Genomic DNA, 55,787 nt, shown 5'->3' with positions numbered 1-55,787 from the left:
TCAGGAAGAAGGTGCCGTGCGATATCCCTCGAACTATATTGAAACGTTATCAAGACATGCAAGCAATTTCTGTCCGGCTCTCAAACGCCGGCTCGACGGATCACGTTCGCTTGAGCATATCCCTTTCGGCGATTTCGCCTTGAGCCGACGAAAATAGCCGCAAAATGCAGTATTCAGTCGCGGCTTGGCCAATATTCTGAGACTTTGACACGCATGCCGGTCGAGAGCGGCGCGCCTCCTTTTCTTCCAAATCGTGCTGCAGGGGACGCTTGCAAAGAGGCTAAGTGGTGACTATGAATTGAAACGATATTTTCCCAAAGAGGCCCGATCGCCGTGGAGAATTGAGGATCATGTCATCGGCCAGAATCGCGGTCATCGAAGGAGACGGCATCGGCAAGGAAGTCGTACCCGAGGGACGTAAGGTCCTTGAAGCAGCGGCGCGTGTTTTCGGACTGGATTTGCGTTTCGAGGCGTTCGACTGGGGTTGCGATCATCACGCCCGCTTCGGGCGGATGATGCCGGAAGCCGGCCTCGACAAGATCGCCGGGCTTGATGCGATCTTCCTCGGCGCCATCGGTTGGCCAACCGTGTCCGACGTGGAATCGCTGTGGACGTTGCTGATGCCGATCCGACGCAACTTCCAGCAGTATGTCAATCTGCGGCCCGTGCGGCTGTTCGGCGGCGTGCCGTCGCCGCTGGCAACGCCCGGCGTGATCGACTTCTACATCGTGCGGGAAAACAATGAGGGCGAATACTCCGAGATCGGCGGCCGGATGTTTCCCGGCATGGATCAGGAGATGGTCATCCAAAACACGGTGCTGACCCGCTTCGGCTGCGATCGCGTGATGCGCTTTGCCTTCGAGCTCGCCATGAAGCGCAAACGCAGGCTGACCTCCGCAACCAAATCCAACGGCATCATTCACACAATGCCATTTTGGGACGAGAGATTCCGCGCCGTCGCCAAGGATTACCCCGCGGTCGCGACCGAGCAGTTTCACATCGACATTCTGGCCGCGCATTTCGTCGGACGCCCGTCGCGCTTCGACGTGGTGGTGGCAAGCAATCTGTTCGGCGATATCCTGTCGGATCTCGGCCCGGCGGTGACCGGAACGATCGGCATTGCACCTTCCGGCAACCTCAATCCGGAGCGCAGGTTTCCATCCATGTTCGAGCCCGTGCACGGTTCAGCGCCTGACATCGCCGGCAGGAACATCGCCAATCCGATTGGCCAGATCTGGTCGGGCGCGATGATGCTGGACCACCTAGGGGCGACCGAAGCCGCTGCTGCCATCGTCTCGGCGATCGAGCGGGTGCTTCTGTCAGGCGAGAACCTGACGCGCGACATGGGTGGCACGGCCTCGACCAGCGCGCTCGGCCAGGCCATAGCCGATGCCGTTTCAGCCCACCCCGCGGAGACGCGTCGCCATGGCTGAACTGCCCTTCGTCGATACGCATTTCCATCTGCACGACATGAAACACCGGCAGCTTCGCTATGGCTGGCTTGAACCCGACGCGGTTCATGGCTTTCTGGCTGACACCGATCCACTGAAATCGCAGCATTATCTCGTCAAGGACTACATCGCCGAAATCCGCTTTTCCAACGTGCCCAAGGCGGTGCACGTTCAAGCGGCGGTCAATACGCCCGATCCGGTGGTCGAAACTGCCTGGCTGCAGGCTTTTGCCGACCAGACTGGCTATCCGCACGGCATCATCGCGGAATGCCATCTCGCCCGACCCGACGCGGCGAGCGTGCTCGACCAGCATCTGAAGTATCCGAATGTGCGCGGCATTCGCAATTTTGGCGACGGGCGCTACCTTGTCGATGCCGCCTGGCGGCGCGGTTTCGCCGAGCTCGGCTCCCGCAATCTGGTTTCCTGCATCGACACGCGGGTCGAACTGGCCGACGACATTCTGGATCTCGCCCGGGCCTTTCCGGACACGCAGATCTGTATCGACCATTGCGCGATTCCGATGGGCCGCGATCAGGCGAGCTTCCGGCGTTGGCGCGGCGCAATGGACGTGATGGCGAAGTCATCCAATGTCACCATGAAGATCTCAGGGCTGGGCATGGGCGATCCGCAGTGGACGGTCGAAACCATCCGCCCTTACGTGCTGGGCAGCATCGAGGCGTTCGGCGCGGACAGGGTGGTCTTTGGCACGAACTGGCCGGTCGACCGCATGTTCAGCTCATATCCGGATGTCATAAACGCCTATGCCGAGATCATTTCCGGCTTTCCGAAAATCGAGCAAGCAGCGATGTTTTCCGGTAATGCAGAGCGGCTGTTCAGGATTTGATGGCACGATGAGCGAAACAGCCCATACAATAGAAGCGGTGCACCACATCGGCATGACGGTGGCCAGCCTTGAAACCGCGCTCCGCTTCTGGGAGGCATTTCTGGGCAAGCCCGCGCGCTGGACCACCGTGCTCGACAGGCCTTATCTCAGCCGCGTCGTCGGTTATCCGAACGTCGCCATCAGCGCGGCGTTCATCGACCTGCCTGGCGGTGGTGTGATCGAATTGCTCGATTATCAGGTTGCCGGCCGAACGGCGAACGCGGACGCGACCGCCAACCCCGGCAACGTGCATCTTTGCCTGAAAGTCGCCGATGCGCGTTCGACCTGGCAGCGCGCTGTCGATTGCGGCGCGAAGCCGATCTCGCCGGATGGTCCGGTGGCGATCGACGGCGGCCCCAACATCGGCGCTCAGGCGGCTTATCTGCGCATTCATGACGGCATTACGCTGGAACTTTTCCAGACACCGAGGAAGGATCGATCCGCATGATCAAGCGCATCAGTTTCCTGCGCCGCAAGGAAGGCATGAGCCAGGAAGATTTCTTCGCTCACTGGACAGGGCCGCATGCCGATATCGTGCGCCAGATGCCGGGCCTGCGCGGGCTTCGCTTCGGCCGCGTGCAAAGCTGGACGCCGGCGGAGGATGCCTGGGACGGCGTCGGCGAGATTTGGTTCGACAGCGTCGAGGACGCGCTGAAAGCCTTCGCCACCGAACCATTCAAGAGCCTCCTCGTCGAAGATCGGAAGAAATTCACCCGCGAAATCCAGGCATGTTTCGTCACCGAGCAGACGGCGGTGCAACCACCGGCAATTGGCTGAAGGACGGCTCCATGGCTTTCAACATCGGTTCCGGGCTTGAAGGCAAAAGCGTCGTTGTCACCGGCGGCAGCGGCGGCATAGGCCGCGAGGTCTGCCTGGCCTTCGCTGCCGCCGGATCACGCGTCGCGGTCGTCGATCTCGATCAGGGCAAGGTCGATGCGGTCGCCGCCGAAATGGAAGCCGGTCCGCATCTTCCGATCGCATGTGACCTGAAGCCGATCGCACATCACAAGACGCTGATAGAAAAGGTCGTGACCGTGTTCGGCGGCATCGACGTCCTGGTCTGCACGGCTGCGGTCCTGATCCGCCGGCCCAGCGTTTTCGACGTGAGCGAGGCGGACTGGGACCTCCAGCATGACGTCAACCTGAAAGCATCCTTCTTCCTGAATCAGGCGGTGGCGCGGGTCATGAAGGACCAGGGAAGGGGCGGCCGCATTATCAATTTCACCTCGCAAGGCTGGCAGAGCGGCGGTTTCGGCGGCTCCGTGGCGTATGCCGCCACCAAAGGCGGCGTCGTGTCGATGACGCGCGGACTGGCGCGGTCGCTCGCCAAGGACAAGATAACCGTAAATGCGGTATCCCCGGGCGCGGCCGACACGGCCATGATGCGCTCCGGAATGGATCAGGCGGCGCTCGACGCGCAAGTCGCCCAGATACCGCTCGGCTACATGGCCGCGCCGTCGGATCTGGCAGGCACGGTGCTGTTCCTGGCCTCAGACCATGCCGGCTACATTACCGGCGCTACCATCAACGTCAGCGGCGGCTGGCTGATGTACTGACGGCGACCGCAAGAAGGCCAGGTCCAGATCAGAGGAGGATGAACCGTGTCAGGATCGCTTTCGGGAAAAGTCGCGGTCGTCACGGGCGCGGGGCGCGGCATCGGCGATGCCATCTCGGGCCGACTGATTGCCGACGGCGCAAAAGTCTTTGCGCTGGACAAAATGCTTCCAGACGAGCCGCGTGAACGGGTCACTTACATCGAGACGGATGTGACCGATCCGGCCAGTGTGGGCGCTGCGTTCAAGGCCGTCGACGACAAAGCGGGTCAAGTCGACATCCTCGTCAGCAACGCCGGTATCCAGCGTGTCGGCCTGGTCGGCAAGATATCGTTCGCCGACTTCTCTTCGGTGATCGCCACCCACTTGCACGGCCTCTTCCTGTGCGCCTCGGAAGTCGTACCGCGCATGGTCGAGCGCGGCGCCGGCGGGGCGATCGTCAGCATCGCATCCACCGCCGCTTTCGTCGGCCTGCCGGGGCGGGGGCCTTACTGCGCCGCCAAGGCAGGCATTCTCGGACTGACGCGCGCGCTGTCGCTTGAAGTCGCGACCGCGGGCATAAGGGTCAATGCGGTGGCCCCCGGCTTCACGCGCACCAAGTTCATAGAGCAGGGTTTGAAGGATGGCTCCTTGCAGGAAGACTGGATGGTGGCCCGTGTACCGATGAAGCGGTTGGCGCGGACCGAGGAGATCGCCGAGGCCGTCCGATTTCTTGCCGGCGACGAGTCGTCCTACATGACGGGCCAAACGGTCGTGGTTGACGGTGGCTGGATCGTACAAGGTATTCCCGAGGCGCCGACCTGGCTGCAAACGTCAGCCTCATGATGCCGGCAAAGCTAAATCTTGCGGAATATTGCATCGGCCGCGCGGCTGCGGCGAGTCCGGGCAAGACCGCGCTTCTTGTCGTGAGCGACGCCGACAGGCCGCAGGATGCCGAGCGTTGGACCTATGCGGCGCTCGATCTTGCCGTGCGCCGGGTGGCGGCAGGTCTTCTGGCGGAAGGTCTTTCGCCCCGCGATCGTATCGTGCTGCGGTTGCCGAATACGAGCGACTATGCCCTGCTGTTTCTTGGCGCGATGGCGGCCGGCCTGGTGCCGGTTCCCATCTCGGCGCAACTCACCGGCAGCGAAACGGCGTCCCTTGTCGGAGATTCCGGCGCTGCGGCGATGGTCGAGACATCGTCGCTGGCCTCCGCAACCGCTCCTTCCGCATGCAAGGTTCTGGATGACGCGGCCTTGATACGACTGAAAAATACAGCGGAGCCGGCTGGCTTTGCCGATACCGACGCCGAAGCACCGGCCTACATGATCTATACGTCGGGAACGTCCAGTCGGCCCAAAGGCGTCGTCCACGCGCACCGCACGGTTCTCGGGCGAAAACCAATGCACATCGACTGGCAAGGCCTTTCGGCATCCGATGTCGTGCTGCATGCCGGCGCCTTCAACTGGAGCTATACGCTCGGTGTCGGGCTCCTCGACCCGTGGGCATGCGGCGCCACCGCAGTGCTCTACAACGGGCCAAACGACATCGCGGTCTGGCCAAAGCTTGTCGATGCCGTGGGTGCAACGCTGTTTGCGGCTGTGCCTTCGCTGTATCGCCAGATGCTGAAATATTGCAGCTTGCAGCCAGGATGTCTGCCGAAGCTTCGCCACGCGCTTGCCGCCGGCGAAGCGCTGAGCCCGGCGATCCTCCACGGCTGGCACGCCGCCACAGGCAAGCAACTGTATGAGGCTTTCGGGATGAGCGAATGCTCGACCTTCGTGTCAAATCATCCGGGCATGCCTGTCAGGCCGGGGAGTCCCGGCAAGCCGCAAGCCGGACGGCCGATCGCGGTGTTGCCGCTGGACGGCGGCGTGGAGCCCGTTGCTGCCGGCGAGACAGGTTTGCTTGCCATTCACCGTAGCGATCCCGGTCTGATGCTCGGCTATTGGCAGCGGCCCGAAGAGCAGCAGGCTGTGTTTCGCGGTGATTGGTTTGTCGGCGGCGATCTCGCCGCGTTCGATGGCGACGGCTATCTCTGGCATCGCGGGCGTGCCGACGACATCATGAATGCAGGGGGCTATCGCGTGTCGCCGCTGGAGGTCGAGGCCGCGCTGACCGGATGCGCGGGGGTTGCCGAGATTGCGGCGGCTGAGCACCATGTGCGGAGCGACGTTACCGTGATTGCCGTCTTTGTCGTGCGTGACGGGGACAGCAGAACCACAGCCGATGACATCATGGCGATCGCCGAGCGGCGCCTTGCCGCCTATAAACGGCCGAAGCAGGTGTTCTTCGTCCCGAGCTTGCCTCGCAATGCCAATGGGAAGCTCTTGAGGCGCCAGCTTTCATTGGTGGTGGCTGGCGGTTGATCTTCCTGGCATAAGCCAAACATCAGCTTTCGGCTTTGGAGCTGGTGGCTGCAAAGCGGTCGAGCACCGCCTTCGTATCCGCGTCGAATGGACGTCCTGCATGGCGCACGCGGCCGGGCGTCTTCGAAAATCCTGCGACGACGTTTTGCATTGCGACGCCGTCAACCTGCGTGATCATGTTGCGGGCGCGATAATGCTCGTCGGCAAAGATATCCTTCATGTCGAGCACCTTGGCGATGGCTGCGTCGACACGGCGGAACTCGCGGATCACTTCTTGCGAGGGTCGCGACGCCACCCAGTCGGCGACGTAGACCTCGAGCGCTTCGCGATTGCGGCTGCGGCCCTGGAATGTCGAGAAGCGGTCGTCGCTGCCCAGACCAACCAGCGCCAGCACCCGTTTGGCGATCGAATCCGCCGAGCTGGAAATTGCGACCCAGACGCCATCGGCGCATCGGTAAGTGCCGCGCGGCACCGTGTAGGGAATACCCGAGCCAAGCCGCGGCTGCAGATAGCCCATATGCGCATAAGCCGAGGGCAGCGGACCCATGATCTGGAACATCGAGGTCAGAAGGTTGACGTCGATCGTTTGTCCCTCGCCCGTGCGCTCGGCGTGGCGCAGCGCGGCCAGCGTGGCGAAGGCGCCGACCAGGGCCGTCACCTCGTCGGTCAGCGCCACCGGCGGCAGCAGCGGCTGGCCGCCTGCCTCACCCAGCAGATTGGAAAATCCGCTCATCGCCTCGGCGATCGTTGCAAAGCCCGGGTGCAAGGCATAAGGCCCGTCCTGGCCGAAGCCGGTCACGCGCAGCACCACCATCTTCGGATTGCGCCGCTGCAAGTCGTCCGGGCCGAAACCGAGCGCTTCGAGCTTGCCCGGGCGCATGTTCTCTATCAGCACGTCGGCGCCTTCGAGCAGCGACCAGAGATTGCGCTGTCCGCTCTCGGTTTTGAGATCGAGCGAGACGACCTGCTTGTTGCGGTTCACCAGCTTCCAGAAATACGAATCGGTCTCGTCCGGGCCGGTCCAGCCCATGCGACGGGTCGGATCGCCGTTGGGGCCTTCGACCTTGATCACTTCGGCGCCGTAGTCGGCCAGGTATCGCCCGGCACCCGGTCCGGCGACCACGGTGGCGAGTTCCACGACGCGTATGCCATCAAGAGGCCCGGGCGTCTCGCGCGCCGGTTCGGGATCAGCCTTGTCCGTCATGCGATCGCTCTCCGCCGCCGACACTTCCATGCAAATGCGTTTTGACCCATGCGTTGCGCATCAGGTTTCGGCCGCCGCCGAAGCCGTCCGAGCGCGACCAGCCGGCCGGCCGGCGCGCATCGGCAAAAGCACGGCGCGGGTGAATGTGCAGACCTTTGCCCGGTCCTGGTTGAAGCCATCGGTGCGAACGGTGAGAATGCCTTCGCCGGGGCGGGAGGCGGATGGCCGCGTCTCAAGTATCTCGGTCTGGCCGTAGAGCGTGTCGCCATGGAACAGCGGCTTGAGATGGCGAAGTTCGCTGACGCCGAGATTGGCGATGGCGCGGCCGGAAATGTCGGGCACGCTCATCCCCAGCAGCAGCGAATAGATGTAGGTGCCGACAACGATGTTGCGGCCCTCGGCCATCTCCGTCTCCGCGAAGCGCCGGTCGATATGCAGTGGGCTGGCGGCCATCGTCAAAAGGCAGAACAAATGGTTGTCCGCCTCCGTGATGGTCTTGCCCGGCCAATGTTCGAAAACATCGCCGGTCCGGTAGTCGTCGAGATACCCACCGAACCTTTCGTCGCGCGCGGAGTGAATTTTCGCCATTTCAGCCCTCGAGCACCAAAGTCGGCGCGCCGGTCCGGACGTCGTCGCCGACCTTGATCAGGATTTCCGCAACGGTGCCGGCGAACGGGGACGGGATTTCTACCTGAGTCTTGTCGGTCTCCACCACGAACAGGGTCTGGCCCTCGTTGACCTTGGCACCGACCTGGACCTGAATTTCGTTGATAACCACCTCGTCGACCGCGTCGCCGACTTTGGGCATTTTGAGCGTGGAACGCATTATCTGATCTCCATCAAAACATTGCCAAAAGGAGGATTTTCGCCGATCGAAACTTTGCCCCGGAGACGGAAGACGGCGTGCAAACCGCGACCGCCGGCCGTAATTCCCAGCAAAATCGGAATGGCTTTCCTCCCTATCACAACGCCTTGCCCGTGCTGCTATCGAAAAGGTGGACCCGCTCGCCGTCGACGACGAGTTCGAGGCTGGTTTCGCGTGCCGGCACGCGGCTGGCTCCGACGCGCAGCACGAGAAGCCGGGCGTCGATACGAACCAACTCCGCCGGATCGACAACCGCGCCGCGGGCGTAGTCGTCGGCTGTCCGGATGATGACCGAGGTGCTTGCGGGCGATACCGCGATGAACGATTCCGGCTCCAGTTGTTCGACCAACTCGACCTTGGCCGGAATGCCGGCACCGCTGCCGGCAGGCTGCCAGGACAAATGCTCGGGCCTGATGCCAAGTATGACGGTGTCGCCGGCCGCAAGCCCAGGTTCTTTCACCTTTGGTCGCACGCCGACCTGCCGATCGCCGATAGATACAACGAGAGCATCGGCTCGCGTCTCGATGACCTTTGCTTCGAGGAAGTTCATGGCAGGGCTGCCGATGAAGCCGGCGACGAATATGTTGGCCGGTGCGTGGTACAGCGTGTGCGGCGTGTCGTATTGTTGCAGTGTTCCGCGCGAGAATACGGCGACGCGGCTGCCGAGCGTCATCGCCTCGACCTGGTCGTGGGTAACGTGGATCGTCGTGACGCCAAGCCTTGTGTGCAGACGCGACAGCTCGGCCCGCAATTGCACGCGCAGCTTGGCGTCGAGGTTGGAGAGCGGCTCGTCAAGCAGGAACGCTTCCGGATTGCGGACGATGGCGCGGCCCATGGCGACGCGCTGACGCTGGCCGCCTGAGAGCTCGCGCGGCTTGCGGTCGAGCAACTCCGACAGGTCGAGGATGCGGGCGGCTTCGGCAACCCGTTTGTCGATCTCCGACTTCGGCGTCTTGCGCAGTTCCAGCGCGAAAGCGATGTTCTCGCGCACGGTCATCTGGGGGTAAAGCGCATAGTTCTGGAAAACCATCGCGATGTCGCGGTCGCGTGGCGACACGTCGTTCATGGTCTTGCCATTGATGCTGATCTCTCCCGACGTGACCGATTCAAGCCCGGCGATCATTCTCAGCAATGTGGATTTTCCGCAGCCGGAAGGTCCGACGAAGACAACAAATTCGCCGTCGCGTATTTCCAGGTTGACATCCTTCAGGGCCTGCACCGGGCCGTAGAGCTTGCCAACCTTGCGAAGACCGATCGACCCCATCCAGAAACTCTTCGTCGCCTCAAAATTGGTGCCGCGATCCCGGTTGGGACCGCGCGCCGATGATGCCGAACCGGTACCTGAAACAAAGGCCGCAAAAATACCCTTGGACCCGTGAACGGAAGTCGAGACTAGGCAATCGCGAAAACCATGTCAATCGTTTGACTAATGGCAATCAATCGGTTGACCGAGCAAAAATGCGTCGTTATGGTGGCGGCAAATTCCCGGCTCGGCCGGGCCCTTGGGAGGGGATGGAATGCCTAGTCATTCTACTGTTGTCGACGTCAGCGTAGCCACCATTCAGGCTCAGCTGCCGGCGCCGGTGATTTTCGGCGACTGGGTCATGAAGATGCGTGAATTCGCCACGGTGCGAATACGCACGTCGTCGGGGCACGAGGGGTGGGCGTTCACGCTGACGCGCGACGGCGCCGTCGCCGAGCAGATCCGCAAGAGCATCGCTCCGGTCTATGCCGGCACCGACATCGCCGACCGCGAAGCGACCTTCCGGACCGCGAAGGGACGCACCTACGGTTCGCATAGCGCCGGCGTTGGTCTGCGGGCGCTTTCGATCGTCGACCTCGCCGCCTGGGACGCGGCCGCGAAGATCGCCGACAAGTCGATCGCCGAGTTCCTCGGCGGCAAGGTGAAGCCGATGCCTGCAACCTGCATCATCGGCTATCCGCCCGCGATCATGCCGCCGGACAAGACCGGCGCGCAGGCGGCTGATTTCTACGCCAAAGGATGGCGGCGCTTCAAAGCCCCGATGGCGGCTACCTGGGAGCTGTCGGCCGCACGGCTGCGCGCGATACGCAACGCGGCGCCCGATGCCTGGCTCGGCACCGATCTTGTCTGGATGTTCAAGACCGTCGACGAGGCAGCCGCCTACGCCGACAGCATCGCCGACATCGACATGGGCTGCATCGAAGACATTTTCCCGCCCGGCAATGCCGGCATGCTCGCGGCGCTCCGCAAGCGCGTCCCCATGCCGATCTGGCAGGGCGATGAACAGGGTGGCTCCTACTACCCGGAAGCCCTGATCATGGCTGGGTCCGTCGATCGCGTCCGCGTCGACCTGACCTGCATGGGGGGTATCACCGGCGGCCGCGCCGTCATCGACGAGTGCCTCGCGGCGGGCGTCGATTTCGGCCCGCACATGTTCCCGCATACCCACAGTCAGGTGTTCAGCGCCTGGGGCTTCGACGACAAGCCGATCGAATGGGGCGTGCCGTGGACAGGGGTGCACCCTTATGACGATGCCCTCGCGCAGCCGCAGATCATGGCAGGCGGACTGATGAAGCCGCTGCCGCAGGGGCCGGGATTCGGCAAGATGATCGACAAGGCGTGGTGCCTGAGCCAGCCGCACCAGGATCCAGACAACATCCTGCAGTAGGAACGCACCGGTACAGGCGAGAGCTGTCATGGCGGACGATGAGATCACAGTACCCGCGAACTATACGGCAGGTCTTTTCGACATTTCCGGCCGCGTCGCCGTCGTCACCGGCGCCGGCAGCGGGCTAGGCGCGGCGATCGCGATCGGTTATGCGCAACTCGGCGTCACTGTCGTGCTCGCCGATATCAACGCCGCGGGAATGGCGGCGACGCTGGCGACGATCACCGAGCAGGGCGGCAAAGCCGTCGCTGCCGAACTCGACGTCACCAAGCGGGATCGCTGCTTCGACCTCGCCAGGAAAGTCAAAGCGGACCATGGCAGCGTCGATATTCTGGTGAACAGCGCCGGCTCCGCCTTCCGCAGTCCGGCCGAGGAGTTTCCGGAGGACAAGTTCAACTTCATCCTCGATCTCAACCTCAAGGGCACCTACTTCTGCTGCCAGGCTTTCGGCAATGTGATGCTGGCGCAGGGCAGGGGCAGCATCATCAACCTCGCCTCGATCGGCTCGTTCAACGCTTATCCCTGGGCCAGCGCCTATCTGGCCTCCAAGGGCGGCGTGCTGCAGATGACCAAGGCACTGGCGCTGGAGTGGCGAGACCGCGGCGTGCGCGTCAACGGCATCGGTCCGACACTGATGGAATCGCCGCTCACCAAGGCCGCGGCTTCCCGCTCGTCGATCACGGCGGACTTCATCAAGGCGCGCATGCTGCGGCCCCGGCTCGGGCTGCCGCGCGAGTTGATCGGAACGGCCGTGTTTCTGGCGAGCGATGCGTCCGAACTCGTCACCGGGCACATCGTCATGTGCGACGACGGATATCTAACGGCATGAACACCGAACGCATAGGCCGACCACCGGCCGGAGGCTGACTTGGCAAGGATCACCAAAGCTCATCATACCGGATTCACCGTGCGCTCGCTCGAACGCTCGATCGCCTTCTATCGCGACATATTGGGCTTCGAACTGGCCTTCCAATGGAACCCGCAGGCCGAATACATCGGTGAGCTTGTCGGCTATCCGAGCGTGGATCTGCACGGCGCCATTCTTCGGCTGCCGGGCACGGATGTATGCCTCGAGCTGCTCGAATACCGCAATATCGAACAGGTCCGGGTCGACATGCGCAACGGCAACATCGGCAATGGCCACATTGCGTTCAACGTCGACGACCTGATGAGCCTTTACGAGGAGCTGGTGGCCAAAGGCGTGAAATCGGTCTCCGCCCCGGTCACGCCGACGATCGGTCCGAACAAGGGCGGCAAGGCGGTTTATCTCATCGATCCAGACGGTTTCCGCGTCGAACTGATCCAATCGGCGCAAGCCTTCGGGAGCTACAAGCCGGAGTGATCCCGATCAAATAAAAACGTTTCCAAATTTCGTTGCCTGCGCTAGCTTCGCAAGCCTGCACCAACCATCCGACCTGCGTATTGGGAGAATTTCGCCTTGGCTAAGATATGGGTTCGGCAAGCGGTCCTCAGGGCCCTCGATGATGCGATGACGGAAGATCCGACCGTCATCATGATGGGGGAAGACATTGCGGCCGCGGGCGGCCCGTTCAAGGTGACGGAGGGTCTGCTCGCCGTGCACGGTCCGCAGCGTGTCATCGACACGCCGATCTCGGAAATGGCCTTCATGGGCGCCGCAGTCGGTGCCGCTGTCTGCGGGCTCAAGCCGATCGTCGAGATGATGTTCATCGAATTCATCGGCGTGGCTCTCGACCAATTGACGACGCAGGCGGCGACGATGCGCTATCTTTCGCGCGGCAAACTGACGACGCCGCTGGTGGTGCGCGCTTCGGCCGGCGCCGGGCAGGGTTTTGGCTGCCAGCATTCGCAGATGCTCGACCACTGGTTCCGCGGTACCCCGGGCCTCAAGGTGTGCGTCACCAGCAACGCCCGCACGACCTACGGCTTGCTGCGCTCGGCGATCGAGGATCCGGATCCGGTGGTCGTGCTCGAACCACGCATTCTCTACGCTGAACGCGAGGAATACGAATTCGACAGCAGCTACCGCATCCCGCTCGGCAGGGCCGAGATCGTCAAGGCGGGCAAGGATGCGACGCTGCTCGCCTGCGGGGCGATGGTGCGGGTGGCCAAGGAAGCCGCCGAAAACAGCAGCGCCGACATCGAGGTGATCGATATGCTGACGCTGTGGCCGTGGGACCGCGATACGATCATGGAATCGGTTTCAAGAACCGGTCGTCTGGTGACGCTCGAAGAGGCCACCGCCGGCAACGGCTGGGGCGCCGAAGTGGTGTCTTCCGTCGCTGTCGAGGCCTTCGGTTCGCTGAAGGCGCCGCCGCACCGCATCACCTTGCCCGATGCGCCGGTGCCCTACAGCGGCAAGCTGGAAGCGCGCTTTCTGCCCAGCGCGGCCTACGTCGCCGAGCAGGTGTCCACCCTGGTGTCGACCAACAAAACGCCAATGCCCTGGTGGAGGAACGCAGCATGACGCTCTCCAATTCCAACTCGCCGCTGGCGCGCCGGGAAGCCCTCGACGACAGGCTGGAGCAGCTTCGCCGGATGATCGAGATCCGCTTCGTCGAGGAACGTATTCAGAAGCTGTTCGCGGAAGGCCACGTGCGCGGCAGCACGCATCTGGCGAGCGGCCAGGAAGGCGTGTCGGTCGGCATCGCACGCTCGATCGACCCCGACGACATCGTCACCTGCACTTATCGCGGCCACGGCCATGCGTTGGCATTGGGCCTAACGCCGGCGGGCGTCATCGGCGAGATCTGCGGCCGCGTCATCGGCTGTGCCGGCGGCGTTGGCGGATCGATGCACCTTGTCGAGCCGGCGATCGGACTGCTGCCCACGGCGGCCATCATCGGCGCCGGCCTGCCGATCGCCTGCGGCGCCGCGCTGGCGGCGCGCGCGCGCGGCACGGACCGCGTCGCGGTCGCCATCTTCGGCGACGGCTCGGCCAATATCGGGGCCTTCCATGAATCGCTGAATTTCGCCGCGATCCAGAAGCTGCCCGTGGTCTTCGTCTGCGAAAACAATCTGTACGGCGAATATACGCGCATCCAGCTGTCGACGCCGGTCGAGGACATCGCGATACGCGCCGCCAGCTACAACATGCCAGGGGTCATCGTCGACGGGCAGGACGCCGACAAGGTGGCGGAAGCGATGGCGACAGCCGTTGCGCGTGCACGCCGCGGGGAAGGACCTTCGCTGGTCGAGATGAAGACATACCGCTATTCCGGCCATTCCCGCTCGGACCCGGCGACCTACCGGCCGGCCGGCGAACTCGACGCATGGCTGAAGCGCGATCCGATCGACATCTTCGCCGAACGCCTGACCGCCGAGACGCTGCTGGCGGCGGGCGGCCTCGATTCGCTCAAGACCGAAGTGCGCGAGGCTGTCGAAACGGCAACGGCGGAGGTGCTGGATTCGCCGGCGCCGGAACTCGGCGAGATCATGGCGCATGTCGGCGCCTACTCCGCGGGCGGCGATCAGCGCCATCTGTTTTGGACGAACTGATCTGGCCGTTTTGGTGACGCAGGTCGCTGCAAGCCTGCGTCTGGCCGGAATTTCTGACCGCACGCCGCCGGAGACGATATCCGGCGGCGATTTTATCGACTGCTGGCGCCCTTTGTCGGCGCAGGCCGGAGCAAAATGGGCACGCGTTCCGACATAGGCTTCGACGGCCCGGTTTTCGACGATCTCGCGATCGGCGACCGCTTCGACAGCGCGCCGACGATGCGGCTGACGGAAGGCCTGGCCGCCGTCCACCACGCAATCGTCGGCGGACGCCTGCGGTTGGCCTTCGATGCCAGGCTGTCCGAGGCCGTGACGGGGCAGGCATCGCCGTTTGCCGCGCCGGCTTTCGTGTGGGATATCGCCATAGGGCAATCGACGCTTGTCACCCAACGCGCCGTCGCGAACCTGTTCTATCGCGGTTTGGTGTTCCGCCGCGCACCGGCGATCGGCGACAGCCTGACGACGTCCACGACCGTCATCGGCTTGCGTCCGGCATCGGCAAAACCTGGCCGCCCACCGCGCGGACTTGTTGCCATGCGCATCGCGACGGTCGATCAGGAGCAGCGTCCGATCCTCGATTTCTGCCGTTGCGCCATGCTGCCCGCGCGCTCGGCCGATGCTGTGGCGGCGCAAGGCCAGACGGAGCTGCCGAAATCCGATTTCACCCAGACGCAACTGCTGGAAGCGGTATCAGGCTGGAATCTTGACGCTTTTCGCGATGCCACGCACGGTCCGCATTTCGATGACCTCGAAGCGGGTTCCGTGCACGATCTTGCCGGAGGCGACGTCGTCAGCAGCGCTCCGGAACTGGCCAGGCTGACCATGAATCTGGCGGTCATCCATCACGACCGTATCGCGGCAGGCGGACAGCGCCTGGTCTATGGCGGCCACACGATCGGCATCGCCGCCGCACAAATCACGCGCGTCTTCCCCGGCCTGGTGACCATCCTTGCCTGGGATGACTGCGACCATCTCGGCCCGGTGCATGAGGGCGATACGCTGCATTCGCAGGTCATCGTCGAACGCTGCCAGCCGCTGCCTGGCGGCGGCGGACTGGCGCATCTTCGCTGCAAGGTCCGGTCGACCGACGGTGCCAGTGAGACGTCGGACGTGCTCGACTGGCGGTTGGTAGGGCTGTTTGCATGACGCGAGCCATCCTGAGCGGCATGTCCGTGGTCGAAGGCTCGGCCTTCGTCGCGGCGCCGCTTGGGGGAATGACGCTGGCGCAGCTTGGCGCCGATGTCATCCGCTATGACCAAATCGGCGGCGGACTGGACTATCGCCGATGGCCGGTGACGGATAGCGGACAAAGCCTGTTCTGGGCCGGCATGAACAAAGGCAAACGCTCGATCCAGATCGACCTGCGTTCCGAGGAAGGGCAGGAGATCGTCGCCGCGCTGATAACCAGGCCCGGCACTGATCAAGGCCTCTATCTTACCAATTTCGCGGCGCGCGGAACATTGTCCTACGAGGCATTGAAGGCACGGCGGGCCGATCTCATCATGGTCGCCTTGAGCGGCAATCCGGACGGGTCGAGCGAGGTGGACTATACGGTCAATGTCGCCACGGGGTTCCCCGACATCACAGGTTTGCCTGGGTCTTGCGGCCCCACCAATAGCGTGCTGCCGGCCTGGGATATCGCGATGGGCGAACTCGCCGCCATTGGTCTGCTTGCCGCCGACAGACACCGCAGCCGCACAGGCGAGGGTTCGCTGGTAAAGCTCGCTTTGTCCGACGTCGCTTTTGCCACCGTCGGACATCTGGGGCGTATCGCGCAGGCCGAACGCGGCGGCAGCGCGGCGAAGGACGGCAATTTCCTGTTTGGCGCGTTCGGGCGCGACTTTGCCACGAACGACGGTCGGAGAGTTATGGTCGTTGCGTTGACGGAACGGCAGTGGAAGGCGCTGGTCCAGGCCACAGGTATCGATGCCAAGGCGCTGGCCGCGGCGACCGGCGCCGATCTTGACAGCGAGGGAGGACGCTACGCTGCCCGCCATGCCATCGCGGACGCGATAGCGCCGTGGTTCGCGGCGCGTCGTTTCGACGAGGCGACGAAGGACCTGTCAGCCGCGGGGGTCTCCTGGGGGCCATATCAGAGTTTCCAGCAACTCGTCGCCGAAGACCCACGCTGCTCGCCGGCCAATCCGCTGTTCTCACCAGTCGATACGCCAGGCATCGGGACGGTGCTGACGCCCGCGTCGCCGCTCTACTTTTCGGTGGCGGATCGGCTGCCGGCCATGCGTGCGCCGGTGCTCGGGGAACATACCGACGAGATCCTAGCAGGTCTGGGCATCAGTGATGGCGAGATCGGCCGCCTGCACGACCGCGGCGTCGTCGCAGGAGCCGAGCGCCGCCTTTAGGACTTTATCTTTGGCGGCGGCCCAACGGATTCGCGCATCACCAGTTGCGGCGCAATGTCGATCACGACGTCCTGCGGCTCGCGGCCATGGATCATGGCGTCAAGTTCGACCACGGCGCGGGCGCCCATCTCGCTCAGCGGCGTGACGATGGCGGTCAGTGGCGGCGCGGTGAAGATGGCGTCTTCGCCGTCCAGGGAGACAACCGAAAGGTCACGCGGCACCTGGATGCCGCGTACGCGCGCCGCTGCCAGCGCGCCGATGCCGACCAGCATGTTGAAGGCGAAGATGCCGGTCGGCGGCGCCGGCTCGCTCATGATGTGGTGCAGGGCGTCGTAGCCGCCGCGCCGCGACACCGGCGCATTGGCGACGATCGCAGGCCCGAGGCCGGCAGCCTTGCAGGTTTCGATGAAGCCAATATGGCGGCGTCGCGAGGTATCGAGTTCCGGCATCGAACCGATGAAGCCGAGCCTCGTGTGTCCAGCCTCTATGAGCGTGCGCGCCGCCAGCCGGCCCGACGCATGGTCGTCCACGGTGACGCTTCTGCCGATCGTGGAACGCCGGTTGACGAAGACGTGCGGCACCGGATTGTTCGCGATCGCCTCGATCATTTCGCGGCTCTCGGCCGTCACCGCGATGATCAGGCCATCGATGCGCCGCTCGCTGACCAGTCTCAGATAGGCCGCCGTCGACCGCTGCTCGTCCGCAACCTCGGCGATCAGCATGACATAGCCGGCTTTTTCAGCCTGCCGCATCGCACCGCGCACGGTCTCTGCGTAGACCGGGTTGGTCAGGTCGGGCAGCAGGATGCCAAGAGCGCCCGTGCGCTGGGTGCGCAGATTGCGCGCCAGCGCATGCGGCCGGTAGTTGACGCGCCCTGCCTCGTCCAGGATAGCCTGACGGGTCTGCGCGCGCACGCTGATGCCGCCATTGTTCAGCACTTTGGACACCGTCGAAACGTCAACGCCGACTGCGCGCGCTATATCTTTCAGCGTGGCACGTGCAGAGGGAAGCGCAACTGGTGTCGATGTTTTCACGAGACCTTCCCGTACCTCTCTAGCAGAGCTGCGTCCGGCTCGTAACGATAGCAGCGGGAGGTCAGGCCGCCATCGACCGCGAGAGACTGGCCGGTGACGAAGGAGGCTTCCGACGAGATAAGCCATGACACCGCCGCCGCTATCTCCTCCGGTTCGCCTATGCGTTCCAGCGGATGCTGGATGGACATTTCCCGTTCGGCGCGGATGCTGTCCGGGCTATCGCGGATAACCCGCTGCACGAGCGATGTGCGCACCGCGCCGGGCGCCACTGCATTGGCTCGAATGCCGACCGGTCCATATTCGACCGCGATGTAGCGGGTCAGCGCGTCAATGCCGGCCTTGGCGACGTCATAAGCCGCCCACATGTTGAAGGCGGAGCGGCCATGCACCGACGAGACGTTGACGATCGACCCGGCGACGCGGTCTCTCACCCATGTCTGGATCGCTTCCGAAGAGCCCCAGAAATGCGACATCAAATTGACCGCAAAGACGCGCTCGACATCGGCGTCTTTCGGTTCATGCAGATTGCCCATCAGTGCGATACCGACATTGTTGACCCAGCCTCGCAGGGGCGCGAGCTTTTCGGCGGCCTCTCGCGCTTTCTTCAGCACGGCACGGTCGGAGGCGTCGCCGCAAAGGCAGCCATGTCCCTTGCCCAGCTTCTTGCCCAGGTCGGATGCCGTTTCGGGGTTGATTTCAAGGCCGACGACGTTCCATCCATCGGCCGCCAGACGAACGGCTATGGCATGGCCGATGCCGTCGCCGGCTCCCGTTACGACAACGCTTCCGAGACTCATCGAGACCTCCCATTGGATCCGGGCGGGCGGCTCGGGTTGTCGACGCGCCATGGGTTTGTTGGTCGGCTTCAAGGGTCGTGCAGGACACACAACTAGAAGCTGCCCCCAACGCCTGTCAAGCGCATGGTTCCGGACCGTGCTCGGTTGCACTACAGCTCTCAATTATCACGCCGAATATGTTTGAGCAATCGATTGACTGTTGGGTTGTTCGGATGCACTGTTGCGTCAAGCCGGATGAATGAAACCGGCGGTGAAGAGAAAACCGGGGAGAGAGAATCATGGATGGAAAACTGGATAACAGGCATCTCGCCAAGGCCAAATCCGGCCATGCCGACGCTGCCGGCCTCACGCGTCGGGATCTGATGCAGCGCGCCGCGATGCTCGGCATCGCCGGCGCCTTCGCCAATTTCGGCTTCCCGGCGCTTGCCGCCGATTTCGACTGGAAGAAGCATGCCGGCACCAAGCTCAGCATCCTGATGACGGGCGACGAGAACGACCACCGGGCGTTGGGCGACATGTTGGACAAATTCAAGGAAGACACCGGCATGGAACTGGAGATCACGTCTCCGGCGCTGGGCGCGCTGATCGAAAAGACGCTGCAGAACCTGAAGGCCGACCATTCTTCGTTCGAGCTCATCGAATATCTCGGCTTCCTGACCACCCAGCAGGTCGGCGCCGGCTATTACGAGCAGCTCAATTCCTACATCGACGATCCGTCGAAGACCCCTCCGGACTGGGACGTCGCCGACTTCCTGCCGCCGGCCATGTCCAATGTCGGTATTTTCGACATGGCATCCGGGACCGTCGGCAAGGGCAAGGACATCTATGGCATTCCGGGCCTGCATTCCGGCTCGGTCATCTACTTCTACCGCAAGGATCTGTTCGAGGCGGCGGGCCTGAAGCCGGCCACGAACTGGGACGAGTTCAAAGACGCGGCGATGAAGCTCAACAAGGACGATGTCGCCGGCTGTTCCTTCATCGGCGCCAATGATTTCTCGCTCGCCGCCGTCGACTGGTACACGCGCTTCATCACCACGGGCGGCAAGCTGATGAGCGGCAGCCCGAAGGAAAAGAACTTCAAACCGAACGTGAATTCGCCCGAAGGCATCGGCGCGCTGCAAATGCTGATCGATCTTCTGCCCTACGCGCCGAAGAACGTAACGAAATACGGCTTTGCCGAGAACGTCGACGGCTTTTCCACCGGCAAGATCGCGCAGATGATCTTTTGGTCGACCATCGCCGGCCCGATCCTCAACGGCGACAATTCGATGGTGTCGGACAAGACGGGCACCGGTCCAGTGCCAGCCAAACCGGGCGAGACGGCGCGGGCAATTCAGGGCGGCTGGGGCATGGGCATTCCGAAGAACATCGATCCGGCCAAGAAGGATGCTGCCTGGCTCGCGTTGACCTGGATGACCAGCAAGGCGTTCAACAAGTTCGAGGTCGAGAAGTACCAGATCGACGCCAGCCGCACCTCGGCGTTCACCGATCCCGACCTTGTTGCCAAGCTACCCTATCTGCCGGACGCGCTGAAAGCGGCGTCGACGGCGGAGATCATTCCAACCTCGCTGATCCCGGAATTCTTCCAGTTGAACGACATCATGAATGTCGAGTTCAACGCCGCGCTGATCGGCACGCAGGATGCCAAGACCGCCTGCGAAAAGGTACAGACGCAGTGGGAGGCCATGCTGCGCAAGGCCGGCCATCTCGCCTGATCGGCTCACGATCGTCGGTTTGGAAGTGAGTGATGAGCATTGCTGCGCCGGCGTCGGCGAAATTCGTGTTCGGCACGCGCGACAGGCCGGGGAGGTCGGTATGGCTGCTCCTCGGTCCGTGCATCGCCTATCTCGTCATCTTCAGCATCTATCCGCTGTTCCACAGCCTGCGCCTGTCGCTGACCGACCTCACCGCGGCGACAGGCACCGGCAATTTCGTCGGTCTCGACAATTATCGCGCATTGCTGGTCGATCCGCAGTTCTGGAACGCGGCCTGGAACAGCGCCGTCATGGTGTCCTTGTCGGTGGCGATCCAGGTGGTTCTCGGCGTTGCGCTCGCCATGTTCTTCAACCTCCGGCTGCGCGGGTCGTGGATTGTGCGCGGCATCCTGCTCTTGCCGATGCTGATGACGCCAATCGTCGTCGGCGTCATGTGGCGGGCACTGCTCAATCCCGACTGGGGACTTGTCGATTGGGCCATCAAAGCGGTCGGACTGACGCCGCCCGATTGGCTGGGTACGGTCAGCATGTCGATGGTTACCGTCATCATGGTCGACTGCTGGCAATGGACGCCGTTCGTGTTCATGATCGTCTTCGCCCGACTGCAAGCCCTGCCGCAGGAGGTGTTCGAAGCGGCGCAGGTCGATGGCGCTGGCCCGGTCGTTACCTTCCGCCGCATCACCTTGCCGATGTTGAGGCCGGCGATCGTCTTTGCCGCCGTCTTCCGCGCGGTGGACGCCTTCCGCTCCTTCGATCTGATCTACGGGCTGAGCTATGGCGGTCCAGCGCGCAGCACCACGACGCTGAGTTTCTTTTCGTTCCAGAACGGGTTCCAGTTCCAGAACTACGGCTATGCGGCTGCGGTCGCCTATATGATGCTGATCATCCTCGCCGTCGGCACTACGGTCCTGCTGCAATACGTTCAGCTGCGGCCAGGGAATTCACGATGAAGTTCCGGCCCGGCAGGATCATCGCCTATCTGTTTCTGATCGTGCTTGCGGTCGTCGGCGCAGCGCCCTTCCTTTATCTCGTCGTGCTGTCGACCAAGAAGCGCATCGAGATCCTGGCGCAGGTGCCGCCGAAGCTGACGTTCACCTGGGTGCAGGCGGCCAAAAACTACAACGAGGTGCTGTTCAGCCAGGGCATGCTGAGCTTTACGTTGAACTCGCTGATCGTGGTCAGCATCGCCACGGCGATCGCGCTTGTCATCGGCACGCCCGCTGCCTACGCGTTTTCGCGGCTGCGCTTCAAGAACAGCGAGCGCCTTGCCAGCACCATTCTATCTATGCGTTTCATGCCGCCAATCGCGGTTGCGATCCCACTTTTCCTGATGGTCAAGGCCGCGGGCCTGCAGGACAGCTATCCCGGGCTGATCCTGCCCTACGTCGCCTTCTCGCTGCCGCTTGTGGTTTGGATCATGATCGGCTTCTTCGACGAGATCCCAGGCGAGATCGACGAGGCGGCCCTGATCGACGGCTGCACGCGCGTCAGCGCGCTCTGGTACGTCATGCTGCCGATCGTCAGGCCCGGCCTCGTCACGGCGGCGCTGTTCGGCGCGCTGTTCATCTGGAACGAGTTCCTCGTCGCGCTGTATGTCATCGATTCGCGCGCGTTCCAGACCATCTCGCTCGGCGCCGCGACGCTGGTCAGCGCACAGCGTCCGATCGACTGGAACATCGCCGCAACGGTGGGTGTCGTCACGGTCATTCCGATCCTCATCTTCTCGCTCTTCGTCCAGCGCTACATTGTGCGCGGAATAACCGCCGGAGCTGTCAAATGAACTACGATCTCAAGCCGGAACTCGTGACTTCGGATCTCGGCTGGCCGGAGGGGCCGACCGTGATGCCGGACGGCAGCGTTGTCTTCGTTGAGAGCTACCGCAGCCAGCTGACCCTCGTCGGCAAGGACGGCAAGGCCAGGCAATTCGCCTACGTCACCGGCGCGCCGAATTCATGCGTGCTGGGTTCCGACGGCGCGCTCTACGTTTGCCAGAACGGCGGCACGGTCGGCCCGTGGCGCGCAGCGGAGATGACCTTGCCGTCGATCCAGCGGGTGCGGCCAGGCGGCAAGCCGGAAATCCTGGTGAGCGAAGTCGACGGCATCAAGATGAATGGGCCGAACGATCTGGTCTTCGGGCCGGATGGCACGCTGGTCTGGACCGATCCGGGGACCTATAATCCGGCCAATCCCGATCCGAGCTACATCTATGCACTGTCGCCGGACGGCAGGGCCAGCGTGAAGGTCGCGTTTCCCGCGCCAACGTTTCCGAACGGGGTCGTCGTCGAGGCCGACGGCTCGATCGTGTGGGATGAATCCTACACCGGCCATGTTTGCCGGCTGAAAACCGACGGAACGATTGAGGATCTCGGCAGGATGCCAGGCAAGAATCCCATTCTCGACGGCATGGCGATCGCCAAGGACGGCTCCCTGCTCGTTACCGACCTCGTTGGCGAAGGGTTTCACGTTTTGGCGCGCGATGGCACGCCGAAGGGCTTCGTGCGCACCGGCGGCTGTCCGACCAATCTTGCCTTCGATGGCGAAACGCTTTGGGTAACGGACGCCAGCGTGCTGGCTAGCAGCGCAGAGCCCAATTATGCGGGGCGATTGTGGCGGCTTACATTTCCTGGCGGCGGCGCTCCTACCTACAAGGGCTCGATCGGGATGGAGGTCAAGGCATGAGTGCGCGAGAAGCCTTTCCGGGCCTCTCCTACAAGGGAAAGGTTGCGTTTGTCACCGGCGGCGGCTCCGGGATCGGCCGCGAGACGGCGCTGACGCTCGCCGATTTGGGCGCCGATGTCGCGGTCCTCGATTGGACCGCCGGCGCGGCCGATGCCACGGCCGAGGCTGTGCGGAAGATTGGGCGCAAGGCCGTCGCCTTCAATGGAGATACAGGCGACGAGAAAACGGTTGTGGATGCCTTCGCGGCGACACGCCAACAGCTCGGCGAGATCGATGTTGCGGTTGCCTGTGCCGGGATACTGGGCGCCGGCGGTCCGGTGTTCGAAACCTCGGTCGAGGATTTCGAGCAGGTAATGGCCGTCAATGTGCGTGGCTCGTTCCTGGTCACGCGCGAGGCCGCCAGCGGCATGCGACAGCGCAAGCGAGGCGCGATCGTGCTGCTGTCCAGCCTGGACGGCCTGCAGGCAGAGCACGGCATGTTTTCGTATTGCACATCCAAGGGCGCGCTGCTCAATTTGGCCCGCGCCGCCGCGCTCGATCTGGCGCGCGACGGTGTAACGGTAAATTGCGTGTGCCCGAGCGTGACGCACACGCCGCTGCTTGCGGGCCGCCTGGCAACACTGCCGAACGGCGACGAGATACTTGCCTCCTATGCAGCGCGCCATCCGCTCGGCCGGGTGCTGACGCCGCGCGATATCGCCTCCGCGATCGCTTTTGTCGCGTCGCCGATCGCCAATGGCATCACCGGGGCTGCGATCCCGGTCGACGCGGGTATCGGCGCGACCTGGGACAACTACCGCGATCCGCCGTGGATCGCTGCTGGCTGAAACGGGCGTCGGGCAACGCGGACATTGATGCCTTTGGCCCACGAAAAGGCCAGCAAAATCAATACCCGTGACATATCCTCCGGGCCTACCATTATCTTTGATTCAATTGATGGAAGACCTCGGCCCAAAACGTTTTGGGCTCATTGTGGGCCGGCGTAAAAACATTGCTGGACCTGATGCCGACGCGCGCTTTCGCCGACACGGCTGATGTGGCGGCGGCGGTTCTGTATCTGGCGTCACCGGCTGCCAAGATCGTCACCGGCCATGTCCTGGCGGTTGACGGTGGCTATCTTGCCCGTTGAGTTCCCGATCACAGACTGTCGATGCTGATCGTTAGCGCGGGCGATTCGAGCTGTGGCACGTTGGCCCCCGCGGGGCCGGGCCCAGCAACATGCGAACAGCTCTGCCAATCTGAGGGTGCGCCGGGTCAAGAGCGCATCGGCAATTCAATTGGTCTTCAGCGGACCCGCCCGGTTTTCGGCGATCCACCGCGCGGCCAGCACCAGCGCCCCCATGCTGAAATCCTTGCCGTGCTTGGCAACCATCTCTTCCGACAATTTGGCAAGGCGTTCGAAAAAGGCGTCCTTGCTCTTTTCCTCTGCAGTGAGCTCGGTTTGCATTGCATCCTCCTGTTGTCGGGCTTCGCCCTGGCTATTTGAAAAGCATTGCCGGGAAGGTGACGATCGCAGCAGTTCCATTCACCATGCCCACAGCCAGGTGCTGTCCATCGCCGGACCAGGCCAGCGCTGTGATCGCGCTGCCCGAAAATTTCACGGCGAGCTCGTCACGCGAGCCGATCTGGGCGACTGTGATGCGGCCGTTGGCGTAGCCGGCGGCGATAAGGTTTCTCACCGGATGCGCCGCCATTGTTTCAACTGGAACAGGTGCCGCGCGACCCGTTTCCAGCGCGCCGGAAGCCGCATGCTCAAATGGCGGGACAGCCATTGACCAGCCAGCAATACGGAATGCGCCCGACGCAAACAGCGTATTCTCTTGCGTGCTCCAGCACACGGTCCGGACCGGCGAAGGAAATCCGCCGACTACGCCCGATCGGCCATCTGCCAGGCGCACAAGGCCAAAGCCTCCTGTCTCAAGTCCGCAGGCCAGCCATGAGCCGTCGTAGCTCCAGCGGATGGAAGCCGGGCGTGAGGGAGTGGAAAATTCGTTGATGAGCTCGGGACTGCCGTCGACCGCCCAGATCGACAGCCCGTTGCCGGAATCGAACGCGAGCCGGTTCGCGCCCGGCGAGAACGCGATGGCGTGCGTCGATGAGGACGCTCCCTGGCGCAGCCTTACCACTTCATCGTTGGCGCGCGACAGGAACACATCATGTCCATCGCTGAAGGCCGTTATGGCTTTTGGGGCACCATGGGCGATAGCGAGGATCGGTCCGTCGATCTTGATCGGCGTTGGCGCAATCGCGCCGTCGGGTGCCAAATACGTGGCTTCACCCGCACTCGTGCCGACGAGGAAGCCAGAACTGCGATAAGCGACGATCGGGACATCGCCGTCCCCAAGCGATGCGGAAGCGATCAAAGGTGCGAGCGGCTTCTCGCGGGGCCGGATCGTCGTCTGTCCGAGATCGCCGCTGACCCGGATCCTTGCCTCCGGCGGTTCCTGATCCGCCACCTTGCCGATTGCGACGGATCCGTCCACGGATGTGAATGCGATGGCGGAGCCATCGGCGCTGAAGCACACATCGGCAACCGCGGCCGGGCGCCGCCAGCTTCGTGCCAGCAGGTCGAACAGCGCCAGGTTCTGCGTTGTTTGCTGGTTCACGGCTTGTCTCCCCTAATGGCGCTCGTTGCTTCGGCAAGCGCGCGGTCGACATCCGCGACCTTGCCTTCGATTGCCAAGATGCGTTCCTCGCTTTCGATGCATGCCTGCCTCATGGCCTCGGCACTCGCTTCAGCGTCATGCAAATCCCGCACCAGTTCAGCGCCGCCGCCATGCTTCCCGATTTCGAGCTCCAGGCGCAGCACCTCGATCTGGATGCCGGAGAGCTTTTGATTGAGCCGCTGCGCTTCGGCGGTGAGCGCCGAGACTTCGGCGACGAGAGCCAATCGTTGAGCGACCAGCACGGCCAGCCCAGCGTCGCGTCTTGTGCCGCCGCTCATCACTTTTTCTCGGCTGGTTTTTCGAAAGCGGACAGCAATCCCGGCAGGCCGTCTACCTGTTTCTGGAACTGCTTTTCGGCGGTTTCGATATGGCTCTTGAGTTGATCCCATATGTCGACGCGGATCATGGACGTGGTGTCGCCGGTAAGATGCTCGATCTCGGCGATGCGAAACTGGCGCGATAGCGATACCCCGGAAAACACGAAGTCGCGCAACAGGATCGCGTGGCTTTCAACGAACAGATGGATCATCGGATGCGTCTCCGTGGTGACGCCGCTGGCGGCAAGCTCGGCCCGGATGAAATCCTGGAAATGGCCTTGCAGACGGTGCTGGCTCTCACCCATGAATCGCATGACGAAAACGAGGTCACTCGGCATCAGCCTGACGAGTTCGGCGGTCACGTCGTCCGGTTGGCTTGGCCGGGGAAGGCCGGGGCTGTCATTGTTGCCTGGCATTGTCTTTCTCGGCATTGCCTCCCGCTCGAGATGGTCATCAAATCGAGATCGGTATCAAATAGTGTATGAAATAATCGAAATGAATAGGTGCGGACTATTTTATTCGTACCGCCTTTTCTAAGATTATATATTGCAGTGCACAAAATAGCACAAATATTACATATGTAATGTACAGATGTAAAATATCGTTACAATCATCTGGATGTTCGCCGGAGACAGCCACGACGGTCTCCGCCCAGGCGCTGCTCATAGGCCCGATTTTCAAACTGGCACGGCGCTTGCTTTACCTATTTGCATAAGAAGCCCATCGCGTTCCGACGCGGTGCCAAAAGAACGAAGGACCGGAGGAAGCCGCAGCACACGCGCTTCGATACGCCCATCGCAAGATGCGACTGGGGTGTCGCAGCGCCCCGCAGTCCACCTCGAGAACCTTTGCCGCGATCCACTTGAATGGCTGGACCCTGCGTCGCGCCTGGCGGCGCAACCCTTGTCATGCCGTTCGCAAACTCACCGGCGGCGTTGTGTGCCGTCTCATGCCTGGATCGAGGGATCCATGGCTCAACCTGGTGGAGGCTTATGACGATGTCGTCGTTGACACTTAACAAGATTACCTCGCAGCGCGGTATTTCCGTGGGCGAGGCGACCAAGAAGATTTCCGACCTCGGTTGGAACCCGACCTATGTCCAGGAAGCGATGACGTTTCCGACCGACTACAAGATCGCCAAGGCGCCGCGCGATCCGATGAAGCAGGTGCTGCGCTCCTATTTCCCCATGCAGGAGGAAAAGGACAATCGCGTCTACGGCGCGCTCGACGCCGCTCTTCGCGGCGACATGTTCCGCAATGTCGAGCCGCGCTGGGTGGAGTGGATGAAGCTCTTCCTCGCCATCATTCCCTTCCCGGAGATATCCGCCGCCCGCTCGATGGCGATGGTGGCGCGGCTGGCGCCGGGCGAGGATCTCAGGACCGGCTTCACCATGCAGATGGTCGACGAGTTCCGCCACTCGACCATCCAGATGAATCTGAAGAAGTGGTACATGGAAAACTACATCGACCCGGCAGGGTTCGATATCACCGAGGAAGCCTTCGGCAAGTGCTACGCGACCACGATCGGCCGCCAGTTCGGTGAAGGCTTCATCACCGGCGACACGATGACGGCCGCCTGCATGTACCTGACCGTCGTCGCCGAGACGGCGTTCACCAACACGCTCTTCGTCGCCATGCCTTCGGAAGCCGCGCGCAACGGCGACTATGCGCTGCCGACCGTGTTCCTCTCGGTGCAGTCCGACGAGAGCCGCCACATCGGCAACGGTCACTCGCTGCTGATGGCCGCGCTGAAGGAGCCGGAGAACCACCTGCTGCTCGAGCGCGACATGCGCTACGCCTTCTGGCAGAACCACGCCATCGTCGACGCCGCGATCGGCACCTTCATCGAATACGGCACCACCAACCGCGACAAGAACAAGGAGTCCTACGCGGAAATGTGGCACCGCTGGATCTACGAGGACTACTACCGCACCTACATGCTGCCGCTCGAGAAATACGGCATCAAGATCCATCACGACGACGTCCAGGCCGCCTGGGAGCGCATCACCAAGAAGAACTACGTCCACAAGGTCGGCCAGTTCTTCGCCGTCGGCTGGCCGGTCAACTTCTGGCGCATCGAGGCGCAGACCGACAAGGACTTCGAGTGGTTCGAGCACAAATACCCAGGCTGGTACGCAGAGTTCGGCGACTTCTGGAAATGGTACGCCAAGCTCAGCCACAAGGGCGAGAAGGTGCTCTTGTTCAACAGCGATGTCGGCTACGTCTATCCGCACCGCTGCTGGTCCTGCCTGGTGCCTTGCCTGATCCGCGAGGACATGGTGGTCGACGAGATCGATGGGCAGCTGCACACCTTCGCCCACGAACTCGACCGCTGGACCGCTGTCGAAGCCTTCGCCGATGAGTATCAGGGCCGTCCGACGCCCGCGATGGGCCGCTTCAGCGGCAAACGCGAGTGGGAGACGCTCTATGACGGCTGGGATCTCGCCGATGCGATCAAGGATCTCAACTTTGTCCGTTCCGACGGCAAGACACTGATCCCGCAGCCGCATCTGCGCTTCGGCGCCGACGAGCAGTGGACGCTCGACGACGTGCGCGGCAACATCCTCGGATCGCCGCTCAATGCGCTTCGCGGCATGTCGCCGGCCGATCGGGAGAAGCATCTGGCCGAGTATCGGGCAGGCTTCACCATCACGCCCATCAACTGACCATCCGAGCGCGGGGGCCGGGGTTTCCGGCCCCCGCGACATTCCAGAGGAAGGCCATCTCCTGTCCTGCGGACGGGCCGGAGAGGAATTGGGAGGTTATCGATGACTGGTGCTCACACGGTGCGCCTGGAGCCGGTCGGCGTCGAGTTCGAGGTCGAACACGGCGAGACGGTCCTGAACGCGGCTTTCCGCCAGGGCATCGCGCTGCCGCATGGCTGCAAGGAAGGGCAATGCTCGGCCTGCAAATGCGTGCTGCTCGAAGGCGAAGTCGACATGCTTAAATACTCGACCTTCGCGCTCAACGACACGGAGAAGGAGAGCGGCCACGTATTGTTGTGCCGGTCGATCGCCTATTCCGACATGCAGGTCGAGCTCCTCAATTACGACGAGGAGGTTCTGGCGAAATCAATCGCGGTGAAGACGTTCAAGGGCCGGATCTCGAAGTTCGAGCATCTTACCCATGACATCCGCGGCATCGAGATCGAGCTCAGCTCGCCGATAAAATTCTGGGCTGGCCAATATGTCGACATCACGGTCACCACGCAAAAAGGGGAGACGATTACGCGCTCGTTCTCCATGGCAAATACGCCGGACGAAACCCAAAAGCTCTCCTTCATCATCAAGAAATACCCCGAAGGAAAGTTCTCCGGAGAGCTCGATTCCGGAGGTATCCGCGTCGGAGCCGAGGTCAGCGTCGCCGGGCCCTATGGAACCTGCTTCCGGCGGGAAGGACGGCAAGGCCCCCTGATCCTGGTCGGCGCCGGCTCCGGCATGTCGCCGGTATGGTCGATCCTCAACGATCACCTGAAGAGCGGCGAGAAGCGGGACGTCTACTTCTTCTACGGCGCGCGGACCCCTACCGACCTGTTCTATCTCGACAGGATCGCCGAGCTTGCCGGCCGCTACCCGGAGCTGAATTTCATCCCGGTGCTGTCGCATGTGAATGGCGAGGCGTGGGACGGCGAGCGCGGCTTCGTACACCAGGGCGTCGACGCCAAGCTCAAGCAGCTCGCGGTCGACGGGCAGGGCGACGTCTATGCCTGTGGTCCGCCGCCCATGATCGATGCGCTGCAGCCCGTGCTGTTCATGAACGGCTTCGAGACCGAACGCATCTTCTTCGACCGGTTCACCACATCGTCCAACGCCGTCCCCGCCCATTGAGGCGGGCCGGAGCGCAACATCAGAGCAACTGCAACAAAGGGAGTGAAGACAATGGTAGCAACGTCGAGTTCAGTAGGATCGGGAGCCGCGGGAGCCGCGATCTTCGCCGATTCGGACAGCCGCAAATATCGGTATTTCGAGCCGAGAGGCCAGCGCGCCACACACTATGAGGATGTCACGGTCGACGTGCAGCCCGACCCCGAGCGCTACCTGATCCAGGACTGGATCATCTCGTTCTCGAACGGCAAAGGCGCCTACATCAAGGACAACACTGCCGCCAGAAGCTCGAACTGGCATGCTTTCCGGGCTCCCGACCAGGAGTGGGAACGCACGCACTACCAGCGCCAGTCGAAGATCGAGACGATGGTGCAGAGCGTCATCACCAATGCCCGCCGCGCCGGCGCGCCGAAGACCTTCGACAAGGTCTGGGCCAAGCTGCTGCAGGCGCATCTCGGAGCTTGGAAGCATGCCGAGTTCGGCCTCGGCACGTCGCTCATGCAGGCGCAGCGCTACGGCTACACGCAGATGATCAACAATGCGACGCTGACCAACTCCTCCTACAAGCTGCGGCTCGCCCAGGACATCACGCTCTATCTCGCCGAGATCGGCATGGACATCGCCGGCTGGGACGACGAGCTCGGCAAGAAGCATTGGCTCGAGGACGGCGTGTGGCAGAGCACCCGCGAGGCGGTCGAGACCATCATGGGCACGACCGACTATCTGGAACAGTACTTCGCCATCAATATCGTGTTCGAGCCGCTGGTCGGCGAATTGTTCCGCTCCGGTTTCCTGATGCAGGCGGCGGCGGCCAACCACGACTTCATCACGCCGCCGGTGATTTCGGCGGCTGAAGCCGACTACGAGCGCAACCTCGCCAACACCATCGACCTGGCCTACCTGCTCGCCCACGACGAGAAGCATGGCGCGGCAAACAGAAAGCTCTTCCAGGGCTGGGTGAACAAGCATGGCGCGCTTGCCGACAAGGCGGCCGCCGGCCTCCAGCCGATCTGGTCGATGCCGCATTCCAAGCCGGTTTCCTTCACCGACGTTCGCGCCCAATCCGAGGAACGGATCGGCCGGATCCTCGGCGAACTCGGCCTCAAGCGCTGAACAGGGGAGAAAAGATCATGTCAGTAGCAGCACGCGACGCCTCGCAGTCCAACATCTTCAAGTCGATGAAGGACATCACCTTCGAACAGACGATTTCGCACCAGTGCGGCGTCACCATGAACGACTCGGTCGAGGCACGCGCCATCGCCGAATTCATGGGCAAGAAGCCCGGGGTCATCGTCACCTACCAGCCGGCCATGATCCGCATCGACGGCGACGGCAAGCTGATCTTCAAGATGGACGAGATCAGCGAATATCTCGGCCGCGACATGACCGCCGAGATCTTCGAGGTCAACACCTCCACCCACTACGGCCGCATGGTGCGCGTCGACGACAACACCGTGATCCTGTTCGGGAACATGGACGAGGTCTTCGAATACATCTGACCAAGTCCAAGGACTCGGCGCGCCGCTCGGACGCGGCGCGCCGACCCCATCAACACGACGCCCTATCAACGTGACGACTGCGGAGGCAAGAAATGTACAGGACACCGGAAGGCAAGGACATCTTCGTGGTCGACGGCCACACCCATTTCTGGGACGGCAGCCAAGAAAACCAGAAGAACATCCACGGCAAGCAGTTCATCGACTGCTTCTATGCCTATCACACGGGCTTGAGCCCGAAGGAACAGCTCTGGGAGAAGGGCAAATTCGAGAAATACAGCGCCGACGATCTCTACCGCGACCTGTTCATCGACGGCCCGGACGACGTGGCGATCGTCCAGTCGACCTATCTGAAGGATTTCTACAAGAACGGCTTCAACACGATCGAGCGCAATGCCGAGGTCGCCAAGCGCTATCCCGAGCGATTCATCGTCAACGGCGCCTTCGATCCGCGCGACGGCGAGAAGGCGCTGGAATATATCCACTTCCTCAAGGAGACCTACGACGTCAAGGGCGTGAAGATGTACACGGCCGAATGGAATGGCGCCTCCAAGGGCTGGAAGCTCACCGACCCCGATGCCTACAAATGCTTCGAGCTGTGCGAAAAGCTCGGCATCAAAAACATCCACGTCCACAAGGGCCCCACGATCATCCCGCTCAGCAAGGACGCGTTCGACGTGCATGACGTCGACCATGCGGCGACGGATTTCCAGGGCCTCAACTGGATCATCGAGCATTGCGGGCTGCCGCGCCTCGACGATTTCTGCTGGATCGCGACGCAGGAAACCAACGTCTATGGCGGCCTGGCGGTGGCGCTTCCCTTCATCCATTCGCGCCCGCGCTATTTCGGCGAGGTCATCGGCGAATTGCTGTTCTGGATAGGGCCGGAGAAGATCCTGTTCGGCTCCGACTACGCGATCTGGACGCCCCGCTGGCTTGTCGAGAAATTCTGGGCCTACCAGATCCCGCAGGACATCGCCGCGGAACGCGGTGTGCAACTGACCGACGAGATCAAGGAGAAGATCCTCGGCCTGAACGCCGCGCGTCTCTACGACATCGACATCGAAGCCAAGAAGAAGGCGCTCGCAAGCTCGCCCTTCAGCATCGCGGCGGAGTAGGAGCCATGGCAACCGCCAGTGTTTCCGACAGCCGCGAGAAGGAACTCTGGCGGCGCGTTGGCGAGGTCAACGACCCGGAACTCGACGAATCCATTACCGAGATGGGCTTTGTCGAGCGGGCCGAGGTGAAGGGTAACGGCAGCGTGGAGGTCGATTTCCGCCTGCCGACCTACTGGTGCTCACCCAACTTCGCCTTCCTCATGCTCGACGGCGTGCGCAAGGCGCTCGACCACCTCTCCTGGTCGCCCGCCTATCGTGTCCGGCTGCACGACCACATGTTCGCCGAAGAGGTCAATCGCGGCATCGAGGAAGGCAAGACGTTCGGCGATATATTCGCTGGACTCGCCGGCGATGAGGATATCGGCGCGCTGCGCGAGACCTTCAGCATGAAGGCCTTCAAGCGGCGTCAGGAAGCTGTGCTGCTCGCCCTGAGAAAGCAAGGGCTGACGGATCGCGAGATCCTCGGCATGGACCTTGCCGCGTATGATGTTGCCCGGCTCGGGTCCGGCGACGCGGCAAGGCAGAAGGCGCGATACCGGACAGCGCTTGTCGAGCGCTTTCCGGCGCGAAGGCAGGGCGACCCCGTCTTCCTCACCTGGGAGGGGCGCCAAATCTCGGCCGAGGCCCTCGATGCCCATCTCGCCGAACTGCGCGCCGTGCGCATCAACATGGAGTTCAACGGCGCGCTTTGCCGTGGGCTCAAGCAGGCAAGATACAAGGAGTTGGACGTGATCGACGGCGAGCCGACGCTGGTCGACTTCATCATGGATCGCGTGCCGGAGCGAAGCGCGCCGGCCACCTAATGCATGTCGCCCAAAAGTGCGTAGCGGTTTTGGGAGAACGACATGCATCAAACAAAGACTTAGAGCGCGTCGCCTGAATCCGTTTCTGCGCGACGCGCTCTAAGCAGAACCGAAGCAACGGCCTCCCACGCACGAGGCCCCCAACCAACAACCCGCCCGTAAGGCGGAAGGAGGAGTCATGCCCAAAATTATGCTTCACAATTCCGAGGCCCGCCGCGCGTTGGCCCGTGGTGTCTTTCGGCTCGCCGCGGCCGTCGAGCCTACGCTCGGTCCCAAAGGCATGAATGCCATGATCGACCGGCCGATCGGCACGCCGATGGTTACGCGCGACGGCGTCAGCATCGCCTCCGAGATCGAACTGCACGACCGTTTCGAGAACATGGGCGCGCAGGTCGTCCGCGAAGTGTCGATGCAGACCAACGAGGTCGCCGGCGACGGCACCACGACCGCCATCGTGCTCGCCAACGCGCTGATCCAGGGCGGCATCGAGGCGAATGAGCAAGGCGCGAAATCAGTCGACCTGTGCAAAGGCATCGAGCTCGCCGTAACGGCGGTTGTGGATGCCCTCAAGGCATCGGCCAAGCCCGCCAAGGGCAACGGCATTCTCGCCTCCGTCGCCAATATCGCGGCGACCGACGCCAGGCTTGGCGCGTTGGTCGCGGAAGCGCATCAGCGCGTCGGCGCCGAAGGCGTCATCACCACCGACTTCAGCGTCACCACCGAGACCACGCTCGACGTTGTCGAAGGCATGTCCTTCGACCGCGGCTACCTCTCGCATCACATGGTCACGGACCAGGAGAAGATGGAGGCCGTGCTCGAGCGGCCCTTGATCCTGATGACCGATCTCAAGATCAAGGAGCCGCAATCACTCGAGGCCGCGCGCCGCATCGCCGACGAGGCCGGCCGGCCGCTCTTGATCGTGTCCGAGGAAGTGTCGCCGGAAGTCGTTGTCACGCTGCTCGGCAAGCACGGGCCAGGCAAATACCTCATCGTGCATCCGCCGGAATACGGCCATTGGCGCAAGGCGATGATGGAGGACCTGGCGATCATCACCGGCGGCAGGGTGATAGCCCGCGATCTCGGCGGCCGCTTGGAGGATATCACGGTCGACGATCTCGGAACCGCTGACCGCGTGAAGACGAGTTCGTCATACACTTCCATCATCCGCGGTGGCGGCAACCATGATGCGATCGCCTCGCGGCGTGCGCAGGTGCAGCGGCAATATGAGGCCGCCCCGCCGAACATCGAGCAGGACAAGCTGCGCGAGCGCCTGGCCAAGCTTTCCGGCGGCACCGCGATCCTCTATGCCGGCGGCGTCACGCCGGTCGAGCAGAAGCGGACAATCCAGCTGATCGAGGATTCGCTGAATGCGGTGCGCGCGGCTTCCGAGGAGGGCGTGGTCGCCGGCGGCGGTTCGGCGCTCGCTCAGATCGCGCCGCTGCTCGACAAGGTGGCGACCGGTGTCGATGGCGACATCGCCGAAGGCGTACGCCTGGTCCGCTCCGTGCTGACGCGGCCGCTGTGGCGCATCGCCGCCAATGCCGGCGCCGATCCCGAGGCCGTGGTGACCGAGGTGACGCGCATCAATGGCGGCTACGGCTACAACGCGTCCGCCGGCAGCTACCAGAACATGTTCGAAGCCGGGATCATCGATCCCGTCCGCGTCACCTATACGGCACTCGCCAACGCGGCGTCCGTGGCGACGCTGATCCTGACCACCGAGACATTGATCGGCGATCTTGCCGAGGACGAAGACCCGACGGCCGGGCCGGCGCTCGGCGGCGGCGCGGAAAAGCTTGGCCGCGCCTGAAACAATTCCCGGAACCGAGAGGACACGACGATGAAAGCTGCCAGACTCTACGAATACGATCCGAAAATGAACGTGAAGCTCAAGATCGAGGATGTCGCCGCGCCGACGATCACCGCACCGGATGAGGTGATCGTGCGCGTCGGCGCCGCCGGGCTGTGCCGCACCGACCTCCATATCATCGAAGGGGTGTGGAAGCCGACGATGGATCCCGACGGCAGCCTGCTGCCCTACATCATGGGGCACGAGAATGCCGGCTGGGTCGAGGAGGTCGGCAGCGGCGTCAGGTCGGTCAAGCGTGGCGACGCCGTGATCTGCCATCCGTTCCGCTCCTGCGGCATCTGCCTCAACTGCCGGCACGGCGAGGACATGTACTGCGACAACGGCCAGTTCCCCGGCCTCGGCATGAATGGCGGCTTCGCCGAGTATTTCATCACCAGCGAGCGCTCACTGATCAAGCTCAACGCCAACGTCACGCCGATCGAGGTGGCGCCGCTGGCCGATGCCGGCATCACCGCCTACCGGGCCGCCAAGCGAGCGGCGAAGCTCCTGCGCCCGGGGAGCTACTGCGTCCTGCTCGGCATCGGCGGGCTGGGCCACATCGCGTTGCAGTCGCTGCACGCGATTTCAGGCTCCCGCATCATCGCCGTCGATCGCGAGCCGGCGGCGCGCGTGCTGGCCAAGGATCTCGGCGCCGACTTCGTGCTCGACGGCGGGCCGAACGTCGTCGAGGAGGTCAAGGCGATCACCGGCGGCGGCGCCCATGTGGTTATCGACTTCGTCGGTGAGCTCGGCGTCGAGAACATCTGCTGGAAGATGGTCCGCAAGGGCGGCCAGCTGTTCGTCGTGGGTTACGGCGGCGCCGTCAATGTGCCGACCGCGCATCTGGTCATCGAGGAGATCAACATCGGCGGCAGCCTGGTCGGCAACTTCACCGAGCTTGTCGAACTGATGGAGCTCAACGCCGACGGCAAGGTGAAGATGCACTACACCGAGTACAACCTCGCCAGCATCAACACCGCGCTCGACGACTTCAAGAACCGGCGGTTCACCGGCCGCGGCGTCATCGTTCCCTGAGAAAGTCCTGGACCGGATGCCATGTGGAGAAGCACCTGCGGGGCGGCGCTGTCGCAACTATGGCTCTATATCGTTGCCCCTTGCCTTGGTGCTGCCGCAGCCGGACTGGCGCTACGCGTCGGCGTGGTCGGTTCCGGCGAACAGGCGCCGCAGCCTGCCTGATCGGCCGCCGATCCATCATTCTCCGTCGACTGAAATCGTCAATCCCATGGCGCGAATGCCATGGGGTTTTTTTGCGGCCGCTCAGACGAACCCGCGTCGGATGCCGTACTGCTCGAGCTTGCGGTAGAGTGTCGGCCGGGAAATGCCGAGCCTAAGGGCGACTTTGCTCAAGTTCCCGCCCTCTGCGGCAAGCGCGTTCCTGATCGCCTGCCGCTCGGCATCCTCGAATGTGCAAACGGGTGCCTCGAGCATGGCCGCGGGAGTATCGCTGTGCATGGTTGTGCCGCTGCCGTGGCCCGTCGTGATTTCCCGGGGGAGATCCCGGACGTCGATGCTGCTGTCGCGCGCCAGAATATGCAGGCGCTCCATCATGTTTTTCAGTTCACGTACGTTGCCCGGCCAGCGGTAGGCAAGCAGCGCGTCGAGCGCTTGGGTTGAAAATTGCAACGGATTGTTGCCTGCCTTGGCAGCAATCTGGCGGTTGAAATGCTCGACCAGCAACAGCACGTCATCGCCACGTTCGCGCAGGGCAGGGACACGGATCGAAACAGCCCCAATGCGGTAGTAGAGATCGCTGCGGAAGCGCCCGGCCGCGACTTCCTGCTTGAGATCGCGGTTGGTCGAGGCGACCAGGCGGACGTCCACCGGCCGCCCCCTGCTGTCGCCGATGCGATGAACCACACGCTCTTCCAGCACGCGCAGCAAGAACGGCTGGATCTCGAGCGGCAACTCACCAATCTCGTCGAGGCTGAGCACGCCACCATTGGCTTGTTCGAAAACGCCTGCCTTGCCGTCACGTGAGGCACCGGTAAAGGCGCCGGCCACGTGGCCGAACAACTCGCTGCCAAACAACTCCCTGGTGATGGCGCCGCAATTCAACGCGACAAACGGATCGGTGTCGCTGCGCTGGCTGCCAGCATGGACAAGCCGGGCAAACAGCTCTTTGCCTACGCCGGTTTCGCCTTCTATCAGCAACGACGTCACACCGCTCGACCGGGCCACGCGGGAAGCGACGTCGACGGCGGCCAGCAGCTTCTCGCTTTCGCCGACGATCATCGACGTCGCAGCCTGCAGCCGCTTGTCCGCCTCGCGGTTGATCGCCGCCACGCCCGAAACGATTGGCGCTGCCGGGAACACCAGGGCCGCCCCACTTAGGTTTCCGTCCAGCTTCAGCGGTGTGATGTGGCAAGATCTCAGATGCGCCGGGAGTGCCTTGGCGAGATCGGCGTCGGAACCGGACGCCGGCAGGTTCATGAGCCAGCGACCGCGGCCCGGCTCCATCGGGCCGTCCGTCATCTCGGCTGTATCGCCATTGGGCACGTTGTTGCAGAAGATCGCTCGGCCACGGTGGTCGACGATCACCAGCCCGTCTTTTCCGCGGTAACCGGGTGCGGAGGAAATGAAGGCTTCGAGCAGGCGGGTGCGCTGCTGCTGCTGCTGCTCGGCCAGCGCCTTTTCAATCTGCCTGGCAGTGGCGGCGACAAGCGCGGTGTTGTGGGGACGGAAGATCGGCGAATAGCCCGACAGGTCGACGACGCCGACGATCTTCCCGTCCAACGGGTCGCGGATCGGTGCGCCGGCGCAGGTCCAGCCTTTGATACCAGCGCAGAAATGCTCGGCCGCGTGGACGAAGATCGGTTCGCCGGTCCACAGCGCGGTGCCTATGCCGTTGGTTCCGACGGCGCCCTCGTTCCATTTGCCGCCGATGGCGAGATGGATGTCCATGCCGTCATGCAGGGTCTTCTTGTCGCCGATGGCTTCGATCAGCACGCCGTCGCTGTCGGCGAGCACGAGCATCGCTCCCGTCCCTTCCAGCAGTGGGCCGAGAGAGGCGAACGGCCGCCGCGCCGCCGAAAGCAACTCGGCGTTGGCGCGGGTCAGATACTCGATCTCGTCGCGATTGCTGTTGAGCGGCGCTTCGACGCCCTGCGCATTTATCCCGCCAGTAGCGCTGCGGAACCAGGAATCGTGGATCAACGAGCGGACCTGGACCGGATCACGCGCGCATTTCGGAGGATCGGACAGGAAATTTTCCCAGGCGCGCATGGTGGCGCGCTCGTCATAGTCGATGGTGTCCAATACCAGCTGTCCGGCGGCCGTCGGCGCACGCGCCGGAAGCGCTCCGGTCTTCATCTGGTTGATATCGATCCCGCGTTTCATTCAGCCATCACAGAACCTTTGGGGCACGGTATTTCTGTATGCTGTTGTGCTGCAGTCTCGCGAGTTAGGACGCCTGATAATCGGTTCGCAAGATGCGTTAGGCGATGCCGAGTTTCAATCCAATGTCGGCGGCAAGCTGTTCTTCGGTGTAGGAGGCCGCGAGCCGCGACCCGTCCAGGCCGGCAAGCGCTTGTGCGATGATTTCGTCGACCGGCGAGAAGTATCCGTTCTGCTTCGTCGCCAGGACGAAGGCCTGCTCGCCATTCCGGTTGCGGACATCGCCGATATGGTGAAGCTGGCGGCTTGTATTCCGGTCCACTGCGATCACCCTGCCATTGAGGGTGACGCGGATGGATGGTTCTGCCTCGGCGGCGACCGGTGAACCACCGCCGACATGGATGATCAGGCCTTCGGCTTCCGGTTTCTGGCGCGGCTTCCTGGATGCTGAATAGCCGCCGCTGCTGATCTGGTCGGCAAGGCGCACAATCGTCGAGCGGTTCTGTTCGATCAGCCGCCTGACCTGAACGTCCTCGCGCCGGAGGCCATCCCGCTTGGAGATGATTTCGACCATGAATCCTCCCAGATTCACTCGCCTTCTTCGTGCCTGGGTCGCATCTTTTTTCTGACCCCATACGACTTCGGTAAGGCTCGCCATTCGTTTATTGGCTAACACAGAAAATCGTGCAGCAGGTAGCAGGCGGCTGCTACAGGTCGCTCCGGACAGTCGACCATTCCGCCATCGATCCTTGCGAACCTTTCCGGCCGTGAGCCCGGTACGAACAGCGGCACGACAGGCGTCATCAACTCACCATTGGGCCGTGGCCTTGACCGTCACATGTCCATCGGATGCCCGCACCTCCATTTCCATCTCGCCCTTTCCACGAGCCGTTCCGCTCAGGAGCAAGGTCTGCGGGCCGATCGCGGGACGCATGCCGCGAAAGGAGAAGCGGCGTGGCGCTTGCCCGGCAATGACCGCGGCGAAGTTCATCAGCAATGTCGCCTGAAGCGGCCCGTGGATGACAAGTCCGGGGTAATGCTCGACATTTGTGGCGTAGGGCGCGTCGTAGTGGATGCGATGCCCGTTGAATGTCAGCGCGGAGTACCGAAAAAGCAGAACCGGATCGACGTCGACGATCCGTTCATGCGATGCGGGCGACCTTGGATCCGGCAGCGTCAGGGGCGCAATGCCAGCTTCCGCAGGGCGATAGACAATGATCTGGTCTTCCTCGACGACAGGGCCGGCGGCATTGGAGATATCGTGACGGACAGTGACGAAGGTAAGCCGGCCGGTGCGCCCTTGTTTTTCCTCGACGACGCCTAGCGTCGAGTGGCGACGGATCGTGTCGCCGCTGCGGATCGGCGCCAGAAAACGGATGTCGCTGCCCGCCCACATGCGGCGCGGAAGCGGCACCGGCGGCAGGAACCCGCCCTTGGCGGCATGTCCGTCCGGGCCCAGTTCACTTGCGTCGGCAATGTCGGGCGTCAGGCACCAGTGCAGGCCGGGCGGGGCCTCGTCGCGGCGCGCCGCGTGAGGGCCAAGCATTGCCTCGAAGCTGGCGACAAGGCGAGGGGTCACGATGTCGTCGACCTCGCGGGTGCGCCCGACCCATTTCTGCAGCGTCGCGCTCGCATCGAGGCTCATTTGACGCTCTCCTCACACCGTGAATTCGGACCGGATCCGATCGGAGTCGGCGCCAAGGGCGGGAACCACAGGGGTTTTGCCGAGGCCTACGGGGCGGCCTGCGGGCATCGGCACGGCGATCCGCTTGCCGTCCGGCAACTCGACCTCCATCCGGCGCAAGGCCCTGTGGCGCGAAAGGTCGCGCATCTCGCTGACCCGGCCCCAGGCGATCCGGGCCTCGTCAAGGCGTCGAATGGCTTCTTCGCAGTCGATCGCCGCGAAAAGCGGTTCGATCTCGGCATCCAGCGCGGCGCGATTGGCCACCCGCCAGGCATTGGTGGCGAAGCGTTCGTCGGCAAACAAATCCTGCCTCCGCAGCACCACGTCGCAGAAGCGCTTCCATTCGCTGTTCTGCTGGATAGAGACCACCACGGCGCCATCGCGGCAGGCATAGGGTCGGTAGGGATAGATCGAGGCATGCGCCAGCCCGTAGCGGCCGGTTTCGCGTCCCGCATATTCGTTATGCAGCAGCGGCACCGCCATCCAGTCGGCCATGCCGTCAAACATGGCGATCTCGACGATGCGGCCGCGGCCGGTCTTGCCGCGCGCCAGCAGCGCCTCAAGTATCGCCGCGTGCGCGTTCATTCCTGTCGCGATGTCGGCGGCCGACACGCCGATCTTGCAAGGCGTTTCGGCAGTGCCGGTCACCGCGCAGATGCCGCTTTCCGCCTGCACCAGCATGTCGTAGGCGCGCATCGACGCGGTCGCGCGGCTGCTGGCCTGACAAGGTTACGGCGCGACGAAGCCTTCGTGCCCCTGCAGGAAGCGCAGGAAATCCTCGCCGCCCAGGATGAGGTCCTGCTCCATGGCGGCGCGCGCCTTTTCCGAATTCTTCTCGCGCAGGCCCTCTATCACCGTCTCGTGCTGGGCGGCGCCGACATATTTGTGCTCGCCTTCCTTGAAGAAGACGGTCAGCATCGGCCCCATCGACACCCACAGGCTCTCGATATGAGCGACCAGCATTTCCATGCCGGACAGCCGATAGACGGTGAAGTGGAAGTCGCGGTTGTAGCGAAATGAAAGTTCCGGATCGCTGGCTCGGTCCGCCTTCTCGAACACCTTCTGGATGGCGGTCAGCTTATCGATGTCATCCTTCGTCGCGTTCTGTGCCGCGAGCCCGGCGGCAAGGCCCTCCAGCGACAGCCTTATGGTGCGGACCTCCATGTAGCGCGCCAGCGTCAGCGCCGGCACGGTGACGAAACGCCCCGAGCGCAGCTCGAGCCCGCGCTCGCTGACCAGCCGCAGGCAGGCTTCGCGGGCAGGGGTGACGCTGGTGCCGAGCTGGTCGGCAAGATCCTGCATCACCAGGCGCTGCCCGGGCCGGAACTGCCCCGCGATCAAGCCTTCGCGAAGGGCGACATAGGCGCGTGCGGAAAGGTTGCCTTGCTCGAGCGGCTGAATGTTCACGGCAAAGGTCTCCTCGGCATTGTTATCTGGCGTCTTCTGCCGGCAGTGATTCTACAGGATATAACCAATAGACGCTTTTTCCTTCACTGTATTGTGGAGCCTGCTAGAGCAGGATGACGTTACGTTGAATCGTCATCCTGCTCAGCTGTTTGTTGGGAGCATGATCTTTTCCGAAAACCGGTTCCCACTTTTCGGGATCATGCTCTAAGCGAGCAGGGATTGGGCGACGCTTTCGATGCCGGGAGCGTCGAGCTTGTAGTGGCGATAAAGGTGGGTCGGCGGCGCGATCAGGCTGTATTCGTCCTTGATGCCATGCCGCACAAGCCGTGCGCCGCCGCCTTCCTCGGCCAGCACTTCGGCGACGGCGCCACCCAGGCCGCCGAGGATATTGTGTTCCTCGACGGTCAGGATGAAGCGCGACTTGCGCGCCGCTGCCATCACCGCCTCGCGGTCGAGCGGCTTGATCGTGTGCATGTCGATGAGGCCGACGGAATGCCCCTTGGCGTTCAATGCTTCCATCGCCTGTTTGGCCGAGTGCACCGCCATGCCGCAGGCGATGATGGTGAGGTCGTTGCCGATGCCGTGGACCACGGCCTTGCCGAATTCGAACGGCGCGTCCTCGGCATAGACGACCGGGTCGTGGCCGCGCGAGATGCGGAAATAGATCGGCTGCGGATGGTTGACGGAAGCGCGCAGCGCCGCGGCGAATTGCGGGCCGTCCGCGGTGGAGACGACGGTGAGGTCGGCAATCGAGCGCATGATCGCGATGTCTTCCGTGGCGTGATGCGAGGTGCCGTAGAAACCGAGCGAGATGCCGGTGTGGTGACCGATCAGGCGAACCGGCTGCGCGCAATAGGCGACGTCCATGCGGATCTGCTCGCAGCAAAGCAACGCCAGGAAAGACGCGAAGGTCGCCACATAGGGCATGACGCCGGTCGTCGCCATGCCGGCCGCGGCCGAAACCATGTTCTGCTCGGAAATACCGAATTGCGTAAAGCGCTCGGGAAAGCGCCGGGCAAAGCCTACCAGGCCGTTGGAATGCTGCAGGTCGGCGGTGCCGGCAACGACCGGATGGCCGGCTTCGGCAAGCTCGATCAGCGTGTTGGCCAAAGTGGCAAGCGAAGGCGCGCGCTTGTTCAGCTCGCGGTACTGCCAGCTGTCGGGATGCAAGGCCGCGCTCATTCCGCACCTTCGAGGATCATATCGCGGGCACGCGCTTCGTCCTCCGGCGCAAGATAGCCGAGATGCCAGCCGGGTTCGGTTTCCATATAGTCGATGCCTTTGCCCTTGACCGTTTTGGCGATGACGCAGCAGGGCTTTTCGCGGCCGGCGTCGGCCTTGACCTTGCGCAGCAGGTTGGCGAGCGCGACGACGTCGTGGCCGTCGACCTCATGCACTTCCCAGCCGAAGGCACGCCACTTCTCATCGAGCGGTTCGACCGTCGCGACGTCGTCGACCTTCCCGTCGAGCTGGTAGCCGTTGCGATCGATGATCGCGACGAGCTTGCCCAGCCGGTGGGTGGCGGCGCTGATGGCGGCCTCCCACACCTGCCCTTCCTGCATCTCGCCGTCGCCGAGCAGGACGAAGACGTTGAAGTCCTTTCCGTGGAAGCGGCCGCCCAGCGCCATGCCGACGCCATTGGACAGGGCATGGCCGATCGAACCGGAGCTGAAGTCGACGCCGGGCACCTTGCGCATGTCGGGGTGATCGCCGAGCGGGCTGCCCAGGCGGGTGTAATCGTCGAGCCAGGAGCGGTCGAAGAAGTCGAGATCGGCGAGGATCGGAAACTGGCCGACCGCCGCATGACCCTTGCCCATCAGGAAACGATCGCGTTCCGCCCAGCCCGGCTCGCCGCGGCGCAGCCGCATCGTGTCGTAGTAGAGCGTCGAGAAGATCTCGGCGCAGGAGAAGACCGACGAGTAGTGGCCGACCTTGGCGATCGAAATCAGCCTGATCGTCTCCAGCCGCACGAAGCGCGCGCGCTCGCGCAGGCGGGCAGCCTGTTCGTCCGATATCCCGTCATTGCCGCCGTTGCTCGGCCATCGGCTCGCGCCTGAGGACGCCATGCTCAATCTCCTCCGTTTCCAGTTATCCGACCCTCGACAACTTATAAGTTATAAGATATCTGATTCAGCCGCAAGAACAATCATCGGCTCTTAGGGAACAGGAAATGCTGCACAATTCGGCTCGGGCAATCGACATGAGCCTGCATCTGCATTCGCAGACGGACCCGCGGCGGCACGAGCAGGATGGGCCGCTGATCATCTCGGGCGGCGACGGCGTCTATGTCCGCGATGATGCCGGAAACCGCTATATCGAAGGCATGGCCGGCCTGTGGACGGCGTCGCTCGGTTTCAACGATCAGAGATTGGCCGCCGCTGCGGCTGCCCAATTCGCCAAGCTCGCCAACTACCATACGTTCAACCATCGTTCGAACGAGCCCTGCATTGATCTGGTCGAGCAGCTCGCGGCGGTCTCGCCAATTCCGGACTGCAGGATATTCCTGGCCAATTCGGGCTCCGAAGCCAACGACTCCATGGTCAAGCTTGCCTGGTACTATCAGGCGGCGCGCGGCAAGCCTGAGAAGCGGCGCATCATCAGCCGCAACGGCGCCTTCCATGGCAGTACGGTGATGGGAGCTGTGCTGAGCGGCCTGCCGCACATGCACCGTTCGTTCGGCATGAACACCGCTGACGTCCTTTTTGCCGGCAAGCCGCATTTCTACCGCGAGGCGCGGGACGGGGAGAGCGAGGAGGCGTTCGCCGACCGGCTGATCGCCGAACTGGAGGCGATGATCCTGGCGGCCGGCCCCGAGACGATCGCGGCGATGATCGCCGAGCCGGTGATGGGGGCGGGCGGTGTCGTCGTGCCGCCGCAAGGTTACTTCCCCAAGCTGCGCAAGCTGCTCGACGAGCACGACATCCTGCTTCTGGCCGACGAAGTGGTCTGCGGCTTCGGCAGGACCGGCAATTGGTTCGGCAGCCAGACTTTCGGTTTCAAGCCCGACATGTTCTCGGTCGCCAAGGGTCTGTCCTCGGGCTACCTGCCGATCGCGGCGGTGGTCGTGTCGGACGCGACCTACCGGGCGATCGCGGACGAAGGGCACCGGAACGGCGTCTTTGGGCACGGCTTCACCTATTCAGGCCATCCCGTCGCCTCGGCCGTCGCCGCCGAAGCGTTGCGCATCTATCACGAGATCGATGTCGTCGGCCGTGCCCGGACGCTGGGCGCGCAGATGTTGGAAGCGCTTCGCACCGCGCTTGCCGACCATCCGATGGTCGGCGAGATCCGCGGTGTCGGCCTGCTGGCCGGCATTGAGCTGGTCGCCGACCGGCGCACCAAACAGGGTTTTCCGGCCGAGGCCAGGGTTGGCGCGCAGGTTGAACGCGCTTGCCGGCAACGCGGCATCATCCTGCGCAACATGGGCGACGTGTTGGCGCTCTGCCCGCCTTACATCATCGAGCCGGACCAGATCGACGAACTCGTCCGCGCGCTTTTTCTCGCTATCGAAGACACCAGGGAGAGCCTCTCGCTCTGAGGCTTGGCTGCCATGACAATCACCATCAGACAGGACAAAAGCATGTACCCAGAAGTCGAGCTTTTCATCGACGGCAAGTGGGGACCGGCGGCTGGCGGCAAGACGCTCGAGGTTCGCAATCCCGCCACTGACGAAGTCATCGGCTCGGTTGCGGTGGCTGGCGCCGCCGATCTCGACCGGGCGCTCGCAGCAGCCGAACGCGGCTTCAAGGTCTGGCGCAAGGTCTCGGCCTTCGAGCGCGGCAAGGTGATCCGAGAAGCCGCACGGCTGATGCGCGAGCGTGCCGGCAGGATCGCCGGCCTGCTCAGCCTCGAACAGGGCAAGCCGCTGAGCGAGGCGACGATCGAAGTTCTGGCCTCGGCCGATATCCTTGACTGGTTCGCGGAGGAGGGGCGTCGCACCTATGGGCGCATCGTGCCGGCGAGAGCCAGCAACGTTCATCAACTGGTCGTGCGCGAGCCGGTCGGGCCGGTCGCGGCGTTCACGCCGTGGAACTTCCCAGTGTCGCAGACGATCCGCAAGATCGGCGCCGCGCTCGCCACCGGATGCTCGATCATCGTCAAGCCACCGGAAGAAACGCCTGCCTCGCCCGCCTGCCTCGCCGACGCCTTCAAGGACGCTGGGCTTCCAGACGGCGTGCTTAATCTCGTCTATGGCAACCCGCCGGAGATTTCGAGCTACCTGATCCCGCATCCAGTGATCCGGAAGGTGTCCTTCACCGGCTCCGTCCCCGTCGGCAAGCAACTCGCCGCGCTCGCCGGCCAGTATATGAAGCGCGTAACGATGGAACTCGGCGGGCATGCGCCGGCGATCATCTTCGACGACGCCGACCTCGACAACGCGGCGGCCCTGCTGGCGGCTGCCAAGTTCCGCAATGGCGGCCAGGTCTGCGTCTCGCCGACGCGTTTCCTTGTCCAGGAGAAATCCTACGCGCCGTTCGTCGACAAGCTCGTCGGCCATGCGCGCGCTATCAAGGTCGGCGACGGGCTGACCGAGGGCACCCGCATGGGGCCATTGGTCAATGAACGCCGGCTGCAAGCCGTCGAGGCGATGATTTCCGAAGCGGTGGCCGAGGGCGCCAAGCTCGAGACCGGCGGCAAGCGCATCGGCAACAAGGGCGCTTTCTTCGAGCCGACCGTGCTCAGCGACCTGCGCCCCGGGATGCGCATCATGAACGAGGAGCCATTCGGTCCGGTGGCGCTGGCGATGCCGTTCGCGACGTTCGACGAGGCGGTGGCCGAGGCAAACCGGCTGCCCTACGGGCTCGCGGCTTACGCCTTCACCCGTTCGCTGAAGACGGCGACCGAGCTTGGCGCGGAGATCGAGACCGGCATGCTGACGACGAACCATCTCGGCCTGGCGCTGCCGGAAGTACCCTTCGGCGGCGTGAAGGACAGCGGCTACGGTTCCGAAGGCGGCTCGGAAGCGCTGGAAGCCTATCTCGTCACCAAGTTCATCAGCCAGGCGGGATTCTAGTGGTTCGCGCCAGTGCGTGGGCTAGGCGAACATCTCGGTGTGTTGTTCGAGCTGCAGGCGGGTGCGACGGATGTGGCCGTAGAGGATGAGGCCGGCCTGTTCGCCGTCGCGACGCTTCAGCGCCTCTAGGATCAGTCGATGCTCGTGATGCACCGCCGCCATGCCGGCCTTGCCGACCGATGCGGCGAAAGCGCGGCGGTATTGCTGGGTGGTGTTCCAGAATTTGTGGATCATCTGGGCGAGCTGAGGCATCCGCGCGCCCTCGTAGCTCAGGAGATGAAACTCGCGGTCGAGCTGCAGGAACTCGTCGATGCCGTCGGCGGCCTCGATGCGCGAGACGAGGTCTTCCAGGCGCGCAAGCGTTTCGGGCGAAAGGTTGGCGCTGCTTTCGGACAGCGCCAGCGGCTCCAGCCGCTCGCGGATCTTGTAGATCTCGATGCATTCGGCGCGGTCGAGCTTGGAAATCCAGGCGCCGCTGTTGGGCACGAGGATGACCAGCCCCTCGCTTTCCAACTGCCTCAGCGCCTCGCGCACCGGAATGCGGCTGATACCGTACTCTTCGGCGAGCTCTTCCTGGCGGACGCGGCTGCCCGGCCGCAGCCGCCCCGACAGGATGGCGTCGCGCAGCGCATCGGTGACGCGGCCGCTGGCCAGGGCGGCGCCGTTGCCCTCGGTTCCGCCGCTTGTGCGTCTGCCGGCCATGATCTCAATTCCCCGCATCGTGTCGATCCCGAAGATGTTAGTGCATCGGCGAGCGGGTGGGAATCGGCACGAACCAACCACTCACAGATGAGGGCTGACGGGATGCCAGAGCCGGCGGTCCGTCTCGCGCTCATAGGCCTTGCCCTCGGGGAAGGAGACCAGCTCGAGCTGCATGCCCCAGGGGCTCAGGAAATAGACCCAACTCTGACCGGCGCTCGGCCCCTCGATGCGCACCGTCGGCTCGCCGAGCATACGCACGCCATGCGATCTGAGATAGGCGACAGCCTCGCCGATATCGTCGACATAGAAGGCGAGGTGGTGTCCGCCGACGTCACTGTTGCGGGGCTGGGCGCCGTTCCGGCCGGGGGCGGAATATTCGAAGATCTCGAAGTTGGAGCCGTGACGGCAGCGCAGGAATTTGAGCCGCTTCATCACCGTCCGGGGGTGGACGTTGAGATGGGTTTCCATCCAGTCGGCGTCGGACTGGAAAGGCCCGAGCTCATAGAACGGCTCGCAGCCGATCACCTCGACGAAGAAACGGACGGCTTCGTCGAGATCGGGCACGGTGAAACCGATATGCTCGGTGCCGCGCAGTCCGGGCAGGCCTTTCATGGTATCCGTCGCTTCCATGCTCATGATCGGTACGATATCTCGCAATTCCTGCGGAAACGTATCCAATTGATGGTCGTTGGCAAGAGAAATAGCCGTTCTGGCCGAATAAATCGAATGAATTGTATCCAATACTAGCGCCGCTTTGGAGGAGGTTTGCATGAACGACAGGACAGAATACGATCCCGCATTGGGCATAGCCTTCGTCAACGGAAGCTACGTGCCGCTCGCCGAGGCCACGATCCCGATCACCGACCGGGGTTTCGTCCGGTCCGATTCGACCTATGACGTCACCCATGTCTGGAAGGGCCGCTTCTTCAGGCTCGACGATCATCTCGAGCGCTTCCTGGCTTCCATGCGCGGCCTGCGCATGAGCCTGCCGCTGTCCAAGGCGGAAATGGCCGATATCCTCGTCGAATGCGTGCGCCGCAGCGGACTTCGCGACGCCTATGTGCAGATGACCTGCACACGCGGCGTGCCGCCGGCAGGCACGCGCGATCCGCGGCTTTGCCAGAACCGGTTCTATGCCTTCGCGCAGCCTTTCGTCTGGATCGCCAATGACGAGCAGCGCCGCGACGGGCTGAAGATGGTGGTGAGCTCGGTGCAGCGCATCCCGCCCGAATCGCTCGATCCGCGCATCAAGAATTTCCACTGGCTCGATCTCACCATGGGCATCTTCGAGGCCTACGACAAGGACGCCGTCGTCGCCGTGCTCAACGATGGCAAGGGCAATGTCACCGAAGGCGCGGGCTTCAACGTCTTTTCGGTGAAGGGCAACGTCATCGCGACGCCGGAGCGCGGCGTCTTCGAGGGCATGACGCGCCGCACGGTGATCGAGATGGCCGGCGAAGCAGGCGTGACCTGCGAGGTGCGGCCGCTGCCGATCGAGGAACTGCGCGACGCCGACGAGATCTTCATCTCGAGCTCCGCCGGCGGCATCATGCCGGTGACGATGCTTGACGGCCGCATCTACGGCAACGGCAAGCCCGGACCGATCACCAACCGCATCCACGATCTTTACTGGGCAGCACACAGGGCGGGTCCGCTCTGCACGCCGGTCAGTTACGAGACGGCCGCATGAGCGCGCAAGCACAACGCGTCTTCCTGGTGACCGGCGGCACGCGCGGTATCGGCGCGGCCTGCGTCGAGCGGATGGCGGCGGATGGCGCGCGGGTCGTCTTCACCGGGCGCGACCGGGCCGCCGCCGATGATGTGATCGCCGCGGTTCCTGGCGCCGTCTTCGCCGCCGGCGACGCGACCAGCGAAGCCGACTGCAAGCGGGCGGTCGACGTCGCGCTGGAGCTTGGCAGGGGCCGTATCGCCGGCCTGGTCAACAATGCCGGCGCCGGCGGGCGCGGCGCCTTCGACCAGACGACGCTCGACGATTGGAACAGGACGATGACGGCCAACGCCACCTCGGCATATCTGTTCACGCGTCATGCGCTCGCGGGCCTGCGGGCCGCTCGCGGCGCCGTGGTGACGATCTCGTCGGTGGCGGGCCTTGTCGGCGAGGAGGGGCTTGCGATCTACACCGCCTCCAAGGCAGCGCTGATCGGCCTGACACAAGCGCTGGCGCTCGAATACGGCTCGGAGGTGCGCTTCAACGCTGTCTGCCCGGGTCAGATCGCAACGCAGATGATGGCAAAGACGCTGGCCATTCCGGGCCGGCGCGAGAAGCTGGAAAAGCGCATTCCCGCGGCGCGCCTCGGCACACCGGAAGATGTCGCGGAGGCGGTCGGCTGGCTGCTGTCTCCCGCGGCGGGCTTCGTCAATGGTGCGGTGCTCAGCGTCGACGGCGGCGAGACCGCCGGCTTCATGACGCCGCGCGACGATCCGAAGGCCTGACTTTCAGCCAAGCGGCCGACTTTGGTCGGCCATCACCTGGCGCAAGCCGCGCTCGATATCGGCGAGCCGCGCGCATGCGGCGGCCTCAAGAACCTTGGAGATACTAGGCGAAGCCTCGCCGCCATGGACACGCTGGACCGGCTGGTCGAGCCAGTCGAAGCAGCGGTTCTGGATCTCGGCGGCGAGCAGGCCGCCATAAGACGTGCCGCGCGCGCCTTGCTCGACCACCAGCACATTGCCGGTCTTGCGGATCGAAGCTTCGATGGTCTGCCAGTCCAGCCCGGCGCGATCGAGCGAGCGCAGGTCGATGACCTCAGCGTCGACACCGAGACGTTCGACCGCTTCAAGCACTGGCCGCACCATGGCGAGGTAGGTGAGGATCGTCATGGCCGTGCCCTGGCGCACCACCTTGGCCTTGCCGAGAGGGATGAAGTAATCAAGGTCGTCGATCGGCGCCGGTCCGGTCGAATTGTAGAGATCGACATGCTCGATGACGAGCACCGGGTCCTTGCAGCGCAGCGCGCTGTTCATCAGGCCGACATAGTCGAAGGGCGTCGAAGGGGCGACGATGCGCCAGCCGGGCGAGGTGGCGAAGATGCCGGCCGGATCCATGGAGTGCTGCGAACCGTAGCCGGTGCCCATGGCGACCTTGGTGCGCAGCACCAGCGGCACGTCGATATCGCCGCCGAACATGTGGCGCGCCTTGCCGAGCTGGTTGAAGACCTGGTCGGCGGCCACCCACATGAAGTCCGGATACATGAACTCGACAACCGGAATATAGCGGCCATCCATGGCGATGCCGCCGCCGAGCCCGGTAAAGGCGGCTTCGCTGATCGGCGTGCCGAGCACCCGGTCGGGGAAGGCGGCGGCAAGGCCGCGCGTCGCGCCGTTCGTACCGCCCTTCAGCCGGTGCACATCCTCGCCCATGACGACGATGCGGTCGTCCGTTGCCATGCGGCGCTGCATGACGTTGGCGACGGCGTCGATGAATTTGGCGTTGCCGTCGATCGCGCCGCCGAAGGTTTCCAATTCCTCGGTGCGCGTCCTCGCGAATTCCGAGAGGTCGCCGCGTATGCCGTGGTCGCGGAAACCTTCGTCCGGCCAGAGCGCGGGCTTGATGCGGTTCTTGCCGTCCACCTGCTCGACGAGTTCGGCGCCGACATCGGCCATCAGCGCAAGCGCGCGTTCGCGCAGAGCGGCAACGCCCGAGCTGCCGATGATCTGACGCTGTTCCATTTCGCTCGCCAGCCGGTCGAGCGGGTCGCGCGCCCGCCAGGCCGCTTCCTCCGCCTTGTCGCGATAGCCGAAGGCGCTGCCGGGCAGAGGGCCGTTCTGATGGAAGTAGCGGTAGACGTCGGCCTCGATGATGGCCGGCCCCCCACCGCTGCGCATCAGTTCCATGGCTTCCTTCGTCGCAAGATAGACGGCGAGGGGATCCATGCCGTCGACTTTCCAGGCCGGAATGGCGAAGGCCGATCCGCGTGCCGACAGGCGCGGCTCGGCGGTCGCTTCCTCGACACGGGTCGAGACGGCATAGCGGTTGTTCTCGATGAAGAAGCAGAGCGGCAGCCTCCAGGCGGCGGCGATGTTCATCGTCTCCAGCACCGAGCCGATATTGACGGCGCCGTCGCCGAAATAGGCAAAGGCAACGTCGCCTTTGCCTGCCCGCTTGTGCGCCCAGGCGGCACCGGCCGCCAGCGGCACGCCGCCTCCGACGATCGCGTTGGTGCCGAGATTGCCGGCCTCGGCCCAGCGCAGATGCATCGAGCCGCCGCGTCCCCGGCAAAAGCCTTGCGCCAGGCCGAGAATCTCGGCGAGCGACCTCTGGGCCAGACCGCGGATTTCCGATGAAAACTCCGCTGCGGGCAAGAGGCCGTCGGGCGCGACATAACGGATCGACTTGGCGAGAAACTGGTGATGCGCGCGATGGGATCCATTGATCTGATCGCCAGCGCGCATCAACGCGGCCGAGCCGACGGCGCCGCCTTCCTGGCCGACCGCGGAATGGGCCGGACCGTGCACCAGGCCCTGGCCGGCGAGCTCCAGCACTTTCTCCTCGAAGGCGCGGATGAGATGGGCCGAAACCAGCATCGATTCCAGCGCGGCCGGATCGGCGTCGTCCCAGTCGGCGCGTGTCGTGCGCAGTTCGCGCCAGGGGGCTGATGGGGCCAATGTTGCGTAGTCGGGCATCAGGACTTCCTGGCGGGCTCGCGGCTGGGTTGAGAAGCGTATTGGATACGATAGAGACGTTTATTGCCTTTTGAAAGGCGAAAATTGCCAAAATAGGTTTGCCATTGGATACAATGAATATGTCAGCTTTCGTCGCGGTAGGCGCGGGTACCGACCGGCCTTGAATGCTGCGCGTCGGCGCCGTCAGTCCGCCTCAGGCGCGAGAATGCGTGTCACATGTTCGGCAATCGCCAGGCTGGAGGTCAGGCCGGGGCTTTCGATGCCGAACAGATTGACCAGCCCGGAGCTCTCATGGGTCGTGGCATCCTGGATGACGAAGTCGCTGTTTTCTTCACCGGGGCCGGAGAGTTTCGGCCGAATGCCGCTATAGGCCGGCTGCAGGCTGTCGTCGGCCAGATCCGGCCAGTATTTGCGGATCGCATCGTAGAAGCGTTTGCCGCGCGCCGGATCGACGCGGTAGTCGAGCGTGTCCGTCCATTCGACGTCGGGCCCGAACCGAGCCGTGCCGCCGAGATCAAGTGTCAGGTGGACGCCAAGCCCGCCCGGTTCAGGCACCGGGTAGACCAGCCGCGAGAAGGGCGCCCGGCCCACCACCGAGAAGTAATTGCCCTTGGCGTAGCGAAGCGTCGGCAAAAACCGCCGGTCGAAGCCTTCGAGCGAGCCCGCCAGCGCAACGGCGCCGAGGCCGGCCGCGTTGACGAGGCGCGACGTGGCGATCTCGAAACCCTCGCCGCTTGCCGTGTCCATCGTCTGGAGCACGATGCGGCCGGCATCGATGCGGCCCGAAACGATGCGCGTGTTGAGCGACAGCATGGCGCCGCTTTCCTCGGCGTCGCCGAGCAAGGCGAGCATGAGCGCGTGGCTGTCGATGATGCCGGTGGAGGGCGATAACAGGGCTTTCGTGCAATGAAGCGCCGGCTCCAGGGCTTGCGCTTCAGCGGCGGAAACGAAGCGCAAATCTTCCACACCGCAGGCTGCGGCGCTGGCCCGGATCGCGGCAAGAACGGGTTCCTGGGCCTCGTCGGTTGCGACGATCAGCTTGCCGGAGCGCCGATGCGGGATCGCGCGTTCCGCGCAGTAGCGGTAGAGCATGTCGCGGCCGGCGACGCAGAGCCGGGCCTTCAGCGATCCTTGCGGATAGTAGATGCCGGCATGGATCACTTCCGAATTGCGCGAGCTCGTCTCGGTGCCGATGGCATCCGCCGCCTCGACGATCAGCGTGTCCAGGCCGCGCGCGGCCATCTTGCGCGCAATCGCCAGACCGACGACGCCGGCACCGGCGACGATGCAGTCGATCTGTTCCATTCTCAGCCTGCCTTGGCCGTGTCGGCGGCGCGCCTGCTGAACAGCCGTTCGAGAATCACGTTTCCGCCCTCGGTGATGTCGGCGATGATCGCATGTTCGGCGGCATCGGCATCCTTCCTTTCGACCGCGGCGAGCACCGCGTGGTGATTGTCGATCATGGTGCGGCCGCCTTCATGATAGGATTCCGCAATCAGGGGACCCATCTGCAGCCATAGCCGGTTCAGGATGCCGCGCAGCACAACCATGTCGCCGATGTCGGCAAGCGCGAAATGGAAGGTCTGGTTGAGCTCCAGCGCTTCCGTCCAATTCCTGTCGGTAATGGCGCTTTCGTTGCGGGCAATCAGATCGCGCAGCCGCTCGACATCCCTGGCTGTCGCCTTGAGCGCGGCCTCGCGCGCGGCGAGGCCTTCGAGCTTCAGCCTGATCTGGCGGATCTCTCGATAGCGTTCCAGCGTGATGATGGGGACGCGCACCTCGCGCGCCGATTTCTGCACCAGCGCCTCGTCCTGGATAAGGCGCAGGATCGCATCCCGCACCGGCGTGACGCTGGTTCCGAGTGACTGGGCGAGGTCGCGGATGGTCAGCCTGGCATCCGGCGCGAAGCGTCCCTTGACCAGCGCCTCGGCGACGCGCGCATAGACCGTCTCGCCGAGATTTTCGCGCTCGAGCGTTTCGAAGCTGAAGCTCGCCATGCCGTTCCCGTCCCATTTTTGGCTGTCGGCCCAAAGGGGCTTGACAGTATATCTTATAAGAAACATGATGCATCAAAAAGCATAAAGCAAGAGGGAACTGCGACCCTAGGACGAGGGGAGGCAGGGCAATTCCCGCTTGGACGCCTGCAGACAGGAGCCGTGATGGACGCCAGACCGAATTCCCCCGAAGCCCGCGACATCCGCTATCACCTGCATGGCTATACCAATGCCCGCAAGCATCAGGAGACGGGTCCGTTGGTCATCGAAAAGGGCGATGGCATCTATGTCGAGGACATTGCAGGCAATCGCTACATCGAGGCGATGGCGGGCTTGTGGAGCGTCGCCGTCGGCTTCTCGGAAAAGCGTCTGGTGGACGCTGCGACAAGGCAGATGTCGAAGCTGCCCTTCTATCACGACTTCGGCTCGAAGGCGCATTCGCCGCTGATCGACCTGGCCGAGCAGCTGGTGCAGATGGCGCCGGTGCCGATGAGCAAGGCCTATTTCACCAATTCCGGCTCCGAGGCCAACGATACCGCGATCAAGATGATCTGGTATCGGTCGAACGCGCTCGGCCAGCCGGCGCGCAAGAAGATCATCAGCCGCAAGCGCGGCTATCATGGCGTCACCATCGCCTCGGCGAGCCTGACCGGGCTGCCCAACAATCATCTCTCCTTCGATCTGCCGATCGCCAATATCCTGCACACGTCGACGCCGCATCACTGGCGCGACGCCCAGCCCGGCGAGAGCGAGGAGCAGTTCTCCGCGCGGCTCGCCGACGACCTGGAACAGCTGATCCTTGCCGAGGGGCCCGAAACGATCGCCGCCTTCATCGGCGAGCCGATCATGGGCGCCGGCGGCGTCGTCGTTCCGCCCGCCGGCTATTGGGAAAAGATCCAGGCGGTGCTGTCGAAATATGACATCCTGCTGGTGGCCGACGAGGTCATCTGCGGCTTCGGCCGCACCGGCGAGATGTTCGGTTCGCAGACATTCGGCATCAAGCCCGACATCATGGTGCTGTCGAAGCAGATTTCCTCCTCCTACCTGCCGATCTCGGCGCTCATCATCAACGACAAGGTGTTCGAGCCGATCGCCGACGAGAGCGACCGCATCGGCACCTTCGGCCACGGCTTCACCGGCGGCGGTCATCCGGTCGCCGCGGCCGTCGCGCTGGAGAACATCAAGCTGATCGAGGAGCGCGACCTCGTCGGCAATGCGCGCAAGGTCGGCGCGCATCTGCAGGCGCGGCTCAACAAGCTCGCCTCGCATCCGCTGGTGGGCGAGGTGCGCGGCGTCGGTCTCATCGCCGCCGTCGAGCTCGTCGCCGACAAGGCAAGCAAGGCGCCGTGGGGCAAGCCGGCGGCGCTCGGCGCGCTGGTCAACGGCTTTCTGCAGCAGAACGGCGTCATCTCGCGCAATATGGGTGACGCGATCGCCTTCTGTCCGCCGCTGATCATCACCGAGGCGCAGGTTGACGCTTTGGTCGATGCATTCGAGCGATCGCTCGACGCCGCCCTGCCGCAGGTTCATCCGCGGGGCTGAGCCAGCCTATGGCAGTCGAAACGCCCTGTCGGGTGACGGTCTATCGCGCATTGACACATAAGATATAAGATGTACGTTGCGAATTACGCGACCTGAATAGGCTGAATGGATACATTTGCACGAAATTCAGCGTTTGAAGTTTGAAATGCCAACGAAGAAGTGGCAGATTGGATACAAAAATGATCGGGCTAAACCGGTCGATCGGGTAAACAACTCCAGGCCCCCCAAGGGCAGCTGTTCAAATGGGAGACTGATATGAGTGGATTGAAGAAGTCACTGGCTTTGGCGCTGTCGGCGACGGTGCTGTCGGCCGGAATGGCGCATGCCGCCGACTGGTGGCCGTTCAAGATCGCCTC

Annotated in this window: 57 protein-coding genes (1 of these 57 cut by a window edge); 35 read left to right on the top strand and 22 right to left on the bottom strand. The window is 63.5% G+C overall.

Going from position 1 to position 55,787, the window contains the following annotated elements:
* Nucleotides 1-350 precede the first annotated feature (350 nt).
* The 7 genes from FJ418_RS21855 to FJ418_RS21825 are packed head-to-tail and all read left to right on the top strand — an operon-like array spanning nt 351 to nt 6,235.
* Nucleotides 351-1,433, top strand: a complete 1,083-nt coding sequence (locus FJ418_RS21855; protein WP_281407583.1) for a tartrate dehydrogenase — start codon at nt 351-353, stop codon at nt 1,431-1,433.
* Complete coding sequence (locus tag FJ418_RS21850) at nt 1,426-2,295, top strand: amidohydrolase family protein (RefSeq protein ID WP_181167039.1); 870 nt, start codon at nt 1,426-1,428, stop codon at nt 2,293-2,295. Before FJ418_RS21855 ends, FJ418_RS21850 begins: the two co-directional genes overlap by 8 nt.
* Nucleotides 2,296-2,302: 7 nt before the next feature.
* Complete coding sequence (locus FJ418_RS21845) at nt 2,303-2,782, top strand: VOC family protein (RefSeq protein ID WP_181167038.1); 480 nt, start codon at nt 2,303-2,305, stop codon at nt 2,780-2,782.
* A complete protein-coding gene (locus FJ418_RS21840; protein WP_140640479.1) occupies nt 2,779-3,111 on the top strand; it encodes an EthD domain-containing protein in 333 nt (110 codons plus the stop codon). The genes FJ418_RS21845 and FJ418_RS21840 overlap by 4 nt, the downstream gene beginning before the upstream one ends.
* Nucleotides 3,112-3,122: 11 nt before the next feature.
* Entirely contained in the window at nt 3,123-3,890 is a 768-nt protein-coding gene (locus FJ418_RS21835; protein ID WP_181167037.1) for an SDR family NAD(P)-dependent oxidoreductase, read from the top strand.
* Nucleotides 3,891-3,935: 45 nt separating this feature from the next.
* The gene (locus FJ418_RS21830) at nt 3,936-4,712 is read left to right on the top strand and encodes an SDR family NAD(P)-dependent oxidoreductase (RefSeq protein WP_140869123.1); all 777 of its coding nucleotides are present in this window, start codon (nt 3,936-3,938) and stop codon (nt 4,710-4,712) included.
* Nucleotides 4,709-6,235, top strand: a complete 1,527-nt coding sequence (locus FJ418_RS21825; RefSeq protein ID WP_140869120.1) for a class I adenylate-forming enzyme family protein — start codon at nt 4,709-4,711, stop codon at nt 6,233-6,235. The genes FJ418_RS21830 and FJ418_RS21825 overlap by 4 nt, the downstream gene beginning before the upstream one ends.
* Before the next feature lie 22 nt (nt 6,236-6,257).
* Here the strand turns inward: FJ418_RS21825 and FJ418_RS21820 are convergent, their stop codons facing one another.
* From FJ418_RS21820 to ugpC, 4 genes are all read right to left on the bottom strand, one after another.
* The gene (locus FJ418_RS21820; RefSeq protein WP_140869117.1) at nt 6,258-7,439 is read right to left on the bottom strand and encodes a CoA transferase; all 1,182 of its coding nucleotides are present in this window, start codon (nt 7,437-7,439) and stop codon (nt 6,258-6,260) included.
* Between the two features lie 60 nt (nt 7,440-7,499).
* A complete protein-coding gene (locus FJ418_RS21815) occupies nt 7,500-8,027 on the bottom strand; it encodes a MaoC family dehydratase (RefSeq protein ID WP_140784298.1) in 528 nt (175 codons plus the stop codon).
* A 1-nt stretch (nt 8,028) separates the two neighbouring features.
* The gene (locus FJ418_RS21810; RefSeq protein ID WP_140640466.1) at nt 8,029-8,265 is read right to left on the bottom strand and encodes a biotin/lipoyl-containing protein; all 237 of its coding nucleotides are present in this window, start codon (nt 8,263-8,265) and stop codon (nt 8,029-8,031) included.
* 136 nt (nt 8,266-8,401) lie between these two features.
* A complete protein-coding gene (gene ugpC / locus FJ418_RS21805) occupies nt 8,402-9,568 on the bottom strand; it encodes a sn-glycerol-3-phosphate ABC transporter ATP-binding protein UgpC (protein ID WP_140869114.1) in 1,167 nt (388 codons plus the stop codon).
* A 253-nt stretch (nt 9,569-9,821) separates the two neighbouring features.
* Here ugpC and FJ418_RS21800 point away from each other — a divergent pair, with 253 nt between their 5' ends.
* From FJ418_RS21800 to FJ418_RS21770, 7 genes are all read left to right on the top strand, one after another.
* Nucleotides 9,822-10,955 (top strand): enolase C-terminal domain-like protein, encoded by a 1,134-nt coding sequence (locus FJ418_RS21800; RefSeq protein WP_140869111.1) that lies wholly within the window; start codon nt 9,822-9,824, stop codon nt 10,953-10,955.
* Nucleotides 10,956-10,983: 28 nt separating this feature from the next.
* Nucleotides 10,984-11,784, top strand: coding sequence for an SDR family oxidoreductase (locus tag FJ418_RS21795; RefSeq protein ID WP_140640460.1), 801 nt, complete (start codon nt 10,984-10,986; stop codon nt 11,782-11,784).
* A gap of 39 nt (nt 11,785-11,823) precedes the next feature.
* Nucleotides 11,824-12,297 carry a VOC family protein gene (locus FJ418_RS21790; protein WP_140652742.1) on the top strand — a complete coding sequence of 158 codons (474 nt, stop codon included), beginning with the start codon at nt 11,824-11,826 and terminating at the stop codon, nt 12,295-12,297.
* A 96-nt stretch (nt 12,298-12,393) separates the two neighbouring features.
* Nucleotides 12,394-13,401 carry a transketolase C-terminal domain-containing protein gene (locus tag FJ418_RS21785; protein ID WP_140869108.1) on the top strand — a complete coding sequence of 336 codons (1,008 nt, stop codon included), beginning with the start codon at nt 12,394-12,396 and terminating at the stop codon, nt 13,399-13,401.
* Complete coding sequence (locus FJ418_RS21780) at nt 13,398-14,432, top strand: thiamine pyrophosphate-dependent dehydrogenase E1 component subunit alpha (protein WP_140869105.1); 1,035 nt, start codon at nt 13,398-13,400, stop codon at nt 14,430-14,432. Before FJ418_RS21785 ends, FJ418_RS21780 begins: the two co-directional genes overlap by 4 nt.
* Before the next feature lie 135 nt (nt 14,433-14,567).
* Nucleotides 14,568-15,578, top strand: a complete 1,011-nt coding sequence (locus FJ418_RS21775) for a MaoC family dehydratase (RefSeq protein ID WP_140869102.1) — start codon at nt 14,568-14,570, stop codon at nt 15,576-15,578.
* On the top strand, nt 15,575-16,792 hold the full coding sequence (locus tag FJ418_RS21770; protein WP_140869099.1) for a CoA transferase: 1,218 nt from the start codon (nt 15,575-15,577) through the stop codon (nt 16,790-16,792). Before FJ418_RS21775 ends, FJ418_RS21770 begins: the two co-directional genes overlap by 4 nt.
* Here the strand turns inward: FJ418_RS21770 and FJ418_RS21765 are convergent.
* Both FJ418_RS21765 and FJ418_RS21760 read right to left on the bottom strand, forming a co-directional pair.
* The gene (locus tag FJ418_RS21765; protein ID WP_181167036.1) at nt 16,789-17,826 is read right to left on the bottom strand and encodes a LacI family DNA-binding transcriptional regulator; all 1,038 of its coding nucleotides are present in this window, start codon (nt 17,824-17,826) and stop codon (nt 16,789-16,791) included. The genes FJ418_RS21770 and FJ418_RS21765 overlap by 4 nt on opposite strands.
* Nucleotides 17,823-18,623, bottom strand: a complete 801-nt coding sequence (locus FJ418_RS21760; protein ID WP_140869093.1) for an SDR family oxidoreductase — start codon at nt 18,621-18,623, stop codon at nt 17,823-17,825. Before FJ418_RS21760 ends, FJ418_RS21765 begins: the two co-directional genes overlap by 4 nt.
* A gap of 278 nt (nt 18,624-18,901) precedes the next feature.
* Between FJ418_RS21760 and FJ418_RS21755 the strand changes: the two genes are divergently transcribed.
* From FJ418_RS21755 to FJ418_RS21730, 6 genes are all read left to right on the top strand, one after another.
* Nucleotides 18,902-20,338, top strand: coding sequence for an extracellular solute-binding protein (locus FJ418_RS21755; protein WP_140640444.1), 1,437 nt, complete (start codon nt 18,902-18,904; stop codon nt 20,336-20,338).
* 32 nt (nt 20,339-20,370) lie between these two features.
* Complete coding sequence (locus FJ418_RS21750; protein ID WP_140869090.1) at nt 20,371-21,288, top strand: sugar ABC transporter permease; 918 nt, start codon at nt 20,371-20,373, stop codon at nt 21,286-21,288.
* Nucleotides 21,285-22,118 (top strand): carbohydrate ABC transporter permease, encoded by an 834-nt coding sequence (locus tag FJ418_RS21745; RefSeq protein WP_140640440.1) that lies wholly within the window; start codon nt 21,285-21,287, stop codon nt 22,116-22,118. The genes FJ418_RS21750 and FJ418_RS21745 overlap by 4 nt, the downstream gene beginning before the upstream one ends.
* Entirely contained in the window at nt 22,115-23,017 is a 903-nt protein-coding gene (locus tag FJ418_RS21740) for an SMP-30/gluconolactonase/LRE family protein (RefSeq protein WP_140869087.1), read from the top strand. Before FJ418_RS21745 ends, FJ418_RS21740 begins: the two co-directional genes overlap by 4 nt.
* Nucleotides 23,014-23,844 (top strand): SDR family oxidoreductase, encoded by an 831-nt coding sequence (locus tag FJ418_RS21735; RefSeq protein WP_140784309.1) that lies wholly within the window; start codon nt 23,014-23,016, stop codon nt 23,842-23,844. The genes FJ418_RS21740 and FJ418_RS21735 overlap by 4 nt, the downstream gene beginning before the upstream one ends.
* Nucleotides 23,845-24,008: 164 nt before the next feature.
* A complete protein-coding gene (locus FJ418_RS21730) occupies nt 24,009-24,146 on the top strand; it encodes an SDR family oxidoreductase (RefSeq protein WP_140869084.1) in 138 nt (45 codons plus the stop codon).
* Between the two features lie 144 nt (nt 24,147-24,290).
* On the opposite strand, the gene FJ418_RS32045 is transcribed toward FJ418_RS21730, so the two are convergent.
* The 4 genes from FJ418_RS32045 to FJ418_RS21715 are packed head-to-tail and all read right to left on the bottom strand — an operon-like array spanning nt 24,291 to nt 26,416.
* Nucleotides 24,291-24,464, bottom strand: coding sequence for a hypothetical protein (locus tag FJ418_RS32045; protein WP_181167035.1), 174 nt, complete (start codon nt 24,462-24,464; stop codon nt 24,291-24,293).
* 31 nt (nt 24,465-24,495) lie between these two features.
* Complete coding sequence (locus FJ418_RS21725; RefSeq protein ID WP_140869081.1) at nt 24,496-25,623, bottom strand: WD40 repeat domain-containing protein; 1,128 nt, start codon at nt 25,621-25,623, stop codon at nt 24,496-24,498.
* Nucleotides 25,620-25,961 (bottom strand): hypothetical protein, encoded by a 342-nt coding sequence (locus tag FJ418_RS21720; RefSeq protein ID WP_140640430.1) that lies wholly within the window; start codon nt 25,959-25,961, stop codon nt 25,620-25,622. Before FJ418_RS21720 ends, FJ418_RS21725 begins: the two co-directional genes overlap by 4 nt.
* Nucleotides 25,961-26,416, bottom strand: a complete 456-nt coding sequence (locus tag FJ418_RS21715; RefSeq protein WP_140710478.1) for a hypothetical protein — start codon at nt 26,414-26,416, stop codon at nt 25,961-25,963. Before FJ418_RS21715 ends, FJ418_RS21720 begins: the two co-directional genes overlap by 1 nt.
* 576 nt (nt 26,417-26,992) lie before the next feature.
* Here FJ418_RS21715 and FJ418_RS21710 point away from each other — a divergent pair.
* The 9 genes from FJ418_RS21710 (at nt 26,993) to FJ418_RS21670 (ending at nt 36,287) form a co-directional block, all read left to right on the top strand.
* Nucleotides 26,993-28,666, top strand: coding sequence for an aromatic/alkene/methane monooxygenase hydroxylase/oxygenase subunit alpha (locus FJ418_RS21710; RefSeq protein ID WP_210239389.1), 1,674 nt, complete (start codon nt 26,993-26,995; stop codon nt 28,664-28,666).
* Nucleotides 28,667-28,768: 102 nt separating this feature from the next.
* Nucleotides 28,769-29,827 (top strand): 2Fe-2S iron-sulfur cluster binding domain-containing protein, encoded by a 1,059-nt coding sequence (locus FJ418_RS21705; protein WP_140869078.1) that lies wholly within the window; start codon nt 28,769-28,771, stop codon nt 29,825-29,827.
* 51 nt (nt 29,828-29,878) lie between these two features.
* On the top strand, nt 29,879-30,937 hold the full coding sequence (locus FJ418_RS21700) for an aromatic/alkene monooxygenase hydroxylase subunit beta (RefSeq protein ID WP_140652784.1): 1,059 nt from the start codon (nt 29,879-29,881) through the stop codon (nt 30,935-30,937).
* 17 nt (nt 30,938-30,954) lie between these two features.
* Nucleotides 30,955-31,323 (top strand): MmoB/DmpM family protein, encoded by a 369-nt coding sequence (locus FJ418_RS21695; RefSeq protein WP_140535648.1) that lies wholly within the window; start codon nt 30,955-30,957, stop codon nt 31,321-31,323.
* A 92-nt stretch (nt 31,324-31,415) separates the two neighbouring features.
* Nucleotides 31,416-32,438 carry an amidohydrolase family protein gene (locus FJ418_RS21690; protein WP_140784315.1) on the top strand — a complete coding sequence of 341 codons (1,023 nt, stop codon included), beginning with the start codon at nt 31,416-31,418 and terminating at the stop codon, nt 32,436-32,438.
* Nucleotides 32,439-32,443: 5 nt separating this feature from the next.
* Complete coding sequence (locus FJ418_RS21685; RefSeq protein WP_140784316.1) at nt 32,444-33,241, top strand: iron-sulfur cluster assembly protein; 798 nt, start codon at nt 32,444-32,446, stop codon at nt 33,239-33,241.
* Between the two features lie 178 nt (nt 33,242-33,419).
* Nucleotides 33,420-35,051: a molecular chaperone GroEL gene (locus FJ418_RS21680; protein ID WP_140869075.1), complete on the top strand. Its 1,632-nt coding sequence runs from the start codon at nt 33,420-33,422 to the stop codon at nt 35,049-35,051.
* Between the two features lie 30 nt (nt 35,052-35,081).
* The gene (locus FJ418_RS21675; RefSeq protein WP_140652791.1) at nt 35,082-36,125 is read left to right on the top strand and encodes an NAD(P)-dependent alcohol dehydrogenase; all 1,044 of its coding nucleotides are present in this window, start codon (nt 35,082-35,084) and stop codon (nt 36,123-36,125) included.
* 21 nt (nt 36,126-36,146) lie between these two features.
* Nucleotides 36,147-36,287 (top strand): hypothetical protein, encoded by a 141-nt coding sequence (locus FJ418_RS21670; RefSeq protein ID WP_246683162.1) that lies wholly within the window; start codon nt 36,147-36,149, stop codon nt 36,285-36,287.
* A gap of 81 nt (nt 36,288-36,368) precedes the next feature.
* Here the strand turns inward: FJ418_RS21670 and FJ418_RS21665 are convergent, their stop codons facing one another.
* The 7 genes from FJ418_RS21665 to FJ418_RS21635 all read right to left on the bottom strand — a co-directional run bounded on the left by FJ418_RS21665 (nt 36,369) and on the right by FJ418_RS21635 (nt 43,601).
* Nucleotides 36,369-38,447, bottom strand: coding sequence for a sigma-54-dependent Fis family transcriptional regulator (locus tag FJ418_RS21665; protein WP_140857675.1), 2,079 nt, complete (start codon nt 38,445-38,447; stop codon nt 36,369-36,371).
* A gap of 97 nt (nt 38,448-38,544) precedes the next feature.
* Nucleotides 38,545-39,120 carry a hypothetical protein gene (locus FJ418_RS21660; protein WP_246680781.1) on the bottom strand — a complete coding sequence of 192 codons (576 nt, stop codon included), beginning with the start codon at nt 39,118-39,120 and terminating at the stop codon, nt 38,545-38,547.
* Nucleotides 39,121-39,252: 132 nt separating this feature from the next.
* Nucleotides 39,253-40,089, bottom strand: a complete 837-nt coding sequence (locus FJ418_RS21655) for a MaoC family dehydratase N-terminal domain-containing protein (protein WP_140869071.1) — start codon at nt 40,087-40,089, stop codon at nt 39,253-39,255.
* 12 nt (nt 40,090-40,101) lie between these two features.
* Nucleotides 40,102-40,824 carry a CaiB/BaiF CoA-transferase family protein gene (locus tag FJ418_RS21650; RefSeq protein WP_140869068.1) on the bottom strand — a complete coding sequence of 241 codons (723 nt, stop codon included), beginning with the start codon at nt 40,822-40,824 and terminating at the stop codon, nt 40,102-40,104.
* A 33-nt stretch (nt 40,825-40,857) separates the two neighbouring features.
* Nucleotides 40,858-41,535 (bottom strand): GntR family transcriptional regulator, encoded by a 678-nt coding sequence (locus FJ418_RS21645; protein ID WP_140707769.1) that lies wholly within the window; start codon nt 41,533-41,535, stop codon nt 40,858-40,860.
* A gap of 204 nt (nt 41,536-41,739) precedes the next feature.
* Nucleotides 41,740-42,717 carry a transketolase C-terminal domain-containing protein gene (locus tag FJ418_RS21640; protein ID WP_140869065.1) on the bottom strand — a complete coding sequence of 326 codons (978 nt, stop codon included), beginning with the start codon at nt 42,715-42,717 and terminating at the stop codon, nt 41,740-41,742.
* A complete protein-coding gene (locus FJ418_RS21635; protein WP_140869062.1) occupies nt 42,714-43,601 on the bottom strand; it encodes a transketolase in 888 nt (295 codons plus the stop codon). Before FJ418_RS21635 ends, FJ418_RS21640 begins: the two co-directional genes overlap by 4 nt.
* A 104-nt stretch (nt 43,602-43,705) precedes the next feature.
* Between FJ418_RS21635 and FJ418_RS21630 the strand changes: the two genes are divergently transcribed.
* A complete protein-coding gene (locus tag FJ418_RS21630; RefSeq protein WP_140869059.1) occupies nt 43,706-45,073 on the top strand; it encodes an aminotransferase in 1,368 nt (455 codons plus the stop codon).
* Between the two features lie 42 nt (nt 45,074-45,115).
* Nucleotides 45,116-46,549, top strand: a complete 1,434-nt coding sequence (locus FJ418_RS21625; protein WP_140869056.1) for an NAD-dependent succinate-semialdehyde dehydrogenase — start codon at nt 45,116-45,118, stop codon at nt 46,547-46,549.
* 21 nt (nt 46,550-46,570) lie between these two features.
* On the opposite strand, the gene FJ418_RS21620 is transcribed toward FJ418_RS21625, so the two are convergent.
* The gene (locus tag FJ418_RS21620; protein WP_140869053.1) at nt 46,571-47,251 is read right to left on the bottom strand and encodes a GntR family transcriptional regulator; all 681 of its coding nucleotides are present in this window, start codon (nt 47,249-47,251) and stop codon (nt 46,571-46,573) included.
* A gap of 81 nt (nt 47,252-47,332) precedes the next feature.
* Nucleotides 47,333-47,881 (bottom strand): VOC family protein, encoded by a 549-nt coding sequence (locus tag FJ418_RS21615; RefSeq protein WP_210243160.1) that lies wholly within the window; start codon nt 47,879-47,881, stop codon nt 47,333-47,335.
* Nucleotides 47,882-48,020: 139 nt separating this feature from the next.
* Here FJ418_RS21615 and FJ418_RS21610 point away from each other — a divergent pair, with 139 nt between their 5' ends.
* Complete coding sequence (locus FJ418_RS21610; protein ID WP_140869049.1) at nt 48,021-48,941, top strand: aminotransferase class IV; 921 nt, start codon at nt 48,021-48,023, stop codon at nt 48,939-48,941.
* Entirely contained in the window at nt 48,938-49,705 is a 768-nt protein-coding gene (locus FJ418_RS21605; RefSeq protein ID WP_140869046.1) for an SDR family NAD(P)-dependent oxidoreductase, read from the top strand. The genes FJ418_RS21610 and FJ418_RS21605 overlap by 4 nt, the downstream gene beginning before the upstream one ends.
* Before the next feature lie 3 nt (nt 49,706-49,708).
* Here the strand turns inward: FJ418_RS21605 and FJ418_RS21600 are convergent, their stop codons facing one another.
* The 3 genes from FJ418_RS21600 to FJ418_RS21590 form a co-directional block, all read right to left on the bottom strand.
* Nucleotides 49,709-51,895 (bottom strand): dehydrogenase E1 component subunit alpha/beta, encoded by a 2,187-nt coding sequence (locus tag FJ418_RS21600; protein WP_140869043.1) that lies wholly within the window; start codon nt 51,893-51,895, stop codon nt 49,709-49,711.
* A gap of 183 nt (nt 51,896-52,078) precedes the next feature.
* Nucleotides 52,079-53,200, bottom strand: coding sequence for an NAD(P)/FAD-dependent oxidoreductase (locus FJ418_RS21595; RefSeq protein WP_140869040.1), 1,122 nt, complete (start codon nt 53,198-53,200; stop codon nt 52,079-52,081).
* 2 nt (nt 53,201-53,202) lie between these two features.
* Nucleotides 53,203-53,892 carry a GntR family transcriptional regulator gene (locus FJ418_RS21590; protein WP_140857575.1) on the bottom strand — a complete coding sequence of 230 codons (690 nt, stop codon included), beginning with the start codon at nt 53,890-53,892 and terminating at the stop codon, nt 53,203-53,205.
* Nucleotides 53,893-54,054: 162 nt separating this feature from the next.
* Here FJ418_RS21590 and FJ418_RS21585 point away from each other — a divergent pair, with 162 nt between their 5' ends.
* Nucleotides 54,055-55,431: an aspartate aminotransferase family protein gene (locus FJ418_RS21585; protein ID WP_140869037.1), complete on the top strand. Its 1,377-nt coding sequence runs from the start codon at nt 54,055-54,057 to the stop codon at nt 55,429-55,431.
* A 255-nt stretch (nt 55,432-55,686) separates the two neighbouring features.
* A protein-coding gene (torT, locus tag FJ418_RS21580) for a TMAO reductase system periplasmic protein TorT (protein ID WP_140707744.1) crosses the window boundary here: on the top strand, nt 55,687-55,787 show its 5' end (the start). The gene runs 958 nt beyond the window's last position; 101 of the gene's 1,059 nt are visible here — the first part of the coding sequence; the start codon lies at nt 55,687-55,689; its stop codon lies beyond the right edge, outside the window.

Source organism: Mesorhizobium sp. B2-8-3, from assembly GCF_006440815.1.
Lineage (GTDB): Bacteria > Pseudomonadota > Alphaproteobacteria > Rhizobiales > Rhizobiaceae > Mesorhizobium.
The sequence above is the reverse complement of the archived record's forward strand: the minus strand, read 5'-3'. Positions and strand labels throughout refer to the sequence as shown.

Excerpts from the sequence above, each read along its gene's own strand:
- FJ418_RS21855 (WP_281407583.1), top strand. The coding sequence starts at position 351 with ATGTCATCGGCCAGAATCGCGGTCATCGAAGGAGACGGCATCGGCAAG.
- FJ418_RS21850 (WP_181167039.1), top strand. The coding sequence starts at position 1,426 with ATGGCTGAACTGCCCTTCGTCGATACGCATTTCCATCTGCACGACATG.
- FJ418_RS21845 (WP_181167038.1), top strand. The coding sequence starts at position 2,303 with ATGAGCGAAACAGCCCATACAATAGAAGCGGTGCACCACATCGGCATG.
- FJ418_RS21840 (WP_140640479.1), top strand. The coding sequence starts at position 2,779 with ATGATCAAGCGCATCAGTTTCCTGCGCCGCAAGGAAGGCATGAGCCAG.
- FJ418_RS21835 (WP_181167037.1), top strand. The coding sequence starts at position 3,123 with ATGGCTTTCAACATCGGTTCCGGGCTTGAAGGCAAAAGCGTCGTTGTC.
- FJ418_RS21825 (WP_140869120.1), top strand. The coding sequence starts at position 4,709 with ATGATGCCGGCAAAGCTAAATCTTGCGGAATATTGCATCGGCCGCGCG.
- FJ418_RS21820 (WP_140869117.1), bottom strand. The coding sequence starts at position 7,439 with ATGACGGACAAGGCTGATCCCGAACCGGCGCGCGAGACGCCCGGGCCT.
- FJ418_RS21815 (WP_140784298.1), bottom strand. The coding sequence starts at position 8,027 with ATGGCGAAAATTCACTCCGCGCGCGACGAAAGGTTCGGTGGGTATCTC.
- FJ418_RS21810 (WP_140640466.1), bottom strand. The coding sequence starts at position 8,265 with ATGCGTTCCACGCTCAAAATGCCCAAAGTCGGCGACGCGGTCGACGAG.
- ugpC (WP_140869114.1), bottom strand. The coding sequence starts at position 9,568 with ATGGGGTCGATCGGTCTTCGCAAGGTTGGCAAGCTCTACGGCCCGGTG.
- FJ418_RS21800 (WP_140869111.1), top strand. The coding sequence starts at position 9,822 with ATGCCTAGTCATTCTACTGTTGTCGACGTCAGCGTAGCCACCATTCAG.
- FJ418_RS21795 (WP_140640460.1), top strand. The coding sequence starts at position 10,984 with ATGGCGGACGATGAGATCACAGTACCCGCGAACTATACGGCAGGTCTT.
- FJ418_RS21780 (WP_140869105.1), top strand. The coding sequence starts at position 13,398 with ATGACGCTCTCCAATTCCAACTCGCCGCTGGCGCGCCGGGAAGCCCTC.
- FJ418_RS21775 (WP_140869102.1), top strand. The coding sequence starts at position 14,568 with ATGGGCACGCGTTCCGACATAGGCTTCGACGGCCCGGTTTTCGACGAT.
- FJ418_RS21770 (WP_140869099.1), top strand. The coding sequence starts at position 15,575 with ATGACGCGAGCCATCCTGAGCGGCATGTCCGTGGTCGAAGGCTCGGCC.
- FJ418_RS21760 (WP_140869093.1), bottom strand. The coding sequence starts at position 18,623 with ATGAGTCTCGGAAGCGTTGTCGTAACGGGAGCCGGCGACGGCATCGGC.
- FJ418_RS21755 (WP_140640444.1), top strand. The coding sequence starts at position 18,902 with ATGGATGGAAAACTGGATAACAGGCATCTCGCCAAGGCCAAATCCGGC.
- FJ418_RS21750 (WP_140869090.1), top strand. The coding sequence starts at position 20,371 with ATGAGCATTGCTGCGCCGGCGTCGGCGAAATTCGTGTTCGGCACGCGC.
- FJ418_RS21745 (WP_140640440.1), top strand. The coding sequence starts at position 21,285 with ATGAAGTTCCGGCCCGGCAGGATCATCGCCTATCTGTTTCTGATCGTG.
- FJ418_RS21740 (WP_140869087.1), top strand. The coding sequence starts at position 22,115 with ATGAACTACGATCTCAAGCCGGAACTCGTGACTTCGGATCTCGGCTGG.
- FJ418_RS21735 (WP_140784309.1), top strand. The coding sequence starts at position 23,014 with ATGAGTGCGCGAGAAGCCTTTCCGGGCCTCTCCTACAAGGGAAAGGTT.
- FJ418_RS32045 (WP_181167035.1), bottom strand. The coding sequence starts at position 24,464 with ATGCAAACCGAGCTCACTGCAGAGGAAAAGAGCAAGGACGCCTTTTTC.
- FJ418_RS21720 (WP_140640430.1), bottom strand. The coding sequence starts at position 25,961 with ATGAGCGGCGGCACAAGACGCGACGCTGGGCTGGCCGTGCTGGTCGCT.
- FJ418_RS21715 (WP_140710478.1), bottom strand. The coding sequence starts at position 26,416 with ATGCCAGGCAACAATGACAGCCCCGGCCTTCCCCGGCCAAGCCAACCG.
- FJ418_RS21710 (WP_210239389.1), top strand. The coding sequence starts at position 26,993 with ATGACGATGTCGTCGTTGACACTTAACAAGATTACCTCGCAGCGCGGT.
- FJ418_RS21705 (WP_140869078.1), top strand. The coding sequence starts at position 28,769 with ATGACTGGTGCTCACACGGTGCGCCTGGAGCCGGTCGGCGTCGAGTTC.
- FJ418_RS21700 (WP_140652784.1), top strand. The coding sequence starts at position 29,879 with ATGGTAGCAACGTCGAGTTCAGTAGGATCGGGAGCCGCGGGAGCCGCG.
- FJ418_RS21695 (WP_140535648.1), top strand. The coding sequence starts at position 30,955 with ATGTCAGTAGCAGCACGCGACGCCTCGCAGTCCAACATCTTCAAGTCG.
- FJ418_RS21690 (WP_140784315.1), top strand. The coding sequence starts at position 31,416 with ATGTACAGGACACCGGAAGGCAAGGACATCTTCGTGGTCGACGGCCAC.
- FJ418_RS21685 (WP_140784316.1), top strand. The coding sequence starts at position 32,444 with ATGGCAACCGCCAGTGTTTCCGACAGCCGCGAGAAGGAACTCTGGCGG.
- FJ418_RS21680 (WP_140869075.1), top strand. The coding sequence starts at position 33,420 with ATGCCCAAAATTATGCTTCACAATTCCGAGGCCCGCCGCGCGTTGGCC.
- FJ418_RS21675 (WP_140652791.1), top strand. The coding sequence starts at position 35,082 with ATGAAAGCTGCCAGACTCTACGAATACGATCCGAAAATGAACGTGAAG.
- FJ418_RS21670 (WP_246683162.1), top strand. The coding sequence starts at position 36,147 with ATGTGGAGAAGCACCTGCGGGGCGGCGCTGTCGCAACTATGGCTCTAT.
- FJ418_RS21665 (WP_140857675.1), bottom strand. The coding sequence starts at position 38,447 with ATGAAACGCGGGATCGATATCAACCAGATGAAGACCGGAGCGCTTCCG.
- FJ418_RS21655 (WP_140869071.1), bottom strand. The coding sequence starts at position 40,089 with ATGAGCCTCGATGCGAGCGCGACGCTGCAGAAATGGGTCGGGCGCACC.
- FJ418_RS21650 (WP_140869068.1), bottom strand. The coding sequence starts at position 40,824 with ATGCGCGCCTACGACATGCTGGTGCAGGCGGAAAGCGGCATCTGCGCG.
- FJ418_RS21640 (WP_140869065.1), bottom strand. The coding sequence starts at position 42,717 with ATGAGCGCGGCCTTGCATCCCGACAGCTGGCAGTACCGCGAGCTGAAC.
- FJ418_RS21635 (WP_140869062.1), bottom strand. The coding sequence starts at position 43,601 with ATGGCGTCCTCAGGCGCGAGCCGATGGCCGAGCAACGGCGGCAATGAC.
- FJ418_RS21630 (WP_140869059.1), top strand. The coding sequence starts at position 43,706 with ATGCTGCACAATTCGGCTCGGGCAATCGACATGAGCCTGCATCTGCAT.
- FJ418_RS21625 (WP_140869056.1), top strand. The coding sequence starts at position 45,116 with ATGTACCCAGAAGTCGAGCTTTTCATCGACGGCAAGTGGGGACCGGCG.
- FJ418_RS21620 (WP_140869053.1), bottom strand. The coding sequence starts at position 47,251 with ATGGCCGGCAGACGCACAAGCGGCGGAACCGAGGGCAACGGCGCCGCC.
- FJ418_RS21615 (WP_210243160.1), bottom strand. The coding sequence starts at position 47,881 with ATGGAAGCGACGGATACCATGAAAGGCCTGCCCGGACTGCGCGGCACC.
- FJ418_RS21610 (WP_140869049.1), top strand. The coding sequence starts at position 48,021 with ATGAACGACAGGACAGAATACGATCCCGCATTGGGCATAGCCTTCGTC.
- FJ418_RS21605 (WP_140869046.1), top strand. The coding sequence starts at position 48,938 with ATGAGCGCGCAAGCACAACGCGTCTTCCTGGTGACCGGCGGCACGCGC.
- FJ418_RS21600 (WP_140869043.1), bottom strand. The coding sequence starts at position 51,895 with ATGCCCGACTACGCAACATTGGCCCCATCAGCCCCCTGGCGCGAACTG.
- FJ418_RS21595 (WP_140869040.1), bottom strand. The coding sequence starts at position 53,200 with ATGGAACAGATCGACTGCATCGTCGCCGGTGCCGGCGTCGTCGGTCTG.
- FJ418_RS21590 (WP_140857575.1), bottom strand. The coding sequence starts at position 53,892 with ATGGCGAGCTTCAGCTTCGAAACGCTCGAGCGCGAAAATCTCGGCGAG.
- FJ418_RS21585 (WP_140869037.1), top strand. The coding sequence starts at position 54,055 with ATGGACGCCAGACCGAATTCCCCCGAAGCCCGCGACATCCGCTATCAC.